Here is a 57,671-nt window from a genome sequence, read left to right on the forward strand (position 1 = left end):
GCATCGCCCTTCGCATGGAGCGGCGCTTTCACGGCGAGCCGGAAATCAACGAGCACAAGTGGTCACGCTGATCTCCCGTCATGGCCGCCTGCGTCTTCGATCCAGGGGTCTTTTCAGACGTGGATGGCCGGGACAAGCCCGGCCATTTCATGCGGGCAGGGGCTTGAGTCTGATTCAAGAGCTGTGAAGCGTCGCTGATCTGAAGCAGAGTGTCCCAGGAGGCTCCCGGCACAGGTCACATAGCGGCAGCCTGTCGGGCAAGGGTGCGGATGTCGCGACGGCCGAAGCCGAGTTCGGCCAGTTCCCGGTCGGTGAGCCCGTCCAACTCGCGAAAGGCCTGACGATAGCGACGCCAAGCGGCGACGCGGTTGAGGATCATGGACATAAGCATGGGATCGAACTCGATCTTGGGAAGGAACTGAGGCGTGCCTTCAACTCAGGCGTGATCGGCGGTGTCGAGTCTATAGACGCGGACGACCCGGGCAATCTCACGCTCTGCTCTGCGGCGGCTGGTTTCGGCCATGGCGCTGATGACAGCGCTGAGGACCCGAAGCACGGGGCCGGGACGCCGGGAGGTTATAACGGAAGAATTGGCGGCAATGGGAGCGCTAACCTGCAACGTGCTCATCGGATTTCACCTTAACTCTGATCAAGCGAGTTTCATACTTTCGTATAAGTGATTATGCCCGTTTTTGTGCGTTGCGAAAGAAGGGTTGGCGAATGCAAGCCATGCTCAGGGTGCATGTCACAAGCGTAAATGTTTTCTTGCCATGCGACCGGTGCCTGTTCGCTGGGCGGACGGCATGCGGAATAGGCATTCCGGCGGCAACGCATCCGCTGTCCATACATCGTGCTGAAGAGGCGATATTGCTGTCTAAACCCTGGAAATTACTATAGGTTCAGGATCGGCAGGACCTTGGCGCTGCCATGGTTCTGCAGGTCAAGACCATAGGCCAAGACCTCTTCATCCGTGAGCTCACGCAGCGTTTCAGCTGATGCGCTTGGTCCGGCGGCTTGGGCAGCGATCAGCTCGGCGTCTCGTTCGTCGCGGGCAACGACCACCAGAGGAGCAATCTTCGGCGTCCGATGGTCCGGATGTGTCACCGTCACGGTGACGCCAAATCCCTTGTTCATCCAAGTGCTCTCCTGGTGGGCAGCCATATAGGCGATGACGCGAACTTCTTCTGATAGACGGTCTGTCCCCAGCAAGGGTTCCGCTTGGCATCCGCAGGAGCAGGGAGGAATGAAGCCCGTTGTTAAGCGCCTGTTCACCCGTACTGCGTCAGCTCACCGCTTCGAACAACAGCGCCAGACTGGGGTAAGCAGCTACCGATTTGCCCACTCCGATGCGTTCAGGTCTCAATGAGAGGAGAGCTCCCGAGATGTCATTTACCTCCCGCCTTGCCGGTTCTGCGATTGCCACGGTGCTGGCGCTCAGTGCCGGACCGGGTCTTGCTCAAACGTCCGGGCAGGCTCCTAAAGCCAAGTCCACAGCACCCAAAGCCCAGCAGGCCCAACCCCAGCAGACACAACCACAACAGGCGGAGAACGCCGGTCCCGTGGCCGTGGCGCTGAAAGCGGAGCCGTCCCAGCCGGAATGGACCAAGGTCTGCGGGAAGGACGAGGCGGCGAAGGCCGAGATCTGCTACACCACGCGCGACTTCGTCACGGACAAGGGGCAGCGGGTCGTTGCGGTGGCCCTCTATGACGTCAAGGGCAAGGCATCGCAGAAGCTCATGCGGATCATGATGCCGCTTGGCTTCCTTGTGCCGCCCGGCGTTCGCATCGTTGTCGACAAGAGCCAGCCGGTCGGGGGCCGCTATGCGAGCTGCCTCCCTAATGGCTGCTTCGTCGAGGCCGTGGTGAAGGATGATTTCGTCGCAGCCCTGAAGAAAGGCACGACCCTGACGATCAGCGCCCGGAACCAGGCGGGCCGGGAAGTTGCCTTTGCCGTTCCGGCTGAGGGCTTCGGCAAAGCCTTCGACGGACCGCCGGTCGATCCGAAGGTCCTGGCCGAGCAGCAGAAGAAGGTGCAGGAGGAGCTGCAAAAGCAGGCGGAGGAACTCCGGAACCGCCGCCGGATGGGCAACTTCGGCAACCCCGCCCAGGCCCCTGCCGACGGCAACGCTGCCGCCACTCAGCCCAAGAACTAGAGGCGCTTCAGGATTCCTCAGGAATTCAGAAACACGCGAGAGCAGGCCCGGGCTGATGCCAGCCCGGGCCTTGGCTGAGACCAAAGCGGGTGAGCGGACTTTCCATCCTCGGGTGGGCTTCCCGATGCGGGGCCGTCTTCTAGTTCCCCCTCGATGCAACGCCGCCGGATGGCTGCTTCGGGCATCGAAAAGTCCGCCGCCAGTGGTCAACGAGAGGGAGGAATATCATGAATGCCAAGCCGCTGTTTTCCTTGTCCATCCTGTCTCTTCTGACGGCCACCGGGGTTGCCCGCGCCGAGGACATCACCATCGCGGTGGCAGGGCCGATGACAGGCGCCGTCGCGTCAATCGGCGAGCAGATCAGGCGTGGAGCCGAACTCGCGGCCGAGGCCATCAACAAGAACGGCGGCGTCAACGGCAAGACGATCAAGATCTCGATCCAGGACGACGCCTGCGATCCGAAACAGGCTGTCGCCATTGCCAACCGGATCCTGTCGGCTGGCATCAAGTTCGTCGACGGGCATGCCTGCTCGGGCTCATCCATTCCGGCGGCGGAGGTCTATGGCGAGAACAACATCCTCATGATGAGCCCGGCCTCGAGCGCTCCGAAGCTCACGGACGATGCGGCGAAGAACGGCTATACGACGATCCTGCGCCTCTATGGCCGCGACGATGCGCAGGGGCGCTTCATCGGGCCGTGGATCAAGGAGAAGTACGGCACGAAGAAGATCGCGATCCTGCACGATAAGAGCGCCTACGGCAAAGGCCTCGCCGATGTGGTGAAGGAAGACCTCAACAAGGCCGGCGTCCGGGAAGTGCTCTACGAGGGCATCAATGCCGGCGAGAAGGATTACAGCGCCGTGGTGAACCGCCTGAAGAGCGCGGGGGTCGAGTTCCTCTATTTCGGCGGCTATCACACCGAGGCCGGGCTGATCAAACGGCAGGCAGGGGACCAGAATTACCAGTTCCAGCTCATGATGGGCGACAGCCTCGCCACGCCCGAATTCTGGTCCGTCGCCGGACCCGCCGGCGAGGGCACCCTGTTCACCTTCCCGCCGGATGCCCGCGAGAACGAGGCCGCCAAGACCGCCCTGGAGCAGTTCAAGCAGATCAACTTCACCCCCGAGGGCTTCACCCTGTTCTCCTACGCCGTGGTCCAGGCGATTGCCGGCGGCATCGCCAAGGCGAACAGCACGGATCCGGTCGCCGTCGCGAAAGCCTTACGCACCACGAACGTGGATACGGTTGTCGGCTCCGTCAGCTTCGACGAGAAGGGCGACGTCAAGAACCCGCGCTACGACATCAATGTGTGGAAGGACGGCAAGTACAGCAAGCTGACGCAGTAGCGTCTGCGGTAGTCGCTGTCAGACTGAACGCGCGGCTGCTCGACGATCTCACCAGACGCTTCGAGGCGAACGTGTCGGCTCTGACTCAGGGGCTGTCGAGCGCTGCAACCGAGATGGAGGCGACTGCTCAGTCCATGACGGCCATCGCCAACCAGACCTCCAAGGCGACCGAGGGAATTTCGGCGCAGATCGGCTCCGTGCAGCAGGCAACAGGGCACGCGGTCAGCGCGATCGAGCAGATTGCCCGGACGATTGCGGAGATGTCGCAGATCTCGATCTCCATCGCGACCGCGATGGAGGAGCAGGGTGCCGCGACGGCGGAGATCGCCCGCAAGGTGCAGGAGGCCGCGCGCGGTACGGAAGCGGTCACCGGCAACATCGAGGACGTTCGGCAGGGGGCTGGCGAAACGGGCGCTGCGGCCTCACAGGTGCTGGGCGCCGCCCAGGACCTGGCCCGCCACTCGAGCGACCTGGGTCAAGAGGTCTCGACCTTCCTTCAGGGCGTGAAGGCCGCCTGATCCGCCGGTACCTGCCGCCGGAGGTGAGCGACGGTCTCCGGCATCGCACTAGACTTGCGGCACCGGAATTGAAGCGAGGCAGGGCTTTCGCCCTGCCTCGCTTCAATTCCGGATTGCGCGGAAGTTTTAGTCGATCGTCCGCACGCGGCGACGCACGGTCGTGGTGGTCGTGGCGTCATCATCGTCCACCAGGTGGCCGGGAGCGTAATCGCGGGCCGACCGAACGGTCACGCGCTTCTTCACCTGACCGGGAGCGTAATAGGACGCGCCGCGGCGGGTGGTGACGGTGCCCGTCGCGGAGGGCTCGCGCACCACGCGGCGCTCGACGGTGCCCCTGGAGCGGCGGATCTCGCGGGTGGTGCTGACCTCGTCATCGTCCTGCATCATGTGCCCGGGCGTCACGGACCGGGTGCGGACCTCCACGGACTGGGCGGAGGCCGCTGCGCCAAAGCCAACAGCCAGGGCCACGGCCAGAAGGCCGGTTTTCACGACACGCATCTGAGAACTCCTGCGATTACATCGGTTGTGGGTCCAACGTATGCTCTCCGTGAGCGTTCCAGCGTGACTGTGAATTTTATCCGGAAGCTGGAAGCTGGTCCTCGTCGGTGGCAAGTGTTCTCAAGGTACCGCCCCGCACGCTCTTGCGAAGGCCAGAAGGACCGTCTTGGGCGCGGAGCGCATTGGCATCGCGCAGATCGATCCTTGAGCCCATTGACCCTTCACCACCTTCATGTGTTATCTCGTATCCGGAGCCGGGCGCACCCGGTTCCGGGGCGTGAGAACCCCGTCAGGGCGGCGCAAGCATCCGCCGCTACCGATGCCTTCCCAACCTTACGGTCGGGGAGGCGATGGCGCATGTCCAGGGCGAAAGCCTAAAGGTCATCGCGGTCGTCCCTGACGGCTTCTCAACTCCCCGGCCACCAGCACCGCTGGTGGTCGCTTCACTCAAGGGAGTTGTTGCGATGGACCAGCCCTACAGCATCGTGGCCGATTGGCTGTCGAAATTTCATACGTCGCCCGAATTCATCCAGGCTCTCTGGCTCATCGCCATGCCCGCAACGGTGCTCGGCGTCACCTGGCTCGTCATGCGGGGCCTCGCCGGACTCAGTCACACGCTCTCCCTCCGCCACTGGCGCGGCCATTTGATCTACGGCGTGTACCAGGATGAACAAGGCCACTGGATGATCTACTGGCATAACCGCAAGCCCGAGGCGATCGACTGGGCCAACCCACCGCCGGAGCTGATCGGACGCGGCCACGTGATCCACGGCGTGTTCCGGAGGCCGGAGGAGTGAGATCTCTCCGCTGTCATCCCCGCGAAGGCGGGGATCCATAGCCGCCAGAAGTGCCCAATAAAGTGGGACGCTGACCGCTCCATTCTGAAGCGTCAGCATTTATGGATTTCTGTGCCTCTGGCGTGGCCCTTCGGGTCGGGCTCTCGCTTGGCTCGCCCCGGTATGACAGTGGCGAGTGAAGACATGGATGGCCGGGACAAGCCGGGGGCTCCAGTGCGAGATGCGTGTTCGTATGCATCACTAGGTTTTATGTCTGTGGCGTCTTATTCAACTTGCCTACGATAGAGCTCACTTATGATCAGGGACCTCAGGCAGCATTTGAAGAGTTGATAAACCTAACTGCTAGAGGCTGTTGACCAGAGATAATTCGAAGATAGTTGTCTCGAATTTCGTTCTGAATCAGCTCGGTCTCACTATGGCCTTGCGGATGATAAATGCCACGTTTTAGCTGGACCTTGTCGAAAGTGTATCCTAGCCGTTGAGACATTGCGAAGAGTAACTCAATGAAGAGTTCGTCACAGGTTTGATTCCACAGTCGGATTGCTGCTTCAGTCTGCTCTGCGCGTTCAGATAGTTTATCTAGGTAGATTCTATACGCATCAACCACAGGCTTGTTGCGTGCATTCTCTCTGCGGCTGGTATCAACAAACTCAATATCGATCCTATTGAGTGCCTGCACATGCTCCGGGGCAAGTCGAGTAGCTCTCGTAGCCATTAGAGTATGGAACACTTCAAGTTTCCGGCGCTTTGCTTCGGTCGCACGTTCGATCATTTTCTGGGCTTGGATAGCCAAGATCGGCCCTAGCAACGTTGCAAAGACTATAGCCAAATCAGCGAGCTTTATTGATGCGTCCATGCTGATTTCTCCAGCCCAAGTGGAGGAAAAGTTCACTACTTAAGATGTTTGCTGGGGCTCAATGTGAAAAACCCCGGAAGCGACACGCTTCCGGGGCTCTTTATTTTAGGAGCATCCCGTCGTGCTGCCGCACGTATCGCATTTCAAGCAGGTCCCATTCCGCACCAGCGTGAAGTTCGCGCATTCGGGGCAGGCTTCGCCCACGTAGCCTTTCATCTTGGCCTCGGCGCGCTTGTCGGCGATCGAGGGGGAGGCGGCGGGGGCGGAGAAGGCGAGCTTGGACATCTCGGCTTCGCCGACGACCTGCTCCTGCGCTGCGGGTGAAGCGAGTTCACCCTTCAGAGCGTTCGCGCCGACCGTCACCGCGCCCGTGCGCTGCTGGTTGGCTCCACCCGGGATGAGCATGAGGCGGTCCACGTTACCGCGGGTGAAGCCGCGGGAGACGATCGCCGTGGCGGGAGCCGCTTCCGGCGCCTTCGACTGGGCTTCGCCCGAGCCGATGGTGGTGGGGCTGCTCTCCGACGGGTCCACGTGGGCGAGGTCGTTGCGGCCGAGATAGGAGATAGCGAGCTCGCGGAACACGTAGTCGAGGATCGAGGTCGCGGACTTGATGCGCTCGTTGCCCTGCACGAAGCCGGCCGGCTCGAAGCGGGTGAAGGTGAAGGCCTCCACGTATTCCTCCAGCGGCACGCCGTATTGCAGGCCGAGCGAGATCGCGATGGCGAAGTTGTTCATCATCGCACGGAAGGCGGCGCCTTCCTTGTGCATGTCGATGAAGATTTCACCCAGACGACCGTCGTCGTACTCGCCGGTACGCAGATACACTTTATGGCCTCCGACGACGGCCTTCTGGGTGTACCCCTTGCGGCGGTCGGGCATCTTCTCGCGCTCGCGCAGAGCGACCACGCGCTCGACCACCTTCTCCACGATCTTTTCCGTCACGTGCGCGGCCTTGGCGGCGGCGGGCATGGCGGTGATGGCTTCCACCGCATCCTCTGCTTCGTCTTCCTCATCACTGATGAGAGCGGCGTTCAGGGGCTGCGAGAGCTTGGAGCCGTCGCGGTAGAGAGCGTTCGCCTTCAGTGCCAGCTTCCAGGAGAGCATGTAGGCGTTCTTGCAATCCTCGACGGTGGCGTCGTTGGGCATGTTGATGGTCTTGGAGATCGCGCCCGAGATGAAGGGCTGCGCCGCCGCCATCATGCGGATGTGGCTTTCGACCGAGAGATAGCGCTTGCCGATCTTGCCGCACGGATTGGCGCAGTCGAACACAGCATAGTGCTCGAGCTTCAGGAAGGGCGCGCCCTCCAATGTCATCGCACCGCAGATGTGGATGTTCGCGGCCTCGATGTCGGCCTTCGAGAAGCCGAGGAACTGGAGCAGGTCGAAGGACGGATCGTTGAGCTTCTCGGCAGGCACCTTGAGCGTGCCGGTGAGGAAGTCCTCGCCGAGCGTCCAGCGGTTGAAGACGAACTTGATGTCGAAGGCTGATCGGAGGCCCTTCTCGACAGCCTCGATCTTCTCGTCCGTGAAGCCCTTGGCGCGAAGTGAGCCGGGGTTGATCGCGGGAGCCTGCTTCATGGAACCGTGGCCGACCGCATAGGCCTCGATCTCGGCGATCTCGGATTCACGGTATCCGAGCGCACGCAGCGCGTCCGGCACGGCCCGGTTGATGATCTTGAAGTAGCCGCCGCCGGCGAGCTTCTTGAACTTCACGAGAGCGAAGTCGGGCTCGATGCCGGTGGTGTCGCAATCCATCACGAGGCCGATCGTGCCGGTGGGCGCGATCACGGTGGACTGCGCGTTGCGGTAGCCGTTCTTCTCGCCGAGTTCGAGCGCCTTGTCCCAGACGGCCTTCGCGTGAGCGATCAGGTCCTGATCGGGGCAGGAGGCGTGATCGAGCGGCACCGGATTCACGGAGAGGCCCTCGTAGCCTTCCGACAAGCCGTGCGCCGCACGGCGATGGTTGCGGATCACGCGCAGCATCGACTTCGCGTTGGCCTTGTAGTTCGGGAACGCGCCGAGCTCGCCCGCCATCTCGGCGGAGGTGGCATAGGACACGCCGGTCATGATCGCAGTGATCGCGCCGCCGAGCGCACGGCCGGCATCGGAGTCGTAAGGCAGGCCCATGGTCATGAGCAGGCCGCCGATATTGGCATAGCCGAGGCCGAGCGTGCGGTACTCATAAGAAAGCTGCGCGATCTCCTTCGACGGGAACTGCGCCATCATCACGGAGATTTCGAGCACCACGGTCCACAGGCGGCAGGCATGCTCGAACGACTCGGCATCGAACTTATGCGCCGCGCGGTCGAAGAACTGCAGCAGGTTCGCGGAGGCGAGGTTGCAGGCCGTGTCGTCCAGGAACATGTATTCCGAACAGGGATTCGACGCCCGGATGCGGCCACCGGCGGGGCTGGTGTGCCAGTCGTTCATGGTGGTGTTGAAGTGCAGGCCCGGATCGGCGGAGGCCCAGGCGGCATGGCCGATCTGCTCCCACAGGTCGCGGGCCTTGAGGGTCTTCAGCACCTTGCCGTCCTTGCGGGCCGTGAGCTTCCACTCGCCGTCGTTCTCGACAGCGCGCAGGAAGTCGTCCGTCACCGAGACGGAGTTGTTGGAGTTCTGGCCGGAGACCGTCAGATACGCTTCCGAGTCCCAGTCCGTGTCGTAGACGGGGAAGTCGATCTCCGTGTAGCCTTGGCGTGCGAACTGGATGACGCGCTTGATGTAGTTGTCCGGGATCTGGACCCGGCGCGCTTGTTTGATCTCTTTCTTCAGAGCCGGGTTCTTCTCCGGGTCGAAGCAGGCGTCACCGGGAGCCTCGCAGTTCACGCAGGCCTTCAGGATGGCCTTGAGATGCTTGGAGGCGAGCTTGGAGCCGGCAACCAGCGCGGCGACCTTCTGCTCCTCCTTCACCTTCCAGTCGATGTAGCTCTCGATGTCAGGGTGATCGACGTCGACGACGACCATCTTCGCCGCGCGGCGGGTGGTGCCGCCCGACTTGATGGCGCCGGCAGCGCGGTCGCCGATCTTGAGGAAGGACATCAGGCCCGAGGAACGGCCACCGCCGGAGAGCTTCTCGCCCTCGCCACGCAGCTTCGAGAAGTTGGAGCCGGTGCCCGAGCCGTACTTGAAGAGGCGCGCCTCGCGGACCCACAGATCCATGATGCCGCCTTCGTTCACCAGGTCGTCCTCGACGCTCTGGATGAAGCAGGCATGCGGCTGCGGGTGCTCGTAGGCCGACTTCGACTTCGTCAGCTTGCCGGTCTTGTAGTCCACATAATAATGGCCCTGGCCGGGGCCATCGATGCCGTAGGCCCAATGCAGGCCGGTGTTGAACCATTGCGGGGAGTTCGGCGCCACCATCTGGTTGGCGAGCATGTAGCGCAGCTCGTCGTAGAAGGCCTGAGCATCTTCTTCCGATGAGAAATAGCCGCCCTTCCAGCCCCAATAGGTCCAGCAGCCGGCTAGCCTGTCGAAGACCTGCTTGGAGGAAATCTCGGAACCGAAGCGGCTCTCTTCCGGCAGCTCGGCGAGCGCGGCCTCGTCAGGCACCGAGCGCCAGAGCCAGGAGGGGACGTCGTTCTCCTCGACTCGTCTCAGGCGGGCCGGAACGCCCGCTTTGCGGAAATACTTCTGAGCGAGAACGTCGGACGCCACCTGGCTCCAGGTCTCCGGCACCTCGATGTTCTCGAGCTTGAAGACGACGGAGCCGTCCGGATTGCGGATCTCGCTCGTGGCGAGCCGGAAGGCGAGGGAGGAATAAGGCGACTGCCCAGCTTTGGTGTAACGCCGCTCGATCCGCATCTTTGACATCCTCAAGTTTGGAGACAAACGTCCCCGTGGCCACAAGTTGTCCCTGTGGCTCTTCAGCCCCAAAAAACTTTGTTCGACACCCCAACGACCCGTTTTGCGGATCGCCACACGCCACACGCCCGAGTTACGGTCTCCTCCAGACGCCACAGGTCGCGCAGCAACTCGGTTGCCGCGGGCTCTGGACGCTTGCTCTGGGGAGATTTCGACCGCCCTTTCGGGCCGGCCGCCGGTCTCGGATCGGAACCCCGGCAAGCTAGTCGTGATGCGAGCCTCACGTCAAGAACTTGTGCTGAGCGTTCTTGTTCCAACTATATATAGTGGGCAAGTGTTAAGAATGTGGAAAACTAGCTAAGCCTTGGAGACTCCTTTCAGATTCCAAATCCCCTTTCTCGAATGGCCAAGGTTGGCCGGCTCAGATTTGCAATTTTGCCATGCACAAGACGAGGCGGATGTTGTGCCGGCGCATCAATCGCCATTGGGGAAGATCGCGTGGGTCAAATAACCGGCTCAAGCGCGGAAATCCCGTGAATCCGGGAAAAGCCGCCACAGAATCGCCCAATGTGGCGAGGTGAGAATCAGATACCGCTGACGCGACTCAGAGGCTGGGCTTCGCGAGGGTACCGACGCAGGTTGTAAAACGGCTTGTCCGTGCCCGCCGAACCGTCTGTGTAAAGCCGGCGCAGGTCTTCTGAGCGGCCTGTCGGTAGCCATGACAGATGCGTCGCTGGAGGCCCCGCCCACCGACTGCATCATCCGTGCATTGGGATGCTTTCGAATTGGTCGCAGTAGTCGAGGTTATTTCAGATCACCTGCGACAGCAGGCGAAGTCGGGATGAGACTGGCTAGCGGTCTCGGTATCCACGATTCAGTCCTTCACAGCTTCCTGTCCTACCGTAACGAGCGGCGGATGCGCCAAGCGAGCGCTCATGCACCCTGAAAGAGGCATGCGATGACCTATAGGAATATAGGGTTGAAATGAGAAATTAGCCTCTATCTTTCGCTTCAAAATAACATTTCAGAGATCAGTCGGGGGCGTTCCTAACAGTCTAGAGCGAAGTGAACATGGTAACGTCACTCAAGTGGAAGTATTACCCCCATATTCTGAAGTTCGGTGGAAAGACCCCCATCACCTATGACGGTGTGCAGCCTGTCTGGGGCGCCGATTGGATCGTCGGAAACGGCCTGTGCGGAGGCGTTTTCAGGGATGAGGATGGCGTGGTGAGATACGCTCATCCCGGGCGAGACACACGCTTGCCCTGCCAAATAACCGACGAGGACATCGCCGTCGACGAGGGTGGCACCCGAAGGGCCTTCGATGTGAAGGTTCGTCTCGACACCGGGGATGACGTTCAGGGCTCCGTGGATAGGAACATGATCTATGCCGACGACGAGATCCCCAGGCCGGGCGAATACGAGATGATTGAGGGCAGTGACGGACCCGACACCATTTTGAGCGGGCCAGGTCCCGAGGCCATCATTGGCAGAGGCGGCGACGATGTGGTTCGCAGCGGTAGCGGATCCGACATCATATGGGGCGGGGAAGGTCACGATGTCCTCTTCGGCGAGGGCGGCGACGATGACTTGGGTGGCGACGAAGGTCACGATCGACTGGACGGTGGATCGGGAAGCGACTTTCTTGATGGAGGCGACGGCAACGATCTATTGGTTGGGGGGAGTGGCAGCGATACGCTCTACGGCGGCGCCGACGCCGACACGGCGAGCTATGCCGACAGCGCTTATGGGATCATCATCAATCTCGCGGCCGGCCTGGGCATGGGCGGCGACGCCATGGGCGACCGGTTCAGGGATGTCGACAACGTCATCGGCAGCGCCCATAACGATGTGATCAAAGTCGGCACCGCCTCCGCCGAGGGCTTCGACGCGGCCGAGTACCGCCGCCAGAACCCCGATGTCGATCGTTACATGATCGACAACGACCTCCCCGACAGCTGGGCCTACCTGCATTGGGCCTATAACGGCCGTTTCCACGGCCACTTCGGCGGCTGGGACGGGATAAGCAGATGGAACGGCATGTCCGCTGGCGCGGATTGGGGCACCCATTTCGATCTCGCCGGCTATCTCGCGGCCAATCCGGACGTCGCGGACTATCAGGACGCCCGCGACCTCCCCGACTCGTGGGTCGTGGGGCACTACTTCGCCAACGGCCGCCACGAGGGCCGCACCGGCGCGCTCACGGCGAGCGGGGCGGTGATCGATGGGGGAGGAGGCGATGACGAAGTCCATGGCGGCCTCTACAGCGACTACGTCACTGGCGGGACGGGCAGCGACACGATCTACGGCTATGCCGGGTGGGACGTGCTGCTCGGCGGCACCGGCCGCGACGTGCTGTGGGGCGGCGAGGGCAACGACCAGATCTTCGGCGGCGCCGACGACGACTTCCTGTCGGGCGAGAGCGGCGACGACACCGTCGAGGGCGGCGCCGGCAACGACCAGGTCTACGGCAATGCCGGCGACGACGTGGTCCGCGGCAATGCCGGCGACGACCATCTCGACGGCGGCGAGGGTGCCGGCCGCGACTCGATCGACGGCGGCGACGGCCAGGACCTGCTGATGGGCTGGGACGGCGACGACCTGCTGCGCGGCGAGGTCGGCGCCGACACGCTGGCCGGCGGCAACGGCGACGACGTGCTCGAAGGCGGCCAGGGCCGCGACGAGCTGTGGGGCGGTGCCGGCCACGACGGCTTCCGGTTCCACGCCGTCCGCGATGGCGAAAGGTCGAACTATCCGGGCTGGCCTGTGCGGGTCGACAAGATCATGGACTTCGAGCGCGGCGATTGGATCCGGATCGACGGCACCGAGAACGTGCACGTCGACCTCCAGAGGACCTATTCTCGGGTCGACGGCATGTCTGTGTATGGCTTCGACACGATTGTGACGGTCAACTGGCAGTGGCAGATCGTCCTCGAAGGCTACGGCGGCCGCCTTCAGTGGAGCGCCGCCGAGCACACCCTCTTCTCGATTTGAGGCCCGCCATCTCGCATACCGAAGGGGCGCCGGAGCGCCCCTTTGTCGTTGGCGAGGGCCTGTCCGGCCCATCTCCTGAAGGAGCGGAAGCAGAGCTGGATCCCGCAGGTTCTCTATTCTTGCTTGAGCTGCCGCTCTGCGCGGCTGTTCCGCTCACGTCCGGCATTTGGCGCAACGCAATCTAAAAGCGCATTGCTTCGGAGATTGCAACTTTCATGCGCTGGAAACGAAGCAATATGATTATATAACGTTGCCTACGATGAAGGAAAAAGGCTGGGTGCCGAGGCGAGCGGGATCAACGTCTCTAACGTTGATCCGGCTCTGTCGTCCTCGGAAACGCCTTTTGCTGAAGACTAATTAACAGGAGCGATTTGTGAGCTTCAACATCTGGCAGGCGCTTGACGCGTTTTTCGATAACAGCGGCGGTGGCGGCATTCAGTATGGTGGAACTGGTACGGGTGGCACCATCACCGGCAACGTTACCGGGGGCTCGGGGACAGGTTCATCGTATCCGGTAGCGATCCAACCTTCCGGTACACGGACCGACCCGGTGACTGAGGAGGGGGGCGGTATAGACAGTGGCGACATCGATGAGAACGGCGACCCCATCTACATCGATATCAAGATTTACGCGCCACAGTTGAACCCAACTGATGAAGCCGGTGCCTTCTATTCCATGAGAGCTACGTACGATCGCCTGAAATATGAGTTCGACCGGTGGCTAACACGGTATGACTTCTACGAGTCGGTCTATGGTAGGCCTAACAATACGCTCTACCAGCCGGAGTATTGGCTTTATGAGACCTATGGCGAACATTTCTCGGATGGACACATCCACCCGGACAATCTTGTCCTCTATGCGGACGAAGTGGAAGCTCCTCCGGCCGATGAAGACTCCGTGGGTGAAAACTCCACTGGTGAAGTGTCGAGCTTTACGCTTCGTGTGACGCTGGGCTCTTCAGGCAATGATTCCATCCAGGGATCTGGTCTCGTCATGGGAGCGGGCGGTAATGACACTGTTTCTGGCAGTTCCGGTTCCGACATCCTGAGCGGCGGCGACGGCAACGACGTTCTTTCTGGCGGCGCGGGGGGCGATATTCTCTATGGCGGCGCCGGCACCGACACAGTGAGCTATGCCGGCAGCGCCATCGGGATCGTTGTCAATCTCGCGACCGGCATCGGCAGCCGCGGCGACGCCACCGGCGACCGGCTGCTCGATGTCGAGAACGTGGTTGGCAGCGCTCATGACGACGTGATCAAGGTCGGCACCGGCACCAGCGAGGGCTTCGACGCCGCTGATTATTTCGCCAAGAACCTGGACGTCGCCACCCTCAAGGACATGTGGGGCCTCGGCGAGGACTTCGCCTACCGGCACTGGCTCGCCGACGGCGCTCGCGATGGCCGCGCCGGCGGCTGGGCCGGGATCAGCCGCGGGGGCGGCATCGACTGGGGCACCCATTTCGATCTCGCCGGCTATCTCGCGGCCAACCCGGACATCCTGGCCTACAAGAACGCCCACGGCCTCTCCGACGCTTGGGTCGTGGAGCACTACTTCGCCAATGGCCGCCACGAGGGCCGGGCCGGCGCGCTCACGGCGAGCGGCGCGGTGATCGATGCCGGGGCGGGCCACGACTTTGTCCTCGGCGGCCTCTACAGCGACTATGTGGTGGGCAACACCGGCAGCGACACGATCTACGGCTATGCCGGGTGGGACGTGCTGCTCGGCGGCACCGGCCGCGACGTGCTCTGGGGCGGCGAGGGCAACGACCAGATCTTCGGCGGCAACGACGACGACTTCCTGTCGGGCGAGAGCGGCGACGACACCGTCGAGGGCGGCGCCGGCAACGACCAGGTCTACGGCAATGCCGGCGACGATGTGATCCGCGGCAATGCCGGCGACGACCATCTCGACGGCGGCGAGGGTGCCGGCCGCGACTCGATCGACGGCGGCGACGGCAACGACGGGCTGATGGGCTGGGACGGCGACGACCTGCTGCGCGGCGAGGTCGGCGCCGACACGCTGGCCGGCGGCAACGGCGACGACACGCTCGAAGGCGGTGCGGGCAACGACCTGCTGTGGGGCGGTGCCGGCCGCGACGGCTTCCGCTTCCACGCCGGCGACGGGAGCGACACGATCCAGGACTTCGCGATCAACGAGTGGATCCACATCGAGGGCACCGCGAACGTGTCCTTCACCCGCGTCAAGACCGTCTCCTGGACCGGCGGCTGGGCGCAGACCGGCTACGACACGATTGTGACGGTCGACAACCAGTGGCAGATAACGCTCAAGGGCTACGGTGCCAATCTCTGGTGGAGCGCCGCCGACCACATCCTCATCGGGTATTGAGGCCAGCTGATCTCGCAGAGCGAAGGGGCGCTCCGGCGCCCCTTTGTCGTTGGCGAGGGCGCATCGAGGGAGCTGCTTCCTGCCATTCTATCCTTCTGGACTTTTTGAGGATTTGCCTCCATAAGTCCCGCAGTTCTTATGACACGATGACCGCTATGAAACAGTTTTTGGCGCAGTTCTTCACCTGGTGGAACGGACAGACCCTCGGCACCCGATTCTTCACGTGGCGCAAGGGGCAGTTCGTGGGCGAGGACGAGTTCGGCAACCGCTACTACCGCTATACCCAGGCTCAGCCGATCGACTCGAATGTGGGCGCCGAGCGCCGCTGGGTCATCTATAACGGCGAGGCCGATGCTTCTCGGGTTCCTCCGGGCTGGCGCGCCTGGCTCTGCCACAACGGCGACGTTCCCCCGAGTGAGGAAAACTACCAGCCGCGTTCCTGGGAGAAGCCCTACGTTCCGAACATGACGGGTACGCCGATGGCCTACCGTCCGCAGGGCTCGCAGCTCGCGACCGGTCGGCGCCCCGCCGCCACCGGCGACTATGTTCCGTGGACGCCGGGTGAGTGAGGCCGGCCCGGCCTTGCCCCTGACCCTGTCATGCTGAACCGACTCAATTCCCGCATCTGTGTCGAGTGTGGCCTGCCTTACGGCCACACGGACTTCGCGTATCACGCCGGCAAGATCGAGAACGGCCCGTCCTATTGGTCGGATCGTGGGCTGCTGTGCTCTGTGACCTGCTCCACCGCTCATCATGAGAAGCGGGAGAAAGAGGGCGATCCCATGAAGGAGCCCGCGCCCAATCCCTTGGAACGTGGTTTTCGGTAGACGCGTCAGCGGTAAAAGGCGCGGCGTAATGGGCCTTCTGGTCTCGCTTGCCCTTTTTCCATCATGGTTCGCGTGTTATCGCGTTGCCGGAAACCGACAGCGGCCGTGCTCGGTCGTTCAGCCAGCTCACAAGGGGCATGGACCAACAATGAAGTTCGAATGGACGCGAGCGGCTCTGGTGCTCGCATCGCTCATCGGCACAGCGGGCGCAGCCCAGGCGGACAGGATCAAGAATCCGACGGCGGTCTTCTCCGGCCTCGACAAGATCACCGGACGCATCGTGTCGTTCGAGGTGAAGGTCGATGAGACGGTGCAGTTCGGCGCTCTGCAGATGACCCCTCGCGTCTGCTTTACCAAGCCGCAGACCGAGACCCCGAACACCACGTCCTTCGTCGAGGTGGAGGAGAACGGCACGGACGGGAAGGTCCGCAAGGTGTTCTCCGGTTGGATGTTCGCGGCGAGCCCCGGCCTGCACGGCATCGAGCACCCGGTCTACGATATCTGGCTCGTGGACTGCAAAGGCGGCACCGAGGTGATCGCCGAGCCCAAGGAGGTGGTTGAAGAGCCGCCGCCGATCGAGCCGACCGCGCAGCGCACTCCTGCGGAGGACACCCCCCGGCCCGGCGGCATCATGGCTCCGGAGGAGGCCGCTCGGCCGTTGCCGCCTGCACCGCCGCTCGGCACGGCTCCGCCGCAGCCGCGTCAGCCTGCGCAGCGTCCGACCCGGGATTTCAACCGGAACGCTCCTCTTATCAATACGGACCGCTAAAAGCGATTTTGAGCCTCGACATTCCTCATCCTGAGGAGGTCGCGCAGCGACCGTCTCGAAGGAGGATCCAGTGCTCTCTGGAGACGCCTCGCCCTTCGAGACGGATTGCTTAAGCAATCCTCCACAGGGTGAGTCTTCGAGACGCTACGCTCCTCAGGATGAGGCTCAGGATAGTTTTGTTAAGGTCTCTCAGAGCGCGGTGAGGATTTCCTCGCCGCTCACGTTTTGGCCTTTGGGCCAGACATACCAACGGCCCTCGTGCTCCATGGCCGCGCGCAGCATCTGCTTGTAGGTGCGCCGGGGAACCTCGATGGCGCCGAATTGCGCAAGGTGCGAGGTGACGAACTGGGTATCGAGAAGCGTGAAGCCGCCGCGCTTCAACCGGGCCACGAGATGCACGAGCGCGACTTTCGACGCGTCGCGCTCGGTATGAAACATGCTCTCGCCGAAGAAAGCGCCTTTCAGGCGCACGCCATAAAGTCCGCCAACGAGGCGATCATCCCGATAGACCTCGACCGTATGGCAGAAACCGGCATCGAACAATTGCCCGTAGAGATCCCGGATCCGCCGGTTGATCCAGGTCTTCTCCCGATCCGCCGCTGGCGCCGCACAGCCGGCAATGACCGCTTCGAAATCCTGGTCCACCCGGACCTCGAATTCATCTGCGCGAATCGTGCGAGCCAGCCGCTTGGGAAGATGAAAGCCGTCGAGGGGAATGATGCCCCTCTCGCGAGGTTCGACCCAGAAGAGAGAAGGATCGTCAGCATCCTCCGCCATGGGGAAGATCCCGGCTGCATAGGCCTTGAGCAGGATCTCAGGCGTGATGGTGATGGTATCGTCGGAAGACCGGGTCATTCACCAGCATGTCCAATCTTTCGGGCCATGTCAGCACACATAGTACGGCCAGCGCCTAAGGTTAGATCGGAGTGATGTAGATTTTGCCGAGAGACTTCAGCTCTTCTTCCGTCTTCGGAGTCTTCGTCACGACCACCCACAGGTCATGCTTCTTGGGACGTCGGACGGCGAGGAGGCCGGCGAAGCCTGCCTGGGCACAGACATTCCGCATGGACTTCACCGTATAGCCCGTATGGTGGGCCATGTAGAGGTTGCCATGCGCCATGGAAGGTCTGAACCCGTAGAGCACATCGAGAGGCGAAACAGGACCCGCCGGGCTCTGATAGAGCGGGCTCTCGATCTCGCCCGAGGCCAGCCTTTCCCCCAGTGATTGAAGATCGGGGCAGGTGACGATGAGGATGCCGTCGTCCTTGAGCACGCGGTGGAAGGCCCGAAAGGCCGGGATCACTTCGTGCGGATAAAGATGCTCGACATTATGGGACGAGAACACCGCGTCGAAGCTGCCGGATTCAACTTTCGCCAGTCCCGGCAGCTTGTCGACGATATCGGGCTTCACCCCCTCATCGATGTCGAGGGTCACTTCCTCCCATTCCGGGGCTGCGAAGGGGCGCACGGTTTGATCCTTGCGCTTCTTGCCGCAGCCGACATGGAGGAAGCGAGGCACCGATCAGGCCTCTTCGGAACCCGGCAATCCGCCCGTCTTCAGGAAGTTCTCGAGCCAGTGAATGTCATACTGGCCGTTCTGAATGTCCGGGTTGCGAACGAGGGTGCGGAAGAGCGGCAGCGTCGTATCCACGCCGTCGACCACGAATTCGTCGAGGGCACGACGCAGGCGCATGAGGCACTCGTTGCGGGTGCGGCCATGCACGATGAGCTTGCCGACGAGGGAGTCGTAATGCGGCGGGATGCGGTAGCCCTGGTAGGCCGCCGAATCGACGCGTACGCCGAGACCGCCCGGCGGGTGGAAGTAGCTGATCGTGCCGGGCGAGGGGCGGAAGGTCGAGGGATGCTCGGCATTCACGCGGCACTCGATGGCATGGCCTTCGATCCTGATGTCCTCCTGCGTCACCGAGAGCGGGTGGCCTGCCGCCACGCGGATCTGCTCGTTCACCAGGTCGATGCCGGTGATCATCTCCGTGACGGGATGCTCCACCTGGATGCGGGTGTTCATCTCGATGAAGTAGAACTCGCCATCCTCGTAGAGGAACTCGATCGTACCGGCGCCGGCATATTTCAGCTCCTGCATGGCCTTCGCCACGACGCCGCCGATGCGCTCGCGCATCTCGACATTGAGAGCCGGCGAGGGGCCTTCCTCCCAGACTTTCTGGTGGCGGCGTTGCAGGGAGCAGTCGCGCTCGCCGAGATGGATCGCGCCGCCCTTGCCGTCGCCGAGAACCTGGATCTCGATGTGGCGCGGCTTTTCGAGATATTTCTCGATATAGACCGCGTCGTCGCCGAAGGCGGCCTTCGCCTCGGTCTTGGCGGTCTGAAGCGCGTGCACGAGGTCGGCCTCGTTGCGGGCGACCTTCATGCCGCGTCCGCCGCCGCCGGCAGCCGCCTTGATGATGACGGGATAACCGATCTCCTTGGCGACGCGCTTGGCCTCGTCCTCATCGGAGATGCCGCCCTCGGAGCCGGGCACGCAGGGAATGCCGAGACGCTTGGCGGTGCGCTTCGCTTCGATCTTGTCACCCATGATGCGGATATGCTCCGCCTTGGGGCCGATGAAGGCGATGCGGTGATGCTCCAGCACTTCGGCGAAACGGGCATTCTCGGACAGGAAGCCGTAGCCGGGGTGGATGGCATCCGCGCCGGTGATCTCGCAGGCCGCGATCAGGGCCGGGATGTTGAGATAGCTGTCGCGGGCCGCGGGCGGGCCGATGCAGACGCTCTCGTCGGCAAGGCGCACATGCATGGCATCCGCGTCCGCGGTGGAATGCACCGCGACGGTGGCAATCCCGAGTTCCTTCGCAGCGCGAAGAATGCGCAGGGCGATCTCGCCTCGGTTCGCAATGAGGATCTTATCGAACATGTCGCGCCTTACTCGATGACGAGGAGGGGTTCGCCGTATTCAACAGGGGTTCCGTCTTCGACGTAGATGGCGGTCACGGTGCCGGCGCGGGGAGCGACGATCTCGTTGAAGGTCTTCATGGCCTCGACGAGCAGAACCTTGTCGCCGGCCTGGACCTTGGAGCCGACCTCGACGAACGGCTTCGCATCCGGCGACGGCTTGCGGTAGGCGGTGCCGACCATCGGGGAGAGCACGGCGCCCGGATGCGGCGCGGCGGGTTTGGCGACAACGGCCGGAGCTTCAGAGGCCGCCGGAGGGGGCGCAACCACGGGAGCCGGAGCAAGCGCTGCCGGAGCCGCGACGGGCACCGTCATGGTCGCCTGGATTACGCGCGCCACGCGGATACGAAGGTCGCCCTTCTCCACTTCGATCTCGCTGAGATTCGTATCGGCGATCAGGTTCGCCAGCTCCCGGACGAGATCGGGATCGAAAGGGTTTTCCTTGGCCATGGGGCTCACCTCTTTATCGTGAGGAACTAGTGCTGGGAGGGCTTCTGAAGCCGTGCCCGTTCCACCATGACATGGTGAACCGCTTCGAGGCCGAGCAGATAGCTCATGGGGCCGAAACCGCAGATCACGCCGACTGACACGGGTGCGATGAACGAGCGATGGCGAAAGCCTTCGCGAGCATGAACATTGGAAAGATGGATCTCGACCGTCGGAGCGCCGCTGCCGGCGATGGCATCACGCAGCGCGATCGAGGTGTGGGTGTAAGCGCCGGCATTGATGACGATGCCCGCGCCCTGGGCTCCTGCTTCCTGGATCCAGTCGACCAACTGTCCTTCGTGGTTGGACTGGCGGAACGTGATCGCCGCCCCCAGGGTCTCAGCCTTGTCGCGCACGAGCTTCTCGATATCCGCCAGCGTGGTGCTGCCGTAAATCTGGGGCTCTCTGCGGCCGAGCAGGTTGATGTTGGGACCGTTGAGGACGTGGACGTTGATCATCGTGAAAGGAGCGTTCCGTAAAGCTCCGCCAAGCGGAGCCAAGACGCCCTCTTAGCCAAAAGGCAGGCATGGGGGAAGGGGAAAACCAAGGCTTTCCAGAGCTTGGCTTGGTTTTCGTAAGGATATGATGCCCAGAAGAAGTGCTTTTTCACCGCCATGGCCGTCCCCGGACTCGATCCGGGGATCCACGTCTTGAAGACGCGTTCCAAAGACGTGGATGGCCGGGACAGGCCCGGCCATGACGGAGAGGTCGGTCTGAATTAGCCGCAGGTGGCCTTGCCGCAGGCACGAACGTTGTTGATCACCTGCTTCAGGGGATCGGTGCCGACCGCGCCGGGAATGACCGTCTCACCGATGATGAAGGCCGGGGTGCCGGTCAGGTTCAGCTTGTCGCCGAGCGCCATGTTCTCCTGAAGGGCGTTGCGCACCTCCGTGCTGTCCAGATCCTTCTGGAGCTTGGCCATGTCGACGCCCATTTCCTTGGCGACCGCCATGGCGCGCTCGCCGTTCACGCGGCCACGTGTTTCGAGAACCTTCACGTGGTAATCGAAGAGCTTCTGACCCTGCAGCTGGTTCTTGACGGCAAGAGCCACGCGGCTCGCCTCCACGGAATCGGGGCCGAGAACGGGGAAGTCCTTCAGCACGACGCGCAGCTTGGGGTCGCTCTTCATGAGTGTCTGCACGTCGGCGAGAGCCTTTTTGCAGTAGCCGCAATTATAGTCGAAGAACTCGACCAGGGTGACGTCGCCCGAAGGATTGCCCGCCACATAGGAATGGGGCGCGTTCAGAAGCGTCTGCTTCGTCTCCTTCACGGCGCTCGCCTGGGCAACCTGCTGGGCTTCGGCCTGGCGCTTCTCGAGTTCGCTGATGACCTCGGCCAGAACCTCCGGGTTCTTCAGGAGGTATTCCCGCACGACCTCGCCGATCGCCTGTTTCTGCTGCTCGTTGAACACGGCATTCTGAGCCTGAGCCGCAGGTGCCACGGCAAGCGCGCCGAACAGAGCCACGGCCTGGCAGGTTTTGAGAAGCGAGAAGCGCATATCCGATCCTTTGCGGAGTTTTCCGTACGATACCTGGCGTGAGTTAGCGGTTTGTGGAGCGCGGCGTCAAATCACGCCTTTGTATTGTAAACCCTGTTCGTCATCCCGGACTTGTTCCGGAAAGGACGTGGATGGCCGCAACAAGTGCGGCCATGACGGCTCAAATATGGTTCTTGAGGCCCGATGCCCAAACGGATACGACCGCTTCCATGACAAAATCAATCGCTGATCAGAACCAGCCCCTCATCGCCCGCCGCATGGATCGGGTCTCGTCCTTCCTGGCCATGGATGTGTTGAGCGCCGCTGCGGCGAAAGAAAGGCGAGGGGACAGCGTGATCCATATGGAGGTGGGCCAGCCCTCCGCCGCCGCGCCCCGCGCCGCCCGCGACGCGGCCAAGGCCGCGCTGGATCTCGGCCGAATCGGCTACACGGAAGCGCTCGGCATCGCTTCCTTGAGAGAGCGGATCGCCAAGCATTACCGGGACACGTACGGCGTCTCCATCGCGCCCGAGCGCGTGGTGGTGACCACGGGATCCTCGGCCGGCTTCGTGCTGGCATTCTTAAGCCTCTTCGATGTCGGCCAGCGGGTCGCCATCACGGCGCCCGGCTACCCGGCCTATCGCAACATTCTCGAAGCGCTCGGCATCGAACCCGTCGTCATTCCGCTCACCAAAGCCGATGGCTGGATCATGACCGCCAAGGCCATCGAGAAGGCCCATGCGGAAAAGCCGCTCCACGGCATCCTCGCCATGAGCCCGGCGAACCCTTCCGGCACGATGATCGGGCGCAAGGCGCTGACGGAGCTTGGCGAAACCTGCCGCCGCCTCGGCCTGTGGTTCGTCTCGGACGAGATCTATCACGGCCTGACCTATGGCGAGGCGGCCTCCACGGCGCTCGCCTCGGATGACGATGCGGTCGTGATCAACTCCTTCTCGAAGTATTACTGCATGACCGGCTGGCGCATCGGCTGGATCGTGGTGCCCGAGCGACTGGTCCGCCCCATCGAGCGGCTGGCGCAGAACCTCTACATCTCGCCTCCCTATCTCTCGCAGGTGGCCGCGCTGGCAGCCTTCGATGCCACCGAGGAGCTGGAGGCGGTAAAGGCCGGCTATGCCCGCAACCGCGCCTATCTCCTGGAGGAGCTGCCCAGGATCGGCATCGCCGAGACGCACCCGGTGGACGGCGCCTTCTACATCTATGCCGACATCGCCCGCTACACGAACGACTCCATCGGCTTCTGCAAGCGAATGCTGGAGGAGACGGGCGTCGCCGCGACCCCTGGCCTCGATTTCGATCCCATCGAAGGCGCGCATTACATGCGCCTGTCCTTCGCGGGCTCGGAGAACGATTGCCGCGAGACGGTGGAGCGGCTCAAGGGGTGGTTGAAGTAACTTTTATTCCCCTCATGCCCGGCCTTGTGCCGGGCATCCACGTCTTCGAAGCGCGTTGCCCAAAGGCATGGATGGCCGCAACAAGTGCGGCCATGACGGAATTGACGAGTTCTTCAACAAGAATGCCCGGCTTTCGCCGGGCATATCTCTTTTGAACTTACGATCCGCTCAGGACCGACTTGGCCTTGGACCACCAGCCGGCGCGCTTCGGGCGCTCCGGGTCCGGCGGGGTGAGGACCACGGCGACAGGCTCCGGTTCGGGAACCACGGGGCGCGGAGCTTCCGCAGGCTCTTCGGCCGGCTGCGGAGCGGGCTTGGTCTCGATGCGCTCTTCCGATGCGACTGGCTCCGGGGCAGGAGCGGGTTCGCGCTCCGGCTCCTCGTCCAGGGCGCTGACGGCCTCGGCGACAGCCTCGGTGGCCGCTACGAAACCTTCCTCCGAGGCAAAGGTCTCGATGGCCTCGTCGCGGCCACGACCTCGGCCGCCGCGGCGGCCCCGACGGCGGCGACGGCGGCCACGGTCTTCAGAGGCCTCCGAGCCCTCGGCAGCTTCACCTTCTTCATCTGAAGCCTCGGCTTCTGCGCCTTCGAGCTCTTCACCTTCAGCAGCTTCGGCCTCGGCGCCTTCTTCGCCCTGGGCAGCGCCCGCGAAAGCCTCGCGGTCCCGTCCACGACGGCGGCGGCGGCGACGGCGGCGACGGCCATTGCCTTCGCTCTCTTCGCCGCGGCCTTCCTCGGAGGAGGCGCGAGCCTCCTCGTCAGCCAGTTCCTCGTCCTCGACCTCGATCTCGGGCTCGATCTCCTCCACCACGTCCATGGGAGCGATGGCGTCGATCTGGATGCCGGTGGCGGCGGCCTTGTACTCGAGGCGCAGCGCAGGCTCGCCACGATCGATCACGTAGTTGCTGGTGCCGGTGAGCGAGTCGTCCGCGATGACGGAGATCGCCACGCCGAAGCGGGTCTCCAGATCGCGCAGGTGGACGCGCTTCTGGTTGAGAATGTAGAAGGCTGCCTCCATCCGCGTGCGGACGATGAGATTGTAGCCTGAATTCTTGATGAGGGTTTCCTCGATCGAGCGCAGCACGTGCAGCGCCACGGACGGCGTCGAGCGGACGAAGCCGGTGCCGGCGCAGTGCGGGCAGGGGACGGAGGAGGATTCGAGAACGCCCGTGCGGATGCGCTGGCGCGACATCTCCAGCAGGCCGAAGGGCGAGATTCGGCCCACCTGGATGCGGGCGCGGTCGTTCTTCAGGCACTCGTTCAGCTTCTTCTCGACAGCGCGGTTGTTGCGCTTCTCTTCCATGTCGATGAAATCGATGACGATAAGGCCAGCGAGGTCGCGCAGGCGAAGCTGGCGGGCGATTTCCTCCGCCGCTTCGAGGTTCGTGCGCAGCGCCGTGTCCTCGATATTGTGCTCGCGGGTGGAGCGGCCCGAGTTCACGTCGATGGAGACCAGCGCTTCCGTCGGGTTGATGACGAGATAGCCGCCGGATTTCAGCGTCACGACGTTGGAGAACATCGCGTCGAGCTGGGCTTCGACGCCATATTTCGCAAAGAGCGGCTGCGGCTCGCGATAGGGCTGGACGATCTTGGCATGGCTCGGCATGAGCATGCGCATGAAGTCCTTGGCCTCGCGATAGCCGTCCTCGCCGGAGACGAGAATGTCGTCGATCTCCTTGTTGTAGAGATCGCGGATGGCGCGCTTGATGAGCGAGCCCTCCTCGTAGACCAGCGCGGGAGCCGACGAGTTGAGGGTAAGCTCGCGCACGCTCTCCCAGAGGCGCATCAGATATTCGTAGTCGCGCTTGATTTCCGGCTTGGTGCGCGACGCGCCGGCCGTACGCAGGATGATGCCCATTCCCTCGGGCACCTCCAGCTCCTGGGCGATTTCCTTCAGGCGCTTGCGATCGGCGGCGTTCGTGATCTTGCGCGAGATGCCGCCGCCACGGCCCGTGTTGGGCATGAGAACCGAATAACGGCCTGCGAGCGACAGATAGGTGGTGAGAGCCGCGCCCTTGTTGCCGCGCTCTTCCTTCACGACCTGGACCAGCAGAATCTGGCGACGCTTGATGACTTCCTGGATCTTGTACTGCCTGCGCGGAACACGGCGCTGGGGAACGTCCTCCAGGGCATCGCCGCCGCCGAGCTGCTCGACGTGGTCCTCGTCCTCGCCTTCGGCGTTCTCGTCGCCCTCTTCCTCGTCCTCGTCGCCTTCCTCGCCGGAGGTCTCGATTTCTTCAGCCTCGGAAGCCTCTGCGGTCTCCTGGGTTTCGGCCGAAGCTTCCAGATCTTCAGCCGGAGCTTCCAGGTCCTCGGCAGAGGCCTTCACCTCCTCGGCGCCTTCGGCGGCCTGAACAGGCTCGGCGGGTTCGCCGGAGGCAAGCTCGAAATCACCACCGGCGGCGATCAGGTCGATGGTTTCCTCGGTGCTTTCCGCAGGGGCCTGAGCCTCGGTGCCTTCTTCCGTGCCGGCCTCGGAGGAGACAACCGTTTCATCACTCGCCGCGCGGCGCTGGGCGGAGCGGCGACGGCGGTTGCGTCGGCGCTCTTCCTCGCGTTCTTCTTCAGCCTGTGCCTCGGCTTCGGCCTCGAGCAGCGCCTGACGGTCGGCGACCGGGATCTGGTAATAGTCGGGATGAATTTCGCTGAAGGCGAGGAAGCCGTGGCGGTTCCCACCGTATTCGACGAAGGCCGCCTGGAGCGACGGCTCCACGCGGGTCACTTTCGCGAGATAGATGTTCCCGCGCAGTTGCTTCCGGTTAGCTGATTCGAAGTCGAATTCTTCGACCTTCTGACCACGTACCACCACGACCCGGGTTTCTTCCGGGTGGGAGGCATCGATAAGCATCTTGTTTGCCATGTTGAACTCTCGACATGGCGATCGAGGGCAGGACCTGAGGCATTAGCCGCAGTGAAGGCGGGTGGCCACGCCGCAAGAGGCGGCGGGCTGGAATTGCGTTCGGATTGCTGTCGATCGCCATCGTGCGCCGCAGAGGGGCGCATTCTGGGTTGAAACGGAACGGCTTCGAGCCGGATGAGGTGACGGAAGGGCGAGCGCGAAATGAAACGCGCGCTTCGAACGGTGCCGGAACGAGAGTCAAAGCTGACTTCGTATTCGCAACCATTCAAGACGGCCCTTTCTAGAAATCGATGACCGAACGGATCCGGCCATCGGCAAAATGCGGCGATCTGTATCGCCCACTGAACCCTTCCGAGCGCCTGTCGAGGGTGACGGGATCCTCAGAGGACCGGTCAACACAACCGTCTCCTCAGGTCCGCCGTCAGATTCGGCCATGCCGGACGGGGTTCATGATCATTACAGATCGAATGGGGCATTTGGCAAGATGTCGAGGCGATGTGTCGTTAATGCAACACTGTCTCGATAATGAGCTTCCGGAGGAGAAGCTTCGTTAACCAAAAGCCTTTTAATGAGATAGGAAGGGGGCGCGAAACTTCCAGCGGCTGCATGAGAAACAAACCCTTGATACGCCTGATCTGCGTGGGTCTCTTTGTGAGTCTCGTGGCGACCTTCGTCGCCTCGGGGACGGGATCCGCCTGGGCTACGGGCGTCGATGCGGGCAAGGCTGCTGCCCCGGTGATCGCGGCGGATGTCTCGGTCGAGGTTGAGGGCGCCAAAACCCGGTTCCGGATTGCGCTCTCCAAGCCAGTGACGGCCCAGGCCTCTCTCATGGAGAAGCCGGACCGCCTCATCATCGACCTGCCGGAGGTGTCGTTTCACCTGCCGCCCGAAGCCGGGCGTCAGAAGGCGGGGCTGATTTCCTCCTATCGTTATGGCCTTTTCGCTCCGGGCCGCTCCCGGGTCGTGATGGAGCTGACCCAGCCGGCCACCGTCTCCGGCATGACCGTTGACGCGAATGCCGCCGGCGGCACGGCGCTTCTGACCATCGAGCTGACCCGCACCGAGCGCGCTGATTTCCATCGCGCGGCTGCTGATTCTGCGGCCAAGGTGGCCCAGGTCACTGCGGCGGAACCTGCTCCGCTCCCCAAGGATGCCCGCCCGGTCATTTTGATCGACCCCGGTCATGGAGGCATCGATCCCGGTGCCAATTCCGTGGGGGGCGTGTTCGAGAAGGACCTCGTCCTGTCCTTTGCCCAGAAGCTGCAGAAGGCGCTGGAAGCGAGCGGGCGCTACAAGGTTCTCATGACCCGCGACAAGGACGTGTTCATTTCCCTCGGAGACCGGGTCCGCGCCGCTCGCAATGCCCAGGCTGATCTCTTCATCTCCATCCACGCGGATTCGATCTCCGGAGGCCAGGAGGTGCGGGGGCTGACTGTCTATACGGGGGCGGAGAGGGCGTCCGACGCCGACTCGGCCCGGCTCGCCGAGCGGGAAAACAAGGCCGATGCGGTGGCAGGCGTCGAGAGCACCGACATGCCGGATGACGTGTCGGACATCCTGGTGGAGCTGACCCTGCGTGAGACGCGCAATTTCTCCCATGGCTTCGCCACCCGCTTGGTCGGTGCGTTTGATTCGGTCGCCCGCCTGAACAAGAACCCGCACCGTCAGGCCCGCTTCCAGGTGCTGCGGGCCCATGACGTGCCCTCCGTCCTGGTGGAATTGGGGTACCTCTCCAGCAAGCAGGACCTCGACCTGCTCATGTCCGAGGAATGGCGGGGCAAAATGGTCTCTGCCATGAGCGCGGCGGTGGATCGCTTTTTCGCAGCACGCCTCGCTCGGCAGGATGCTGCCGCAGTTTTACCATAGATAGAGTGTGGATACCCGTAGCGGGGGCGCGATTCCTCGGTTAACAGAGCGGGGCGGACTTGAGCTCCACTTCTGTTCCGATGGAAAACGGCGTTCGGGATTTGCATAAACGGGTGCTTTTGAAGCGCCGATAACGGAATATCTTCGGATGCGTTTTGTCCTACGATTCTTCGGCTTCCTGTTCAGCATCGGGGCGATCTTCTTCCTGATCGGCGCCGTCGGGCTGGCCTATGGATTCTGGTTCTACTCCAAGGACCTGCCGGATCACGCGCAGCTCGCCAATTACGAGCCGCCGGTGATGACACGCGTCCATGCCTCGGACGGCAGCCTGATCGCGGAATATGCCCGCGAGCGCCGTCTCTATGTTCCCATCCAGGCCATGCCGAAGCTGGTGAAGGCCGCCTTCCTCTCCGCCGAGGACAAGAACTTCTACAAGCACCCGGGCATCGACCCCGAGGGCGTCGTCCGCGCGATCCTGGTCAACATCAAGTCGGGCGGCAAGCGCGAGCAGGGCGCATCCACCATCACGCAGCAGGTGGCCAAGAACTTCCTCGTCGGCAACGAGAGGAGCTACGAGCGCAAGATCCGCGAGGCCCTGATCGCGCTTCGGATGGAATCCACCTTCTCGAAGGACAAGATCCTCGAACTCTATCTCAACGAGATCTATCTCGGCCTCAGCAATTACGGCGTGGCCGCCTCGGCGCTGAACTATTTCGGCAAGTCGCTCCATGAGCTCGACATTGCCGAAGTCGCGTACTTGGCCGCTCTTCCGAAGGCGCCGAACAACTATCATCCGTTCCGCCAGCGCCAGGCCGCCATCGAGCGCCGCAACTGGGTGATCGGCCGCATGGCCGAGAACGGCTACATCACGCCGGAGCAGGCGGAAGCGGCCAAGAAGCTGCCGCTCAACGTCACGCCGCGCGTCGTGTCCCCCAACAGCATCGCTTCAGGCTACTTCGCCGAAGGCGTGCGTCGCGACATCGCCGAGCGTTACGGTGAGGAGAAGCTCTACGAGGGCGGTCTCCTGATCCGCGCGACCCTCGATCCCAAGATGCAGGCCATGGCCCGCAAGGCCCTGGTCGACGGTCTCGTGCGCTTCGACGAAGCGCGCGGCTGGCGCGGCGCCCAGCAAAAGCTCGACCTGACCGGCCGCGAATGGGGCCTGGCTCTGGCCGAGGTGCAATCCATGGGCGACGTGCAGCCCTGGCGTCTGGCAGTGGTGCTCGACGTTGCCGGCGGACGTGCCCGCATCGGCCTGCAGCCGAAGAAGGAAACCTCCGGTCAGCTTTCCCGTGACCGCGAGACCGGCTTCGTGACCGCCGATGGTGTGAAATGGACGCGCCGTGCCGTCGAGAAGGCGCTTGCCGTCGGCGACGTAGTCTATGTGGAGCCCATCGACGGCAGGCAGGGTCAGTACCGTCTGCGCCAGGTGCCTGAAATCTCCGGCGCCATCGTCGCCATGGATCCCCAGACGGGCCGCGTCCATGCGATGGTCGGCGGCTTCTCCTTTGACCAGAGCGAGTTCAACCGCGCGACGCAGGCGATGCGCCAGCCGGGCTCCTCGTTCAAGCCCATCGTCTATGCGACGGCCCTCGACAACGGCTACACGCCTTCGTCGCAGATCATGGACGCGCCCTTCGTGCTCGACATGGGGCCGGGGCAGGCCGCCTGGGCTCCGTCGAACTATGACGGCAAGTCGGCGGGCCTGCGCACGCTTCGCTACGGCATCGAGCATTCGAAGAACCTGATGACGGTGCGCCTCTCCAACGAGATCGGCATGCCGGTCATTTCCGAATACGCCCGTCGCTTCGGCGTCTATGACGACATGCTGCCGCTGCTTTCCATGTCGCTCGGCGCTGGCGAGACCACGGTCATGCGCATGACGGCGGCCTATTCCATGTTCGTGAACGGCGGCCGCCGCATCAAGCCGACGCTGATCGATCAGATTCAGGATCGCAACGGCCGCACGATCTATCGCCACGACGACCGCAAATGCGCCACCTGCGATGCCGAGAAATGGGATGGCGGCGCTGCGCCCAAGCTCACCGACAGTCGCGAGCAGGTGCTCGACCCGCTGACCGCCTACCAGATGACCTCGATCCTCGAAGGCGTGGTGCAGCGCGGCACCGCCCAGTCGGTCAAGGCCGTCGGCAAGCCGCTCGCCGGCAAGACCGGCACCACCAACGACGCGAAGGACGTGTGGTTCGTGGGCTTCTCGCCCGACCTCGCTGTCGGCGTGTTCCTCGGCTATGACCAGCCGAAGTCCCTCGGCAACGCGGCCACCGCCGGCCAATACGCCGCCCCCGTGTTCCGTGACTTCATGCAGATGGCCCTGAAGGACAAGCCGGCGACTCCGTTCCGCGTGCCGCCGGGCATCAAGCTGATCCGGGTCAGCGCCGCCACCGGCACCCGCGCCGGCGATGGCGCCGGTACGATCCTGGAGGCGTTCAAGCCCGGACAGTCGCCGCCGCAATACTATTCTCCTCCGGAGGAGGAAGCGGCCCCGCAGGCCGAGTACTCACCTGCGCCTCCGCCACAGCGGGCGGTGGGTGCAAACCCGGGCGGATTGTATTGATCCGCGTCCTCACCATATGAAGAGCGCTTCCTGACAAGCACGAAAACGCATGGGTACTGCAGACGCGAAGCTGGCTGCAGCGCTCGGCGGCTTGCGGGAAGGCTTCTTTACACCGTGGGGCACTCCCCTTAAGACGCCCTCGAACTCAAGGCATAGACAGCAGGACAAATGCGCGCCGAAATCGAACACCTCGTAGAAGAGACCAAGCAGTCAGTCGGGCTGCTGAGGAGGCATCTTTGACTGGGATAATGCCCAGCGCCGCCTCGCCGAACTGAACGCCCAAGCCGAAGACCCGAACCTCTGGAACGATGCGGAGGCCGCGCAAAAGATCATGCGCGAACGCACGACCCTCGAGGACCAGATTTCCGCCATCAAGCGCATGGAGCAGGAACTCGATGACGCCATCACGCTGATCGAGCTCGGCGAGATGGAAGGTGACGAGGGCACGATCAGCGAGGGCGAGGAGGCGATCCGCGCCCTTCAGGAAGAGGCTGCGCGCCGTCAGGTGGAAACCCTGCTCTCGGGCGAGGCCGACGCCAACGATACCTATCTCGAAGTGCACTCCGGTGCCGGCGGCACGGAAAGCCAGGACTGGGCCTCCATGCTCCAGCGCATGTATGCCCGCTGGGCCGAGCGCCGGAAGTTCAAGGTCGAACTCCTCGAAATCACCGATGGTGAAGAAGCCGGCATCAAGAGCGCCACGCTCCTGATCAAGGGCCACAACGCCTATGGCTGGCTCAAGACCGAGTCGGGCGTGCACCGTCTGGTGCGCATCTCCCCCTACGACTCGAACGCGCGCCGCCATACGAGCTTCGCCTCGGTTTGGGTCTATCCGGTGGTGGATGACCGCATCAACATCGAGATCAAGGAATCCGATTGCCGCATCGATACGTTCCGCTCCTCGGGTGCGGGGGGGCAGCACGTGAACACCACGGACTCGGCGGTGCGCATCACGCACATCCCGAGCGGCATCGTCGTGGCCTGCCAGCAGGAGCGCTCGCAGCACAAGAACCGCGCGACCGCCTGGAACATGCTGCGTGCGCGCCTCTACGAGGCCGAGCTGAAGAAGCGCGAGGAAAAGGCGAACGCTGAAGCTGCCGCCAAGACCGATATCGGCTGGGGCCACCAGATCCGCTCCTACGTGCTGCAGCCCTACCAGCTGGTGAAGGACCTGCGCACGGGCACACAGTCCCAGAGCCCGCAGGACGTGCTCGACGGTGATCTCGACCCGTTCATGGAAGCCTCACTCGCCCAACGCGTCTACGGCGGCGGCGAAGAGGTCGAGGACATCGACTAGAGCCTTTTTCGGTGCAGTGGCTCCGGTTCACCGTCAAAAAATGCGGTCCAGCCAAGAAGAGAGCTGATTCCAGGCCAACGGAATCAGCTCTATGAACGCGTTGTGGTCCGCCAACCTCATCCTGAGGAGCAGCCGTGAGGCTGCGTCTCCAAGGATGATCCCGTGCACTCTGGAGGCGCCCTCGTCCTTCGAGACGGCCTTGCAGGCCTCCTCAGGATGAGGGCTACGGGGTGCGCAACGTGGTCGCAGTGATAAGGTTGCCTGAAAGGGCGCCCTTTTTCTGTTCCGCGATCAGAGCGCCTGTGCCGCTGCCAGCACTTCCTCCGCGTGACCCGGCACCTTCACCTTGTTCCAGACCTGGGCAATTGTGCCGTCGCGGTTGATGAGGACCGTGGTGCGTTCCACGCCCATGTACTTGCGGCCATACATGCTTTTCTCGACCCACACGCCATAGGCCTCCAGCATGCTCTTCCCCTCGTCGGAGGCGAGGGGGAATTCGAGGTCGTGCTTGGTGCGGAACTTGTCGTGGCTCTTCAAGGGATCGGGTGAGACGCCGACGATCTCGGTGTCGGCGGCCTCGAACTTCTTGCGAAGGGCCTGGAAATCTCTAGCCTCCAGGGTGCAGCCGCTCGTGTCGTCCTTCGGGTAGAAGTACAGCACCACCTTCCTGCCTCTGAGGCTCTCCAGCGAGATGTCCTTCCCTCCAGTGGCGGGCAAGGAGAAAGCGGGGGCTTTGGTTCCGGGTGTCAGTGCCATATTTCGCCTTCCTTTTGGCGGATTGTCCTGATTGGAAACCTCTTGTGTGCACGACAGGAAAGAGGCGGTCGCGGGAGGCTGCCGGGACGGTTAAGGTCCCTCAGTGATTCCCTCGCTGCCGCTGAAGCGCAAGAACCGGGTTACCCCACATCACAAGAATGAAGTTACCGTTCCGTCCCACGTTGTCCCGGCGAGAACCGGCCAAAAGAAGCCTATGGCGCCGGGTGCTGCGTGGTACGCTCTACGTCAAGCTTGGGCTGATCGCGTTTCTTGTTGTTGTCGCGGGGCTTCTCTACCTGCGCCTTTCCGTCGGCCCCATGACTTTCGGACGCCTGCCGGAGCGCGTTGCCGAGGCTCTGGCCGCCCGCATCGGCCCCGGATGGGCCGTGACGCTGCGCAATACGGCCATCGAACTGCATGAAGGTACGCCCGCTCTGCGGGCGAACGGCCTCGACATCAGGGCTCCTGGCGGAGGACTCGTTGTCCGGGCTCCGTATGCCCTTGTGAGTGTCGACTTCCTATCGCTGCTCACGGCCAATCTGCAGCCCAAAGCCATCGAGGTGCGTGACCTGCAATTGCGGATCCTGGTCAGCCGGGATGGCTCACTGACCTTCTCGCCCGTGCAGACGACGGAAGAAGTGCACGCTGCGGGTGATACGACAGCCGAACCCTCTCCTTCCAAGGAGGCCGCTGCTTCCTTGGCCGCGAGCACCGATGGCCCGTCTCAGGTCTCGGGCGCCGTAGGCTCTCTGTTCGACCTGGTCGTCGGACCGGGAAGCGTCCTCAACTCCCTTGGACGCGCGCAGCTGACCAATGCTCAGCTCGTCTTCATCGATGCGGATCGTCGCGAGCGGGCCAGGTTCAAGCGAGTCGACGCCACTTTCGACTGGTCGGAGAATGGCGGACGTCGTTTCGCGGCGACCGTCGAAGGTCCTCAGGGCGCCTGGCAGCTCAACGGCGATGTGAAAGCGGAGAGCGGGACGGCCTATCGTGCGGCGGTGGTCGCCGATTCCGCGCCGATCCAGGACATCCTGCTGCTGAGCGGGTTGTCAGGACTGCCGGCTGCGACCGATCTCGAATTCTCGGGGCGCTTTGACGTGGCCTATTCGGATGGCCGCGTGACGGAGTTGAAGACCCGCCTCGACAGCAATACGGGCATGATCCAGATCGAGGACAAGGATACCTCGGCTTTGCCGGTCGAGCGCGCCACGATCGTGGCCGAGTGGGACGAGGCCAAGAAGACTCTCAACCTCCCGATCCTCGAGCTCAAAGGCGGCGAGACGCAAGTCAAGCTTCAGGGGACGCTATCGACGCCAACGCTGAAGGCGCCTTGGCGCCTGCTCTTGAGCGGCAGGGATATCGTCTGGTCGGGTGCAGCTCCCGGCGATGCCCCGCTCCAGGTTTCGCAGCTCGATGCAGACCTCTCCGGTTCCGATGGCGTGACAATCAACAACATCAAGCTGCGAGGGCCGGACCTCACCACCGACATCAGCGGTGCCCTTGCGGCTCCGGCCGACCCTAAGGGGCTGAAATTCGACGTGACGGCCACGCGGACCAATGTCCGGTCCGCGCTGCGCGTCTGGCCGGAGGCCGTGGCTCCCCCTGTTCGGCGCTTCCTGGTGTCGAACCTCAAGAGCGGCACGCTTGAGACGTTCAAGCTCAAGATCGGGATGACCGGGGCCGATGTTGAGAAGTCCATGTCCGGCGGCCCGATCCCCGACGGCTCCGTGACGATCGATTTCCAGATCTCTCAGGGCACCCTAAAGGCGGCAGAGGGTTTGCCGCCCGTGTCGAAGATGGATGTGACCGGGCAGGTGAGCGGTACGAAGGTCGCCTTACGCGCCCCGGCCGGGCGCGTCGATATGGCCGGCAATTACAGTCTGAGCGCCTCCGAAGGCTCTTTCGCTCTCGACAATTACTGGGACGACAATGCGGTTGCGCGCATCGACTTCCGCCTCCTGGGCTCGGCGGATGGTGTCGGCGCCATGCTCCAGCAGCCGGTCGTCAAGGAGATCGCCGGGTTCGAGGTCGATCCCGCCACCATGAAGGGCAAGGCGGATCTGCGGGTTGGGATCGGACTCGCCGTCAACAACATTCCGGCCATTGCCGATCTTCCGCTGAAGATTGCCGGAACACTGAACGATCTCACCCTCGACAAGCTGTTCGGCAGGGAGAAGCTCGAGGCGGCCAATCTGACGATCGCCTACGACAAGGGTGACCTGTCGATCAAAGGCGACGGCAAGATGGGGGGCGCTCCGGCTAGTATCGACGTGCAGAAGAACCGCCAGGGCGGCGAAGCGAACGTCTCCTTCGTTCTCGACGAGGCCGCGCGCAGCAAGCGTGGGCTCTCCTTCGGCCAACAGTTGACGGGCAGCGTCGCGCTCAAGGTCGGCATGCCCCTGGGCAGGCTCGATGCGCCCGGCATGCTGATCGAGGCAGACCTCGCCAAGGCCAGTGTGGATCAGCTCATTCCCGGCTGGGTCAAGCCTGCGGGCAGGCCGGGCAAGCTGACCTTCACGATGGTGGACGGGGCCGAAAACGAAATCCGCGACTTGCAGCTCGACAGCGGCACGGCGCAGTTGCGTGGCACTGCGACCCTGTCGAAGGACGGGGAGCTCGAGAAGGCGGATCTGCCCACCTTCAAGCTCTCGCCCGGCGACGACATGCGGGTGCAGATCGATCGTTCCGGCGGCATCTACAAGGTGAATGTCCGCGGCAACGTGGGCGATGCGCGCCCCTTCCTGAAAGGGTTCGGCTCGCAATCCTCGTCTCGCAGCGGAAACGCGCAAAGGGATTCCAAGGATGTCGACATCGACCTCGCCCTCAACATCCTGACCGGCCATAACGACGAGGCGATCACCAACGCCATGATCAAGGCGTCCGTGCGCAAAGACACCCTGCGCCAGCTCGAGATGAAGGGCCGCCTCGGCTCGACGAACATTGCTGCCCGCACGGATGTTCAGGGGAGGAGCGGCCCTGTCCTCATCATTCAGGCGGAGGATGCGGGTGCGCTCCTGCGCTTTACTGATGTGTACAAGCGCATGGCGGGTGGCGATCTCATCATCAACATGGCGACGGGCGAGGGGGCTCAGCCCGGGCTTCTGCTGCTGCGCTCCTTCACCCTGGTCAACGAGCCGGCCCTGCGCCGGATCATCCCGACTCAGACTCAAGTGATCGCCGGGCAGGACAAGGCCGGCAATCCGCAATCCGTCCGGGTGGATGTCAACGAAGCGACCTTCGCCAGGGCAAGGGTCGACTTCACGCGTACGGCCGGCCGCGTCGATTTCAAGGATGCCGCGATCTACGGCAATCAGATCGGCTTCACCCTCGGCGGTTTCATCGATTACGGTCGGGATCGCATGGACATCTCGGGCACCTTCGTGCCGGCCTATGGGCTGAACAACGCCTTTGCCAAGGTGCCGCTCTTCGGGCCGCTGCTCGGAGGCGGTCAGTATGAGGGATTGTTCGCGGTCAATTTCCGCGCCACGGGTTCCACAAGCGCGCCGACGCTGACGGTCAACCCGCTTTCGGCGGTAGCACCGGGCTTCCTGCGCAAGCTTTTCGGTGTGGGAGTGGAGCCGCAGGGTGATGCATCGCCCGTGACTCCGGAGCGATAGAGCTGAAACCCTCAAGCAGATCCAAAGCCTCACCCTGAGGAGGATTGCGTGAGCAATCCGTCTCAAAGGGCGAGGCGTCTCCAGTGCACTCTGGATCCTCCTTCGAGACGCCGCTTGCAGCGGCTCCTCAGGATGAGGGCTGTGCTTTTAGATGGCCCGCAGCAGCACGTGCTTCTTCTTGCCGAAGGACAGCTTGATCACGCCTTCGCTCGTGACGTCCGACAGGTTGAGCGTGGCGCGCTCGTCGGAAACCGTCTGGTCGTTCACCTTCAGGCCGCCGCTCTTCACCTGACGACGCGCTTCGCTCGATGACGGCACGAGCTTCGCATAATCCGGGCCGAAGGCCGTCAGCACGCCGAGGCCTTCCTTCAGGATGCCGGAAGCGACTTCGATGGTGGGTAGGCTCTCCGCAAGGGCGCCCTGCTCGAAGGTCTTCTGCGCTGTCTCCGCCGCCAGCTCCGCGGCCTCGCGACCATGGAGGAGGGCAGTTGCCTCGGTGGCCAGCACCTTCTTGGCCTCGTTGATCTCGGCGCCCTGAAGAGCCGAGAGCTTGGCGATCTCATCCATCGGCAGAATCGTGAACAGCTTGAGGAAGCGCGGAACGTCCGCATCCTCCGTGTTGCGCCAGAACTGCCAGTAATCGTAGGGGCTGAGCATGTCCGCATTGAGCCAGACCGCGCCGGAGGCGGTCTTGCCCATCTTGGCGCCGGAGGCCGTGGTCAGCAGCGGGCATGTGACGGCGTAGAGCTGAGGCGTTCCGAGACGACGGCCGAGATCGATGCCGTTGACGATGTTGCCCCACTGGTCCGAGCCGCCCATCTGCAGAATGCAGCCGTAGCGCTTGTTGAGCTCCACGAAGTCGTAGGCCTGGAGGATCATGTAGTTGAATTCCAGGAACGACAGCTCGTGCTCGCGTTCGAGGCGCAGCTTCACGCTGTCAAAGGACAGCATGCGGTTGACCGAGAAGTGGCGGCCCACGTCGCGCAGGAACTCGATGTAATTGAGCTTGGTCAGCCACTCGGCATTGTCGACCATCATCGCGTCGGTCTTGTCCTCGCCGAAGCTGATGAAGCGCGAGAAGACCGTCTTGATGCTCTCCTTGTTGGCCTCGATCTGCTCGACGGTCAGGAGCTTGCGGCTCTCGTCCTTGCCGGAGGGATCGCCCACGCGGGTCGTCCCGCCGCCCATGAGGGTGATCGGCTTGCCGGCCCCGGTCTTCTGGAGCCAGTGCAGCATCATGATCGAGAGCAGGTGGCCCACATGCAGGGACGGGCCGGTGCAATCGTAGCCCACATAGGTCGTGAGCCGCTTTTCGAGGGCGGCGGCATCCACGCCCTCGAAATCGGAGCTCTGGTGAATGAAGCCTCGCTCAGTGAGCACCTTCAGGAAATCGGATCGTGGCGCGTTCATCGCGGCTCTCGTCATCTAAGAAAGGGGGTCCAAGGGCGCTCTTCTAACAGGTTGTGACAAGGATTCCACCCAGTCATGGGCGCCGCCTGACTAGAGCGTTCGGTCTATTGCCAAGTTCCGACAATGATTTAATATAACGTTAAACTCGGGTGTAAGAGGGAGAGCCCTTCATGTGCTATGCTTGCGTTGCGGATCGTCGGGGCGTTTCCTGGGCCTCTTTCTCCCATAGCCTGGAAAGGAAGCCTTCCTTCGTCTCTCTCGACGAGCACGATACGTATGGTGCAGGAAGCTTTGGCTATGCTTCCCTATCCTATAGAGGGATAGATGCTCTCATCGGGCCCGCAAAATGGGCATCCTTAGCGGCGGGTGCGCCATTCTTCAGTAGGGTGGGGTCGTGGTTCTCTTCTGCTTCCGACTGGCTTAGCGACAACATCTCGGGCTTGCCGCTGGGAGTATTCTCGGCGGTCGCCGCGGGGCTTCCAAATGTGCCGATTTTCGGCACAAAGTATTATGCTCCAACCAATATCGATTGGGATGTGTTGGCGCTCTTCTCCGGGTCGCAGTGGGCCTCCAACACCATCACTTACAGCTTCCCGGATTCACGTTGGGATTATGAGTGGATCAATCCGAGTGCTTCCGGCTTCAAGCCTCTCTCCCAGGCCTCGCAAACTGCTTTCCACGGTATCTTCAAGGGTGCGGCCGGAGTCATGTCTCTGACCTCGCTCGAATCGTTCACGAACGCTACGTTCGTCTATGCGGGTCGGAATGATGCCAACATCAAGCTGAGTGCCTTCGAGCCCGGCAGCATCATCAATCGCAGCCACGGCTATTATCCTGGCGTTCCTGTTTACGGCGGCGATACCTGGATCACCAATGCTGACAAGACTCCAGTTCTGGGAACCTATCAATTTTATCTGCTTCTGCACGAGCTCGGGCATTCGCTTGGAATGAAGCACTCGCACGACAGCGGCGGAAATCTGCCGAGAATGAGTGCTCAGCACGATTCGACCGAATACACGGTCATGTCGTACAACGTCCTTGCGGCACCGCAGACGTTCATGATGTACGACATCGCGGCCCTGCAGGAGATGTACGGTGCTGATTTTGCGACCAACAGCGACAATACCGTTTACAGTTGGAATCCGCTGACGGGTGAAACCTATGTCAACGGGATCAGCCAGGGCAGACCCGGCCTCAATAAGATCTTCCTGACCATTTGGGATGGCGGCGGCAACGACACCTACAATCTCGAGAACTACAATTCGAATGCCGTCATCGACCTGACGCCTGGCGGCTACTCACTCTTCTCGGCGCTTCAACTGGCGGCGAGCAGCGTCAAAGGCAATGTCTACAACGCTCTCCAGTTTAGAGGCGATAGCCGCTCGCTGATCGAGAACGCTCGCGGCGGGTCCGGACATGACAAGATACTCGGCAATGCAGCCGCGAACATGCTGCAAGGGAACGGCGGCAACGACACCCTTTCCGGCGGAGACGGAAGCGACGGCCTCTATGGTGGAGACGGCAACGATCTTCTCGACGATGCGCCGGACGGCTCCGGCTTTTCCAGTTTCCGCTCCGGCAATGACCTGCTCGATGGGGGCGCTGGCGACGACATTCTCGCCGGGCGTTCTGGCCACGACACCATGTATGGTGGGTCTGGCAACGACACTATTTGGGCGGACGAAGGCAGGGATTTCGCTGATGGCGGGAGCGGTCAGGACCTGATTTTCGGCCAAGGCGGCGATGACACTCTCTATGGAGGCGATGACAGCGATCACATCCTTGGAGGGGCGGGAGCCGACTATCTGGACGGCGGGACCGGAACAGACACACTGGACTATGGCGACGCGACTACCGGTGTTTATGTCAATCTGGGCACGAACGCAGTCTATGGGGGCATCGCCGCCGGTGACGTTATCAGGAACTTCGAAAACGTTCTCGGCGGAGCGGGTTCCGACCAGCTCTACGGCAATGCGTTGAACAACGTGCTTAAGGGCGGCGGCGCAGCTGACTACATCGCCGGCTTCGCCGGAGACGACAGCCTTTCCGGCGAAAACGGCAACGACACTCTCTATGGCGATGACGGCAACGATACCCTCATCGGCGGCACCGGAACGGACACTCTCTACGGCGGGGCCGCGAATGACTATCTCGACATCGACGACAGTTCCAGCGCCGGTGCCGACTGCCTCTATGGCGGCGACGGCAATGATGTCCTTGTCGGGGGCGGTGTCGGCAGCAAGCTGACGGGCGCGGCAGGGTACGATATTTTCTCGATCCGTCCTTGGGCCAAGACCACCATTACGGACTTCTATACAGGCCCAGGTGCGCACGACCAGATTTATATCTGGAATAAGCCTCTGTTTGCGGATTTCTCGGTCATGATGGCCTCGGCCCGTCAGGTTGGCGGTGACGTCGTGATTGCGAAGGGTGATTTCAGCCTCACCTTGAGCAATAAGCAGCTGTCATCGCTTGTTGCGAGCGACTTCGCCTTCCTCTGATCAACTGACCGCGCTTACGAAAAAGGCAGGGCGTTAAAGGGCCCTGCCTTTTCTCTTTTGGGAAGTGTCCTCAGGCCGCTTCCTCGGTCGAGCCCAGGCGCTTGTCCAGATACTCGTCCACGGCCACCATCAGCTCGTCGACCTTGCCGTCGAAGAAGTGGTTGGCGCCGTCGACGACCGCGTGCTCGAGCTTCACGCCCTTCTGGGTCTTCACCTTCTCGATGACGCTGACCACGTCCTTGACCGGAGCCACGCGGTCCTCGGAGCCGTGCACGAACAGGCCGGAGGAAGGGCAGGGGGCGAGGAACGAGAAATCGTAGCGGTTCGCCATGGCGGCAATCGAGATGAAGCCCTCGATCTCCGGACGGCGCATGAGAAGCTGCATGCCGATCCAGGCACCGAAGGACACGCCGGCGATCCAGCAGGCGCGAGCATCCGGGTTCATGGCCTGAGCCCAGTCGAGCGCCGCCGCAGCATCCGACAACTCGCCCTGGCCGTGGTCGAAGGCGCCTTGGCTGCGGCCGACGCCGCGGAAATTGAAGCGAAGAACCGAGAAGCCGCGCTTCACGAAGTCATAGTACAGGTTGTAGACAATCTGGTTGTTCATCGTCCCGCCGAATTGCGGGTGCGGATGCAGGATGATGGCGATGGGTGCGCCCTTCTCCTTGGCAGGCTGATAACGCCCCTCGATACGACCGGCGGGACCCGTGAAGATGACTTCAGGCATATACGCGAACCTCTTGATCACCTCTCCATGTAGAGAGGGAAAACCCTGTGCGACCTTGACTCCAGGTCTCGGATTCCCTTAAGTAGGAACCCTTAGAACTCTTCTAAAATGTTCCTGTGTTTCAAAAAATTTCGATGGCAGGAGTCATCGGGAAAACACGGGACACATGTGGTTGCGGTGCTTTAACACAGCAACCAGGGTCAATTGCAAGAATTTCGTGAGGCTTGAGACTGACAGCCATGGCGATCGGCGAGCGTACATATCTTGACCACAACGCCACGTCGCCCTTGCGGCCGGAGGTGGCGGAGGCGGTCCTGCGCGCCATGCAGCTGCCGGGCAACGCATCCTCGATCCACACAGAGGGTCGCGCCGCGCGGGCCGAGATCGAGCGGGCGCGGGTCTCCGTGGCCAAGCTGGTGGGCGCCAAGGCTAAGAACGTGATCTTCATGAGCGGCGGCACCGAGGCCGCCAATCTCGTGCTCACGCCGTCCTTCCGCCGCCTCGGCCAGCCGGGCGCGGCGAGGCTCTTCATCGGTGCCACCGAGCATCCTTGCGTTCTGAGCGGTCATCGCTTCCCGGCCGACAGGGTCGAAATCATTCCCGTCGACGAGCATGGAATTCTTGATCTCGCTTGGCTCAAGACCCGCCTGGAGAGGGCCGGCGAAGAGCGGGTTCTGGTGTCGGCCCAGCTTGCCAACAACGAGACCGGGGTTCTGCAACCCGTTTCCGAAATCGCCCAGCTCGTCCATGCGCGTGGCGGGCTTATCCATACGGATGCCGTGCAGGCTGCGGGCCGGCTTTCGGTCGATCTTGCAGGTCTCGGCGTCGATGCGCTGACGCTCTCGGCACACAAGCTCGGCGGGCCGAAAGGGGCAGGGGCTCTGGTTCTCGCCTCTGACCAATATGAGATCGGCGAGCGCCTGATCCGCGGCGGCGGACAGGAAAAAAACTACCGGGCCGGCACTGAGAATGTGGCGGCCATTGCGGGTTTCGGCACTGCGGCCGAGCTCGCCCTGGCGGGGCTGGAGCAGGAGACCAGGCGGCTACGGCAGTTGCGCGACGAGGCTGAGGCCCATGTGCGCCGGATCGCGCCGGATGTTCTTGTTGTGGGCTCTGGCGCTGAGCGGTTGCCTAATACCTTCGCCTTTGCCATACCGGGCCTCAAGGCCGAGACGGCATTGATCGCGTTCGATCTTGCGGGCATTGCCCTTTCCTCCGGTTCGGCCTGCTCGTCCGGAAAGGTCAAGCGTTCGCATGTGCTCGACGCCATGAGTGTGGAGCCAACCCTTTCTGAGGGTGTTTTGCGTGTGAGTTTGGGGTGGACGACCACGAAAGAGGATGTGATCCGCTTTGCGGACGCGTGCGAAAAGGTGGTTGGCACCTTATATAAGCGGAGGGCGAGCGCGGCTTAAAAAGCCCCGCTTTGTTTTCCATGTCGTCAACCCGCGGTCCTTGAAACCGTGAGCGGTGGGAGAGACAGATGCCTGCAGTGCAGGAGACGATTGACCAGGTCCGGTCGATCGACGTTGACCAGTATAAGTACGGCTTCGAAACCGAAGTCGAAATGGAGAAGGCTCCGAAGGGCCTCTCCGAGGATGTGATCCGCTTCATCTCGGCCAAGAAGGGCGAGCCCGAGTGGATGCTCCAGTGGCGCCTTGACGCCTACAAGCGTTGGCTCACCATGAAGGAGCCGACCTGGGCGCGCGTGTCGTACGACAAGATCGATTACAACGACATCTATTACTACGCCGCTCCGAAGAAGAACCCGGCGCCGAAGTCCCTCGACGAAGTGGATCCTGAGATTCTCAAGACCTATGAGAGGCTCGGCATTCCGCTGCGCGAGCAGGAAATTCTGGCCGGTGTCGAGCCGCAGAGCCGTGTGGCCGTGGACGCGGTGTTCGATAGCGTGTCGGTCGCCACGACCTTCAAGGAAGAACTGAAGAAGGCCGGCGTGATCTTCATGCCGATTTCGGAAGCCATCCGCGAATATCCGGACCTCGTGCGTCAGTATCTCGGTTCGGTCGTGCCGGTGACGGACAACTTCTTCGCGACGCTGAACTCGGCGGTCTTCACCGACGGTTCGTTCGTCTACGTTCCCCCCGGCGTGCGCTGCCCGATGGAGCTGTCCACGTACTTCCGCATCAACGAGAAGAACACCGGCCAGTTCGAACGTACCCTCATCATCGCGGACAAGGGCTCCTACGTCTCGTATCTCGAGGGCTGCACAGCGCCCAAGCGCGACGAGAACCAGCTTCACGCCGCCGTGGTCGAGCTGATCGCGCTCGACGATGCCGAGATCAAGTATTCTACGGTGCAGAACTGGTATCCGGGCGATGCCGAGGGCCGGGGCGGCATCTACAACTTCGTGACCAAGCGCGGCGATTGTCGTGGGCGTAACTCGGTCATCACCTGGACCCAGGTCGAGACAGGTTCGGCGATCACGTGGAAGTACCCGTCCTGCATCCTGCGTGGCGACAATTCGCGCGGCGAGTTCTACTCGATTGCCGTGTCGAACGGCATGCAGCAGGTCGATTCCGGCACCAAGATGATCCATCTCGGCAAGAACACCACGAGCCGGATCATCTCGAAGGGTATCGCTGCGGGCAAATCCGACAACACCTATCGCGGTCTGGTTTCGGCCCACCGCAAGGCGACCGGCGCGCGCAACTTCACGAACTGCGACTCGCTGCTGATTGGTAACCAGTGCGGCGCGCATACGGTGCCTTACATCGAGTCGAAGAATGCCAGCGCCGTATTCGAGCACGAGGCGACGACGTCGAAGATCTCGGAAGATCAGATGTTCTACTGCCAGCAGCGCGGCCTCTCGGAAGAGGAGGCGACGGCGCTCATCGTGAACGGCTTCGTGAAGGACGTTCTGCAGCAGCTCCCGATGGAGTTCGCCGTGGAAGCGCAGAAGCTGATCTCGATCTCGCTGGAAGGCTCGGTCGGTTAATTCAGAACAAGACGTGGATGCCCGGGACGAGCCCGGGCATGACGCGAGACGCTCCAGGCCCGTCACGGCCGGACTTGATCCGGCCATCCACGCCTCAAACAACGGAATACACAGATGCTCGAAATCAAGAACCTTGTTGTCCAGATTGAGGACAAGCGCATTCTCAACGGCCTCAACCTCACCGTGAGCAAGGGAGAGGTTGCCGCCATCATGGGCCCGAACGGCTCGGGCAAGTCGACCCTGTCCTACGTGATTGCCGGCAAGGAGGACTACGAAATCCTCGACGGCGAGATCCTGCTCGACGGCCAGAACCTGCTGGAGATGGAGCCGGATCAGCGCGCCGCTGCCGGCGTGTTCCTCGCCTTCCAGTACCCGCTTGAGATCCCCGGCGTCGGCACCATGACCTTCCTCAAGGCTGCCCTGAACGCACAGCGCAAGGCGCGTGGCGATGATGAGCTGTCGACCCCCGACTTCATCAAGCAGGTGAACGCGGCGGCCGCCAAGCTCGAGATGCCGAAAGACATGCTCAAGCGCGCCCTCAACGTCGGGTTCTCCGGTGGTGAGAAGAAGCGGATGGAGATCCTGCAGATGGCACTGCTCCAGCCGTCCTTCTGCATCCTGGACGAGACGGATTCCGGCCTCGATATCGACGCGCTGCGTATCGTGTCCGAAGGCGTGAACTCGCTGCGCTCGCCGGATCGTTCGTTCCTGGTCATCACGCACTATCAGCGCCTCCTGAACCACATCGTGCCCGATACCGTGCACGTGATGCATGGCGGCCGCATCGTCCGCACCGGCGGGAAGGAGCTCGCGCTCGAGCTCGAGGCCAACGGTTACGCCGATTACAGGGAAGAAGAGGCCGCGTAACATGGCTGACGTCACTCTCATGAAGACGGCTGCGGAAACTGCGCTGGCGCAGGCTTTCGAGAGCGCCAAGACGACGCTTCCGGGCAACGCGGAATCGCGTGCCCATGCCTTCGAGCAGTTCAACCTCCGTGGCCTCCCGCATCGCCGCGTAGAGGAGTTCAAGTACACCGATCTTCGCGCTCTCCTGCGCGAGATCGCGCCTTTCGCGGGCGTGCCGACGGCTGACGAAGCCAAGGGCGCGCTCCAGGGTTCGAAGGCCTTCGGCAATGTGGCGGCGCTGCAAGTGCCGTTCGTGAACGGTCATTTCGTGCGTGAGGCCGTGGACTTCCACAACCTGCCGGAAGGCATCGAGATCGTGCCGCTGCGCGAGGCGCTGGCGGATGGCCATGAGTGGCTGGCCCACTTGAGCCCGGTTCCGTGGGCGAGCGACAATCCGGTCTATCAGCTCAACACGTCGTTCATGGCCGATGGGGTGATGATCCGCGTTGCAGGTTCTGTCGAGACGCCGGTTCACCTGCGCTTCGTCACCGCTGCCGCCTCGGCCGTTGCGACCGCGACCCGCGTGCTCGTCGTCGTGGAGGAGGGCTCCTCCTTCACGCTCATCGAGTCCCACGAGAGCACGGACGGCGCCAACCATCAGCCGAACGACGTGGTCGAAATGCTTGTCGGGGACCGGACGAACGTGCAGCACGTGCGTCTGAATGCCGAAGGCGACAAGGCTCTGGCTCTCTCGACGCTTGCTCTGAAGATCGGCAGCGAGGCGACTTTCAACAGCATCAACGTGGTGACTGGCGCTGCCACCTCCCGTCACCAGGTCTATGCCATTCTCGATGGCGAGAACACGAACCTGCGGGTCAATGGCGCGACCATGCTGAAGGGTACGCAGCACGGCGATTCCACGCTTGTGGTCGAGCACAATGCCCTCCACTGCGAGAGCCGCGAGCTGTTCAAGACCGTGGTCGACGACGAAGCGACCGGTGTCTTCCAGGGCAAGATCATCGTTCCGCATCACGCCCAGAAGACCGACGGCCGCATGATGTCGGCAGCGCTCCTCCTTGGCGAGAATGCTGCGATGAACAACAAGCCGGAGCTCGAAATCTTTGCCGACGACGTGCAGTGCGCCCACGGCGCCACCTGCGGCCAGCTCGACGAAGATCTCCTGTTCTACCTCATGGCCCGCGGCCTGCCGAAGAAGGAGGCCGAAAGCCTCCTGGTTCAGGCGTTCCTCGGCGAGGCCATCGAGTTCGTGGAAAACGAGAGCGCCCGCGAGTCCCTGATCGGCACAGTTGAGAGCTGGCTGAAGGCGCGGGCATAACACACTCTGCGTCATGGCCGGGCCTGTCCCGGCCATCCACGTCTTGAGAAACACCGCCCTCATCCTGAGAGCCCACGGAGTGGGTGTCTCGAAGGAGGTTCAAGAGGGCTCTGGATCCTCCTTCGAGACGGATTGCTCAAGCAATCCTCCTCAGGATGAGGACAGAGACAGAAAAGGCGGGGATGCCCGGCACAAGGCCGGGCATGACGGTGCAGGGAGCAACAAGTGATGAACATGCAAGTCAAGCCATACGACGTCGAGGCGATCCGGGCGCAGTTCCCGATCCTGTCGCAGCAGGTCTATGGCAAGCCGCTCGTCTATCTCGACAATGCCGCCTCGGCCCAGAAGCCGCGCGCGGTGATCGATGCCATGGTGAATGCCATGGAGACGGGCTACGCCAACGTCCATCGCGGCCTGCACTACATGGCCAATGTGGCAACGGAAGGCTTCGAGCGCGCCCGTGAGACGGTGCGCGAGTTCATCAACGCCGGCTCCATTGAAGAGATCGTCTTCACCAAGTCGGCCACGGAAGCCTACAACCTCGTGGCGGATTCCTTTGGGCGCATGAATATCGGGGAGGGGGACGAGATCATCCTCTCCATCATGGAGCACCATTCCAACATCGTGCCCTGGCACTTCCTGCGCGAGCGCAAGGGCGCCGTGATCAAATGGGCGCCGGTGGACGATGAGGGCAACTTCCTCATCGAGGAGTTCGAGAAGCTCTTCTCAGCCAGAACGAAGATCGTCGCCATCACGCATATGTCCAACGTGCTGGGGACCACGACACCGATCAAGGACATCATCCGTATCGCTCACGCGCACGGTGTCCCCGTTCTGGTGGACGGCGCTCAGGGCGCCGTGCATCTCGACGTGGATGTGCGGGATCTCGATGCCGATTTCTATGTGTTCACGGGCCACAAGGTCTATGGACCGACCGGCATCGGCGTCCTCTACGGCAAGCGCGAGTTTCTCGAGAGAATGCCGCCCTACCAGGGCGGCGGCGAGATGATCCGCGAGGTGAGCGAGGACCTCGTTACCTACAACGACCCGCCGCACCGCTTTGAGGCCGGCACACCGGCTATCCTTGAAGCCATCGGACTCGATGCTGCCCTGCGTTTCATGATGGAGCTTGGCCGGGAGAGCATCCGGGCCCATGAGGAGGCACTGTCGGCTTATGCGCATGAGCGCCTGCGGGCCATGAATTCCATCCGCATCATCGGCCAAGCCAAGGGCAAGGGCCCGATCATCGCCTTCGAGCTGAAGAATGCCCACGCTCATGACGTGGCCACGATCATCGACCGGCAGGGCGTGGCCGTTCGGGCCGGCACGCATTGCGCCATGCCGCTTCTCGCCCGTTTTTGCTCGACCTCGACCTGCCGCGCGTCGTTCGGCCTCTACAACACCATGGAAGAAGTCGATAAGCTGGCGGACGCCTTGCAGAAGGCGGAAGCCCTGTTTGCCTGAAGGATAGACCTGTGAACGATCACTCCCCCATCCAAGACGCGCCCAACGCGCCGCAGGTGTCCCCCGGCTCGAAGATTCCGCCGGAAGAGCTCGACCGTATGACCGACGACATCATCGCGGCGCTCAAGACCGTCTATGATCCCGAAATCCCGGCCGATATCTACGAGCTCGGCCTGATCTACCGGGTCGATATCGACGACGACCGCAACGTCTCCATCGACATGACCCTCACGGCGCCGGGCTGCCCTGTGGCCGGCGAGATGCCGGGCTGGGTGGAGAACGCGGTGGCTTCCGTTCCCGGCGTTCAGAGCGTCAAGGCCACCATCGTGTTCGACCCGCCGTGGGACCAGAGCCGCATGTCGGACGAGGCTCGCGTCGCGCTCGATATGTGGTAGGCCTCAAGGCTTCCAGTCGAACTTGAAAGACGCATGGCCAGGCTCGTCCCGGCCATCTCGCTTTTTAGGGCGTTGCGTCAGGGCGCGGCTCCGGTGCACGCTCCTCATGGTTGCCATTGACGATGTCGTCCGGTTCCTCGACGGATGAGAGGATCGGCTGGCGAGGTGCATCGGGAACGGCGGAGACCATCGCGCGGGCGATTTCCTGCTCGGCCATCACGACCCTCGTCGCACCGAATTTCTCGGCGTGTTCTTCCTGAGCGGCGGAATGGACGCGCACGATGATCGGCAGGTTCGGGTTGAGCCTGCGAGACTGCTCGACGATCTGGCCGCTTTCAAACGCGTCAGGGATAGCGACCAGAAGGCAGCGGGCTTCCTTAAGATTGGCAGCGGCAGCGATCTCAGGGTCGGCGGCATTGCCGACGAGGGTCTCATAGCCGTCTCTCGGCAGATCGGCGAGCTGGCTCTTGTTGGCCTCGATCACCAGGAAGGGCGTTCCGGAAGCGGTTAGTTTCCTGCTGATGAACTTGCCGACCCGGCCATGGCCCACGAGGACGACATGATCCGTCAGTGCGGTTACCGGCACAGGTTCTCGCACAATGGAGGGCTGCTCATGTTGTGCTTCTGCGGCTTCCGCTGCAGCGGCTTTCTCCGCCTTTGCGGGCTCGCGCTTGGCGAACCACCGGTCCAGAAGCGCGAACAGGAACGGGTTCACGAGGATCGAGAGAATGGCGCCTGCCAGGATGAGATCGCGTCCTTGGTCTGGCAGCAGCTGCAGCTCGACGCCGAGGCCCCCGAGGATGAAGGAGAATTCGCCGATCTGGGCGAGGCTCGCCGCAATGGTGAGCGCCGTGGAATCCGGATGGCGGAAGAGACGCACGATGGCGTAGGCCGCGAGCGACTTGCCGATGACGATGATCAGGAAGGTCGCCAGCACCGGCCCGAACTCCTCGATCAGGATCATCGGGTCGAACAGCATGCCGACCGACACGAAGAACAGGACGGCGAAGGCGTCGCGAAGCGGCAGCGTTTCCGAAGCGGCCTGGTGGCTGAGTTCGGATTCGCTCAGCACCATGCCTGCGAAGAAGGCGCCGAGCGCGAAGGACACACCGAAGAGCTCCGCCGCGCCGAAGGCCGTGCCGAGGGCGATGGCAAGAACCGAGAGGCGGAACAGTTCGCGGGATCCCGTATGCGCCACGTAATGAAGGATCCATGGGATCACGCGCCGGCCCACGATCAGCATGATGGCCACGAAGGCAATGACCTTGCCGAGGGTCAGGCCAAGCGAAATCACGATGGATTCGACGTCGGCAGAGGCGCTGGAAATGGCTTTCGCGAAGGCTGGCAGCAGCACCAGCGTCAGCACCATGGCTAGGTCTTCCACGATCAGCCAGCCGACAGCGATATGGCCGCGCTCGGTTTCCACCAGCCGGCGCTCCTGCAGGGCGCGCAGCAATACGACCGTACTGGCGACCGAGAGGGCAAGCCCAAAGACGAGGCCGCCACCGATGCTCCAGCCCATGAGCCATGCCAAGCCCATGCCGAGCAGCGTGGCGCTGGCAATCTGCACAATGGCGCCGGGAACGGCGATGGCTTTGACCGAGAGAAGATCCTTCAACGAAAAGTGAAGGCCGACGCCGAACATCAGCAGGATCACGCCGATTTCGGCGAGCTGGTTGGCGAGCGATTGATCCGCCACGTAACCAGGGGTGAAGGGGCCGACGAGCACACCGGCCAGAAGGTAACCGACGAGGGGAGAAATACGGATGCGTTGCGCAATGGCGCCGAGAACGAATGCCAGAACAAGGCCGACGACGATGGTGGATATCAGCGGCATGTGATGCGGCATCTGTTCTCCAGAATGGGTGCTCTGTTCTGGTGGGAATAAACCCGATATGGGCCAGCTAGGCCGTGATCACAACCCCAGCCGGTCTCGACGTTTGGCCTTTCATCTCTTATCTATGGAACATCGTACTCGTTCTGCCCGGGCCTTGAACCCGGCCGTCAGGAGAGAAGGCTTATGGCTCTACCCGGCTTCAAGGTCGTGACCTTGACCGACGCGGCGGCAAACCGCGTCAAGGACATCATCAGTAAAGCGGACAAGCCCATTGTGGGCGTTCGCGTCGGCGTGAAGAACGGCGGCTGCGCCGGCATGTCCTACACCATGGAATATGCGGAAAGCATCAACCCCCTCGACGAAGTGGTCGAGGACAAGGGCGTGACCGTGCTCATTGACCCCAAAGCGGTGCTGTTCCTGCTCGGCACGGAAATGGATTTTCAGACGACGAAGATGTCGTCTCAGTTCGTGTTCAACAATCCGAACCAGACCTCGGCCTGCGGCTGCGGCGAATCCGTTGCGATCACGCCTGCCACGCCTCCTGCGCTGCATACGGCAGGCTAAATCCCGTGGACGCCGAGGCCATCCGCGAGATCTTTCAGGCGTTTGGCCCGGTCAGCATCCGCCGCATGTTCGGCGGGCAGGGGATTTATCGCGAGGGTGTGATGTTCGCCCTTGAAGACGAGGGCGAGCTTTACCTGAAGGTGGATGACGAAAGCGTCGGCCGGTTTCGCGATCTTGGTTCACGGCCCTTCAGCTACCAGACGAAGGATGGCCGGACCACGATCATGAGCTACTGGCTCATGCCGGAATCCGCTTTGGACGATCCGGATGAGGCAGCCGAGCTGGCGCGCATGGCTTTCGGATCTGCGCTTCGGGCAAATGCCGCATCGGCCAAGAAGGCGAAGAAACCTTCGCCTGCTCGAAGGTCGCGCAAGCCCGTCTCCGAACCTGCGCTTTAAGATTTCTTGATCGTGACCGGGCGCATCAGGAAGGCTGGCACGTGATCGCCCATGCCTTTGACCGGCACGTCATCATCGTCGCGACGCGAACGTCCCTGGCTTCCCTTCGAGCCTTGCCGATCGCGGTCGGGGCGGGCCCTGCGCGCTTCCTCCTGCCGAGGTGCGGAGGTTTCGCGGACAGGTGATACTTCCTCTGAGGTATCATCGGACCGAGCGCGTTGCCGGTCGCCGGAGCGAACCTTCACTTTGCGACCACGGGAGCGCTGCTCACCGCGACCGCCGCGGCGGGATGACGAGCTTTCCGAGGGCGGCAGCTCCGCAAGCGTCGGGCCTTCCCATTCGATCGAGGTGTTGATCAGCTTCTCGATAGCAGCCAGGGACTTCTCATCGCTTGGGCTGACCAGCGTGAAGGCCTGACCTGTGCGGCCCGCGCGGCCCGTGCGGCCGATGCGGTGGACATAATCCTCCGCATGATGCGGCACGTCGTAATTGAACACATGGCTCACGGACGGGATGTCGAGGCCGCGGGCAGCCACGTCGCTCGCCACCAGAATGGGCATCTCGCCGCTGCGGAAGCTGTCGAGAGCCGCCATGCGGGCATGCTGGTCCATGTCGCCGTGAAGAGCGACAGCGCCGAAGCCATGCTTCTGCAATGAACGATGAAGCACCGCCACGTCGCGTTTACGGTTGCAGAAAACGACAGCGTTCTGCAGGTCCGTCGCATTGCGGATCAGGCCACGCAGCGTCTCACGCTTCTGCCAATCCTCACGGCCCGTCGCCACCAGGCGCTGCGTGATCGTCGCCGCCGTTGAGGCGGCGCGCGCGACCTCGACCTTCACCGGGTTATGCAGGAAAGCATCCGCGAGGCGCTGAATCTCCGGCGGCATGGTCGCGGAGAAGAAGAGCGTCTGCCGCGTGAACGGCACAAGCTTCACGATGCGCTCGATGTCGGGGATGAAGCCCATATCGAGCATGCGGTCCGCCTCGTCGATGACGAGAAGCTCGACGCCGGTCAGCAGCAGCTTGCCGCGTTCGAAATGATCGAGCAGGCGGCCGGGGGTGGCGATCAGCACGTCGACGCCGCGGGTGATCTTGGCATCCTGGTCGCCGAAGGAGACGCCGCCGATCAACAGGGCGACCGAGAGCTTGTGGTTGATTCCGTACTTGTCGAAGTTGTCCTGAACCTGCGCCGCCAGCTCGCGGGTGGGTTCGAGGATCAGCGTGCGCGGCATGCGTGCCCGGGCGCGGCCATGCTCCAGCATGGTGAGCATCGGCAGCGTGAAGGCGGCCGTCTTGCCGGTGCCTGTCTGGGCAATGCCCAGCACGTCCCTGCGGGCAAGCACATGGGGAATGGCCTGAGCCTGGATCGGCGTCGGCTCCGTGTAACCGGAAGCGGCAACAGCCTGTTGAACTTTATCGCTAAGTCCGAGTTCGGCGAAAGACATGGATATTTAAACCGTTGAGGGCAGGGTGCGCATAACGTGCCGGCCGCGCTCTACGGCAACAAACAGGCGCGAGACTGGTTTCACCTGAGGCTCTTGCTCAAGTTGGGGTGTGGCGGGACCATAGGACAAGCTATGCGCTTGTCAATACAAGCAAACTTGCAAGGGAAAAGAGGCGATGGCCGACACGCTCGTTCTGATTCCGGGTTTAGCCTGCACGGCGCGCCTGTTCGAGCCGCAAATGTCCGCTCTGGCCGGGAGCAGGAACATTGTCGTGGCTGACCATACCCAGGATGATTCGATTCCGGCGATTGCAGCCCGCCTGTTGAAGGATGCCCCAGAGCGGTTCTCCCTCGCGGGGCTCTCCATGGGCGGGTACGTCGCTATGGAGGTCATGCGCCAGGCTCCTGAGCGCGTTCAGCGCCTCGCCCTGCTCGACACGACGGCTAGGCCGGATACGCCAGAGGCGAGCCAGGATCGCGAGCGCCTCATCGCTCTGGCTCAGTCCGGGCGTTACGGGGACATCTTTGCCAGGGCTTGGCCGCGCCTCGTGCATCCCGACCGCCAATCGGACAGAGAATTGCAGAGCGTGATTTTCAAGATGATGCAGGAAACCGGAGCCGAGGCCTACGTAAGACAGCAGCGCGCCATCATGGGCCGAGTCGATTCCCGGCCGCTGCTTCCAAGCATCGAGATACCGACACTGATTCTCGTAGGGGACGGCGACCTCATCACCCCACCTGACGTGGCGCGGGAAATGGCCGAGATGATCGAATGGGCCTCACTGGTCGTGATTCCTGAGTCAGGGCATTCATCCACCCTTGAGCGGCCGGAACGGGTCACACAGGCCATGCATCTGTGGCTTGAAGAGGGCTGATCAAGGGGGGGGAGGGACATTCCTTTGAGGGATAGTCAATGTTTTCTTACCAGCTCGCAAGCGGCAATTAGGGTCCTGTTAATTATCATGGTGGGGCGAAATAGGCACGATCGTTCAATGTCTTAGGCGCTGATGTCTTCTTTGTTGCCGCCGCCGTTGATGTAATCGCAAGCCCTTCACCCGGGCCGCTCTCCCTCGCGGCAGGGCCCGGCGAAGCTTCCCTTTTGAAGTGTGGCGCAAAAGTGACAGACGTTCCGGCGGCCCTGAGCTAGAAGCGGGGCCATAGCCTTCTTAATGAACGGATATAACTATGAAAAAGATTCTCCTCGCTTCGGTCGCTCTGCTCAGCCTCACCGCTGCTGCTTCGGCTGCTGACCTTCCCTCCCGCCGCGCTCCGGCCCCGATCGTCGCCGCTGTTCCGGTCTTCACCTGGACCGGCTTCTACGTCGGTGTGAACGCCGGCGTCGGCTTCAACAACAACGACGAAGACGAAATCGTGTTCGGCGACACTACGATCCTCGGCGACAGCGATGACGACGCCAGCTTCGTCGGCGGCGCTCAGATCGGCTACAACTACCAGATCGGCTCGTTCGTGGTCGGCGTTGAAGGCGACATCCAGTACGCCGACTTCGGCAGCACCACCTACGACTTCGGCGGTGGCGACGTCGTCACGGTCGATAACGAAGACTGGTTCGGCACTGTGCGCGCTCGCGCTGGTGTGGCCTTCGACCGCGCCCTCATCTACGCCACCGGCGGTTTTGCTTTCGCTGACGACCGCAACGGCTGGACCGTTGGCGGTGGCCTCGAGTACGCCTTCACCAACAACCTCTCGGCCAAGGTCGAAGGCTTGTACGTGAACCTTGAGGACGACGACTTCGAGTTCGCTGGCACGACCTTCAGCACCGGCGAGACCGATTTCGCTGTGATCCGCGCTGGTGTGAACTACCGCTTCGGCACTTACTAAGATCCGTCGCATCCGCGACAGAAAAGGCCCGGGGAAGCCCGGGCCTTTTTCGTTGGGGCGATGCTCGAAAGAAAATGCCGCTCCGGCGAGGGAGCGGCACTTCGAAAGCAAATTGCTGTTACTCGACGATGGTCACGACCTTGCGGGTCTTGGGGTCCACCAGAACCACGTCGTCGTTATGGACGAAGTAGCTGTAGCCCTTCACCGTAGGGATATCGGACACGATGGTGTCCGGGACGGTCTGCAACTCGACGGTCTCCGGCACGGTCCAGCCCACGCTAACGTTTTCCTTCACAGTGACCGGCTTTGCCGTGCTCAGACGCTGACGAATGACAGTGCGCTTTTCCGGAGCGATCGTGATCGAGCCGGTGGTTTCCGTGGTCGTGGTCGTCACCGAGGTCTGGGCGCCAGCCGGGACAGCAGCCAGGAGGCCGACAGCGGCGGCAATCATCATAGCTTTCATGGTTCTACTCCTCTGAACATTCTCGAATTGCTTGAGCGGGCTCAAGCCCGCGGTCACTCTGAACGACCGCGTCGGGCTAGCTAACTCGGGAAGCGGGTGAACCGTTCCTGATTCGCCGACACTTTTTGTCCTAGAGAGCAGCCTCTAAATTCCTTGATGTCATAACAAAAAAAGCCGGAGCCTTGAGGGCTCCGGCAGGCAGGCTGCGGAAATTGCAGCCGGGAGGAAAGTCCAGTCCTGCTTAGCAGGAGTAGTACATCTGGAACTCGACCGGGTGCGGGGTCATCTCGAAGCGAGCGACCTCGGTCATCTTCAGCTCGATGTAGCTGTCGATAAAGTCGTCGTTGAACACACCGCCGGCCTTAAGGAACGCGCGGTCCTTATCCAGGCTTGCGAGAGCTTCGCGGAGCGAGCCGCAAACCGTCGGGATCTTCTTCAGCTCCTTCGGAGGCAGATCGTAGAGATCCTTGTCCATCGCCTGGCCGGGATCGATCTTGTTCACGATGCCGTCGAGACCAGCCATCAGCATCGCCGCGAAAGCGAGGTACGGGTTGGCGGTCGGATCGGGGAAACGAACCTCGACGCGCTTGGCCTTCGGCGAAGTCGTCCACGGAATACGGCAGGAAGCCGAACGGTTACGAGCCGAATAGGCCAGCAGAACCGGAGCCTCGTAGCCCGGCACGAGACGCTTGTAGGAGTTCGTCGACGGGTTGGTGAAGGCGTTCAGGGCCTTGGCGTGCTTGATGATGCCGCCGATGTACCACAGGCACTCTTGGCTGAGGTCGGCGTACTTGTTGCCGGCGAAGAGAGGCTTGCCGCCCTTCCAGAGGGACTGGTGCACGTGCATGCCCGAGCCGTTGTCGCCGTAGACCGGCTTCGGCATGAAGGTTGCCGTCTTGCCGTAGGACTGGGCGACGTTGTGGATGCAGTACTTGTAGATCTGCATCTCGTCGGCGGTGCGGACGAGCGTGTTGAACTTCGTGCCGAGCTCGTGCTGGGCGGAAGCCACCTCGTGGTGGTGCTTCTCGACCGTCACGCCCATGGCCTTCATTGCGGCGAGCATTTCGCTGCGCATGTCCTGAGCGGAATCCAGCGGGGGAACCGGGAAGTAGCCGCCCTTGGTCGGGATGCGGTGGCCGAGGTTGCCGCCTTCGTAAGCCGTGTCGCCGTTGATCGGCAGCTCGGACGAGTCGAGCTTGAAGCCCGTGTTGTAGGGGTCGGCCATGAACTTCACGTCGTCGAACACGAAGAACTCAGCCTCGGGGCCTACATACACCGTGTCGGCGATGCCGGTGGACCTGAGGTAAGCCTCTGCCTTCTTGGCGATGCCGCGCGGGTCGCGGTTGTAGGGTTCGCCCGTTGCCGGCTCAAGAATGTCGCAGTTGATCGACATGGTGGCTGCCGAGAAGAACGGATCCATCTGGGCCGTCGTCGGGTCGGGCATGAGGGTCATGTCGGACTCGTTGATCGCCTTCCAGCCAGCGATGGACGAGCCGTCGAACATGATGCCGTCCGCGAACAGGTCCTCGTCGACCATCGAGACGTCGAAGGTCACGTGCTGCCACTTGCCGCGCGGATCCGTGAAACGGAAGTCGACGTATTTGACGTCGTTATCTTTGATCGCCTTGAGCACATCCTTGGCGGTCTGCATGTCGTAGTCCTCTTCTGCCCTTGATTGTCCTCGGCTTTAAAGCCTTGGCTTGTGATGGGGGAGCTTAGATCGCGTCGGATCCGGTCTCGCCCGTACGGATGCGGACGGCCTCTTCGACCGTCGACACGAAAATCTTTCCGTCTCCGATGCGGCCCGTCTGGGCCGCCTTGCGGATGGCTTCGATGGCGCTTTCAGCCATGTCGTCGTTGAGGACGATCTCGAGCTTCACCTTGGGCAGAAAGTCGACGACGTATTCCGCGCCACGATACAGCTCGGTATGGCCCTTCTGGCGGCCGAAGCCTTTTGCCTCGATGACTGTGATGCCCTGGAGACCAACCTCCTGGAGGGCTTCTTTGACTTCATCGAGCTTGAAAGGCTTGATGATGGCTTCGATCTTCTTCATCGGATAACCGTTTCGGTTCAGGACTTGCCGCTTTTAGCACCAGGACAGGGGTGCCTTCCATGGCCTCTACGATTCAAACCGGGCAGAATTGCACCTCTCGAAGGCACTTGCTGCTCAAAGTTTGTGCATGTGCGGATTTCGGCGGCAAAGGGCCTCTGAGCAGTGATTTTGAGGCTCCAGATGCCCCCTGAACTCGTCCTCCGACCCCAGGAAATGAAACAAGCGGACGCTGCGACCATCGCGGCGGGCATTCCGGGCATCGAACTCATGCGGCGTGCTGGCGGTGCTGTGGCCAAAGCTGCTGCCAAAATGCTCACGAAAGAGGCGAAGGTCGTTGTCGCTGCCGGCCCTGGGCAAAACGGAGGCGACGGCTTCGTCGTGGCGGCTCTGCTGGCCCAGGAGGGCCACCGCGTTTCCCTCGGGTTGCTGGGAAACGTGGAGCGGCTCTCGGGCGATGCCGCGCTGGCTACGAAGGATTGGAAGGGGCCGGTTGAGGCCGCCGAAGACTTGGCTTTCGCAGAAGCCGATCTGATCGTGGACGCCCTGTTCGGTACCGGCTTGGCGCGAGATCTCGATGGCGCGGCCCGGGCCACCGTTGAGCATATGAATGCCTCCGGCAGGCCGATCCTGGCTGTCGATCTGCCATCGGGCATCGACGGCGACACCGGCCAGGTGAGGGGCGTTGCGGTCAAGGCCGCGCGTACGGTGACCTTTGCTGCCCGTAAGCCGTGCCACCTGCTGATGCCCGGCAGGGCTTTCAGCGGGGTGGTGGAGGTCGCCGATATCGGCATCGCCCGTGAGACGCTTGTCGCATCGGGCGGAAAGCTCTTCGCCAACGCTCCTTCTCTCTGGCTCGACAAGCTGCCGAGACCGGAGCTCTCTTCTCATAAATATGACCGTGGCCACACGCTCGTGGTCTCCGGTGGTGCGACCCGGACCGGTGCGACCCGGCTGGCGGCCCGCGCGGCTTTGCGAATCGGATCGGGCCTCGTCACCGTGGCCTCGCCGCCGGAGGCTCTTGGGGTGAATGCCGCCCAGCTCACTGCCGTGATGCTCAGGGGCTGCGATGGCCCCGAGGGGCTCCATCATATTCTGCAGGATGTGCGCCTGAACGCTCTGGTGCTCGGGCCGGCGCTCGGGGTGCATTCCGGCACCCGCGCCATGGTGGCCGTTGCCGCCCATGCGCGCCGCAGCCTCGTGCTCGATGCGGATGCTCTGACGTCATTCGAAGGCTTGGCCTCGGAGCTCCGTCAGGCTTTCCAT

The 57,671-nt window shown here is 62.5% G+C and carries 47 protein-coding genes (1 of these 47 running past the window's edge); 26 read left to right on the forward strand and 21 right to left on the reverse strand.

Annotated features, from left to right (window positions below):
* Window positions 1–235 precede the first annotated feature (235 nt).
* The 3 genes from DC522_RS16945 to DC522_RS16955 all read right to left on the reverse strand — a co-directional run bounded on the left by DC522_RS16945 (window position 236) and on the right by DC522_RS16955 (window position 1,134).
* Window positions 236–391: a DUF1127 domain-containing protein gene (locus tag DC522_RS16945; RefSeq protein ID WP_116529856.1), complete on the reverse strand. Its 156-nt coding sequence runs from the start codon at window positions 389–391 to the stop codon at window positions 236–238.
* Window positions 392–436: 45 nt separating this feature from the next.
* Entirely contained in the window at window positions 437–628 is a 192-nt protein-coding gene (locus DC522_RS16950) for a hypothetical protein (RefSeq protein WP_116529857.1), read from the reverse strand.
* Window positions 629–891: 263 nt separating this feature from the next.
* Complete coding sequence (locus DC522_RS16955) at window positions 892–1,134, reverse strand: hypothetical protein (protein WP_116529858.1); 243 nt, start codon at window positions 1,132–1,134, stop codon at window positions 892–894.
* Window positions 1,135–1,382: 248 nt separating this feature from the next.
* Here DC522_RS16955 and DC522_RS16960 point away from each other — a divergent pair, with 248 nt between their 5' ends.
* The 3 genes from DC522_RS16960 to DC522_RS16970 all read left to right on the forward strand — a co-directional run bounded on the left by DC522_RS16960 (window position 1,383) and on the right by DC522_RS16970 (window position 4,017).
* The gene (locus DC522_RS16960) at window positions 1,383–2,153 is read left to right on the forward strand and encodes an invasion associated locus B family protein (RefSeq protein WP_116529859.1); all 771 of its coding nucleotides are present in this window, start codon (window positions 1,383–1,385) and stop codon (window positions 2,151–2,153) included.
* A gap of 227 nt (window positions 2,154–2,380) precedes the next feature.
* A complete protein-coding gene (locus tag DC522_RS16965; RefSeq protein ID WP_116529860.1) occupies window positions 2,381–3,499 on the forward strand; it encodes a branched-chain amino acid ABC transporter substrate-binding protein in 1,119 nt (372 codons plus the stop codon).
* 71 nt (window positions 3,500–3,570) lie between these two features.
* On the forward strand, window positions 3,571–4,017 hold the full coding sequence (locus DC522_RS16970) for a hypothetical protein (RefSeq protein WP_371679805.1): 447 nt from the start codon (window positions 3,571–3,573) through the stop codon (window positions 4,015–4,017).
* A 126-nt stretch (window positions 4,018–4,143) separates the two neighbouring features.
* Here DC522_RS16970 and DC522_RS16975 read toward each other — a convergent pair whose 3' ends face one another.
* Window positions 4,144–4,515 carry a hypothetical protein gene (locus DC522_RS16975; RefSeq protein ID WP_116529861.1) on the reverse strand — a complete coding sequence of 124 codons (372 nt, stop codon included), beginning with the start codon at window positions 4,513–4,515 and terminating at the stop codon, window positions 4,144–4,146.
* Window positions 4,516–4,865: 350 nt separating this feature from the next.
* Here DC522_RS16975 and DC522_RS16980 point away from each other — a divergent pair, with 350 nt between their 5' ends.
* Entirely contained in the window at window positions 4,866–5,312 is a 447-nt protein-coding gene (locus tag DC522_RS16980) for a hypothetical protein (RefSeq protein WP_245444249.1), read from the forward strand.
* Between the two features lie 307 nt (window positions 5,313–5,619).
* Here DC522_RS16980 and DC522_RS16985 read toward each other — a convergent pair whose 3' ends face one another.
* Together DC522_RS16985 and DC522_RS16990 are read right to left on the reverse strand one after the other, a co-directional pair.
* Window positions 5,620–6,168 (reverse strand): DUF6680 family protein, encoded by a 549-nt coding sequence (locus DC522_RS16985; RefSeq protein ID WP_116529862.1) that lies wholly within the window; start codon window positions 6,166–6,168, stop codon window positions 5,620–5,622.
* 105 nt (window positions 6,169–6,273) lie between these two features.
* Window positions 6,274–9,969, reverse strand: a complete 3,696-nt coding sequence (locus DC522_RS16990; protein WP_116529863.1) for a vitamin B12-dependent ribonucleotide reductase — start codon at window positions 9,967–9,969, stop codon at window positions 6,274–6,276.
* Window positions 9,970–11,040: 1,071 nt separating this feature from the next.
* Here DC522_RS16990 and DC522_RS16995 point away from each other — a divergent pair.
* The 5 genes from DC522_RS16995 to DC522_RS17020 all read left to right on the forward strand — a co-directional run bounded on the left by DC522_RS16995 (window position 11,041) and on the right by DC522_RS17020 (window position 16,906).
* The gene (locus DC522_RS16995) at window positions 11,041–12,963 is read left to right on the forward strand and encodes a calcium-binding protein (protein ID WP_116529864.1); all 1,923 of its coding nucleotides are present in this window, start codon (window positions 11,041–11,043) and stop codon (window positions 12,961–12,963) included.
* 373 nt (window positions 12,964–13,336) lie between these two features.
* On the forward strand, window positions 13,337–15,310 hold the full coding sequence (locus DC522_RS17005) for a calcium-binding protein (RefSeq protein WP_116529866.1): 1,974 nt from the start codon (window positions 13,337–13,339) through the stop codon (window positions 15,308–15,310).
* A gap of 155 nt (window positions 15,311–15,465) precedes the next feature.
* Window positions 15,466–15,879, forward strand: a complete 414-nt coding sequence (locus DC522_RS17010; protein ID WP_116529867.1) for an NADH:ubiquinone oxidoreductase subunit NDUFA12 — start codon at window positions 15,466–15,468, stop codon at window positions 15,877–15,879.
* Window positions 15,880–15,909: 30 nt separating this feature from the next.
* A complete protein-coding gene (locus DC522_RS17015; protein WP_116529868.1) occupies window positions 15,910–16,137 on the forward strand; it encodes a hypothetical protein in 228 nt (75 codons plus the stop codon).
* A 148-nt stretch (window positions 16,138–16,285) separates the two neighbouring features.
* On the forward strand, window positions 16,286–16,906 hold the full coding sequence (locus DC522_RS17020) for a DUF2155 domain-containing protein (RefSeq protein ID WP_116529869.1): 621 nt from the start codon (window positions 16,286–16,288) through the stop codon (window positions 16,904–16,906).
* A 189-nt stretch (window positions 16,907–17,095) separates the two neighbouring features.
* Here the strand turns inward: DC522_RS17020 and aat are convergent, their stop codons facing one another.
* The 6 genes from aat to DC522_RS17050 form a co-directional block, all read right to left on the reverse strand.
* A complete protein-coding gene (aat, locus tag DC522_RS17025; protein ID WP_116529870.1) occupies window positions 17,096–17,761 on the reverse strand; it encodes a leucyl/phenylalanyl-tRNA--protein transferase in 666 nt (221 codons plus the stop codon).
* Between the two features lie 61 nt (window positions 17,762–17,822).
* Window positions 17,823–18,425 carry a methyltransferase domain-containing protein gene (locus DC522_RS17030; protein WP_116529871.1) on the reverse strand — a complete coding sequence of 201 codons (603 nt, stop codon included), beginning with the start codon at window positions 18,423–18,425 and terminating at the stop codon, window positions 17,823–17,825.
* Window positions 18,426–18,428: 3 nt separating this feature from the next.
* On the reverse strand, window positions 18,429–19,793 hold the full coding sequence (gene accC, locus DC522_RS17035; RefSeq protein WP_116529872.1) for an acetyl-CoA carboxylase biotin carboxylase subunit: 1,365 nt from the start codon (window positions 19,791–19,793) through the stop codon (window positions 18,429–18,431).
* Between the two features lie 8 nt (window positions 19,794–19,801).
* Window positions 19,802–20,281, reverse strand: coding sequence for an acetyl-CoA carboxylase biotin carboxyl carrier protein (gene accB / locus DC522_RS17040; protein WP_116529873.1), 480 nt, complete (start codon window positions 20,279–20,281; stop codon window positions 19,802–19,804).
* A 26-nt stretch (window positions 20,282–20,307) separates the two neighbouring features.
* The gene (gene aroQ / locus DC522_RS17045; RefSeq protein ID WP_116529874.1) at window positions 20,308–20,775 is read right to left on the reverse strand and encodes a type II 3-dehydroquinate dehydratase; all 468 of its coding nucleotides are present in this window, start codon (window positions 20,773–20,775) and stop codon (window positions 20,308–20,310) included.
* Window positions 20,776–21,035: 260 nt separating this feature from the next.
* Window positions 21,036–21,815 carry a DsbA family protein gene (locus DC522_RS17050; RefSeq protein ID WP_116529875.1) on the reverse strand — a complete coding sequence of 260 codons (780 nt, stop codon included), beginning with the start codon at window positions 21,813–21,815 and terminating at the stop codon, window positions 21,036–21,038.
* A gap of 209 nt (window positions 21,816–22,024) precedes the next feature.
* On the opposite strand from DC522_RS17050, the gene DC522_RS17055 reads away from it, so the two are divergent.
* Window positions 22,025–23,206, forward strand: a complete 1,182-nt coding sequence (locus tag DC522_RS17055) for a pyridoxal phosphate-dependent aminotransferase (protein WP_116529910.1) — start codon at window positions 22,025–22,027, stop codon at window positions 23,204–23,206.
* Between the two features lie 157 nt (window positions 23,207–23,363).
* Here DC522_RS17055 and DC522_RS17060 read toward each other — a convergent pair whose 3' ends face one another.
* Entirely contained in the window at window positions 23,364–26,066 is a 2,703-nt protein-coding gene (locus DC522_RS17060) for an Rne/Rng family ribonuclease (RefSeq protein ID WP_116529876.1), read from the reverse strand.
* Between the two features lie 621 nt (window positions 26,067–26,687).
* Here DC522_RS17060 and DC522_RS17065 point away from each other — a divergent pair.
* From DC522_RS17065 to prfB, 3 genes are all read left to right on the forward strand, one after another.
* Window positions 26,688–27,932 carry an N-acetylmuramoyl-L-alanine amidase gene (locus tag DC522_RS17065; RefSeq protein ID WP_245444252.1) on the forward strand — a complete coding sequence of 415 codons (1,245 nt, stop codon included), beginning with the start codon at window positions 26,688–26,690 and terminating at the stop codon, window positions 27,930–27,932.
* A 148-nt stretch (window positions 27,933–28,080) separates the two neighbouring features.
* Window positions 28,081–30,507, forward strand: a complete 2,427-nt coding sequence (locus DC522_RS17070; protein ID WP_116529878.1) for a penicillin-binding protein 1A — start codon at window positions 28,081–28,083, stop codon at window positions 30,505–30,507.
* Window positions 30,508–30,675: 168 nt separating this feature from the next.
* A protein-coding gene (gene prfB / locus DC522_RS17075; RefSeq protein WP_116529879.1) for a peptide chain release factor 2 occupies window positions 30,676–31,804 on the forward strand; the annotation gives its coding sequence in 2 pieces (ribosomal slippage) (window positions 30,676–30,744 and window positions 30,746–31,804; 1,128 coding nt in all).
* Window positions 31,805–32,095: 291 nt separating this feature from the next.
* On the opposite strand, the gene DC522_RS17080 is transcribed toward prfB, so the two are convergent.
* Window positions 32,096–32,560, reverse strand: a complete 465-nt coding sequence (locus tag DC522_RS17080; RefSeq protein WP_116529880.1) for a peroxiredoxin — start codon at window positions 32,558–32,560, stop codon at window positions 32,096–32,098.
* A 224-nt stretch (window positions 32,561–32,784) separates the two neighbouring features.
* Between DC522_RS17080 and DC522_RS17085 the strand changes: the two genes are divergently transcribed.
* Window positions 32,785–36,177 carry a DUF3971 domain-containing protein gene (locus DC522_RS17085; protein WP_165820191.1) on the forward strand — a complete coding sequence of 1,131 codons (3,393 nt, stop codon included), beginning with the start codon at window positions 32,785–32,787 and terminating at the stop codon, window positions 36,175–36,177.
* A gap of 147 nt (window positions 36,178–36,324) precedes the next feature.
* Here DC522_RS17085 and tyrS read toward each other — a convergent pair whose 3' ends face one another.
* Window positions 36,325–37,587 carry a tyrosine--tRNA ligase gene (gene tyrS, locus DC522_RS17090; protein ID WP_371679815.1) on the reverse strand — a complete coding sequence of 421 codons (1,263 nt, stop codon included), beginning with the start codon at window positions 37,585–37,587 and terminating at the stop codon, window positions 36,325–36,327.
* A 485-nt stretch (window positions 37,588–38,072) separates the two neighbouring features.
* Here tyrS and DC522_RS36895 point away from each other — a divergent pair, with 485 nt between their 5' ends.
* On the forward strand, window positions 38,073–40,088 hold the full coding sequence (locus DC522_RS36895; protein WP_205769663.1) for a M10 family metallopeptidase: 2,016 nt from the start codon (window positions 38,073–38,075) through the stop codon (window positions 40,086–40,088).
* A gap of 70 nt (window positions 40,089–40,158) precedes the next feature.
* Here DC522_RS36895 and DC522_RS17100 read toward each other — a convergent pair whose 3' ends face one another.
* A complete protein-coding gene (locus DC522_RS17100) occupies window positions 40,159–40,815 on the reverse strand; it encodes an alpha/beta hydrolase (protein ID WP_116529884.1) in 657 nt (218 codons plus the stop codon).
* A gap of 239 nt (window positions 40,816–41,054) precedes the next feature.
* Here DC522_RS17100 and DC522_RS17105 point away from each other — a divergent pair, with 239 nt between their 5' ends.
* From DC522_RS17105 to DC522_RS17135, 6 genes are all read left to right on the forward strand, one after another.
* A complete protein-coding gene (locus tag DC522_RS17105; protein ID WP_116529885.1) occupies window positions 41,055–42,227 on the forward strand; it encodes a cysteine desulfurase family protein in 1,173 nt (390 codons plus the stop codon).
* A 68-nt stretch (window positions 42,228–42,295) separates the two neighbouring features.
* Window positions 42,296–43,768 (forward strand): Fe-S cluster assembly protein SufB, encoded by a 1,473-nt coding sequence (sufB, locus tag DC522_RS17110; protein ID WP_116529886.1) that lies wholly within the window; start codon window positions 42,296–42,298, stop codon window positions 43,766–43,768.
* 114 nt (window positions 43,769–43,882) lie between these two features.
* A complete protein-coding gene (gene sufC / locus DC522_RS17115; RefSeq protein WP_116529887.1) occupies window positions 43,883–44,635 on the forward strand; it encodes a Fe-S cluster assembly ATPase SufC in 753 nt (250 codons plus the stop codon).
* Window position 44,636: 1 nt separating this feature from the next.
* Window positions 44,637–45,950 carry a Fe-S cluster assembly protein SufD gene (gene sufD / locus DC522_RS17120; protein WP_116529888.1) on the forward strand — a complete coding sequence of 438 codons (1,314 nt, stop codon included), beginning with the start codon at window positions 44,637–44,639 and terminating at the stop codon, window positions 45,948–45,950.
* A 228-nt stretch (window positions 45,951–46,178) separates the two neighbouring features.
* Window positions 46,179–47,414 carry a cysteine desulfurase gene (locus DC522_RS17130; protein WP_116529890.1) on the forward strand — a complete coding sequence of 412 codons (1,236 nt, stop codon included), beginning with the start codon at window positions 46,179–46,181 and terminating at the stop codon, window positions 47,412–47,414.
* Between the two features lie 98 nt (window positions 47,415–47,512).
* On the forward strand, window positions 47,513–47,809 hold the full coding sequence (locus DC522_RS17135; protein ID WP_371679829.1) for an SUF system Fe-S cluster assembly protein: 297 nt from the start codon (window positions 47,513–47,515) through the stop codon (window positions 47,807–47,809).
* 64 nt (window positions 47,810–47,873) lie between these two features.
* On the opposite strand, the gene ybaL is transcribed toward DC522_RS17135, so the two are convergent.
* Window positions 47,874–49,658, reverse strand: coding sequence for a YbaL family putative K(+) efflux transporter (ybaL, locus tag DC522_RS17140; RefSeq protein WP_116529891.1), 1,785 nt, complete (start codon window positions 49,656–49,658; stop codon window positions 47,874–47,876).
* A gap of 171 nt (window positions 49,659–49,829) precedes the next feature.
* Between ybaL and DC522_RS17145 the strand changes: the two genes are divergently transcribed.
* Window positions 49,830–50,210, forward strand: coding sequence for an iron-sulfur cluster assembly accessory protein (locus DC522_RS17145; protein WP_047189016.1), 381 nt, complete (start codon window positions 49,830–49,832; stop codon window positions 50,208–50,210).
* 5 nt (window positions 50,211–50,215) lie between these two features.
* Window positions 50,216–50,608 (forward strand): TfoX/Sxy family protein, encoded by a 393-nt coding sequence (locus DC522_RS17150; protein ID WP_116529892.1) that lies wholly within the window; start codon window positions 50,216–50,218, stop codon window positions 50,606–50,608.
* On the opposite strand, the gene DC522_RS17155 is transcribed toward DC522_RS17150, so the two are convergent.
* Complete coding sequence (locus tag DC522_RS17155) at window positions 50,605–52,053, reverse strand: DEAD/DEAH box helicase (protein ID WP_116529893.1); 1,449 nt, start codon at window positions 52,051–52,053, stop codon at window positions 50,605–50,607. The genes DC522_RS17150 and DC522_RS17155 overlap by 4 nt on opposite strands.
* Window positions 52,054–52,228: 175 nt before the next feature.
* On the opposite strand from DC522_RS17155, the gene DC522_RS17160 reads away from it, so the two are divergent.
* Complete coding sequence (locus DC522_RS17160; RefSeq protein ID WP_116529894.1) at window positions 52,229–52,927, forward strand: alpha/beta fold hydrolase; 699 nt, start codon at window positions 52,229–52,231, stop codon at window positions 52,925–52,927.
* 310 nt (window positions 52,928–53,237) lie between these two features.
* The gene (locus DC522_RS17165) at window positions 53,238–53,891 is read left to right on the forward strand and encodes an outer membrane protein (protein WP_116529895.1); all 654 of its coding nucleotides are present in this window, start codon (window positions 53,238–53,240) and stop codon (window positions 53,889–53,891) included.
* Between the two features lie 118 nt (window positions 53,892–54,009).
* Here the strand turns inward: DC522_RS17165 and DC522_RS17170 are convergent, their stop codons facing one another.
* From DC522_RS17170 to DC522_RS17180, 3 genes are all read right to left on the reverse strand, one after another.
* Window positions 54,010–54,354: a DUF1236 domain-containing protein gene (locus tag DC522_RS17170; protein WP_116529896.1), complete on the reverse strand. Its 345-nt coding sequence runs from the start codon at window positions 54,352–54,354 to the stop codon at window positions 54,010–54,012.
* A 241-nt stretch (window positions 54,355–54,595) separates the two neighbouring features.
* On the reverse strand, window positions 54,596–56,005 hold the full coding sequence (glnA, locus tag DC522_RS17175; protein ID WP_116529897.1) for a type I glutamate--ammonia ligase: 1,410 nt from the start codon (window positions 56,003–56,005) through the stop codon (window positions 54,596–54,598).
* A 64-nt stretch (window positions 56,006–56,069) separates the two neighbouring features.
* Window positions 56,070–56,408, reverse strand: coding sequence for a P-II family nitrogen regulator (locus tag DC522_RS17180; RefSeq protein ID WP_009490961.1), 339 nt, complete (start codon window positions 56,406–56,408; stop codon window positions 56,070–56,072).
* 180 nt (window positions 56,409–56,588) lie between these two features.
* Here DC522_RS17180 and DC522_RS17185 point away from each other — a divergent pair, with 180 nt between their 5' ends.
* A protein-coding gene (locus tag DC522_RS17185; RefSeq protein ID WP_116529898.1) for an NAD(P)H-hydrate dehydratase crosses the window boundary here: on the forward strand, window positions 56,589–57,671 show its 5' portion. Its footprint extends 414 nt past the window's final position; only the first 1,083 of its 1,497 coding nucleotides appear in the window; its start codon is at window positions 56,589–56,591; its stop codon lies off the right edge, out of view.

This window comes from Microvirga sp. KLBC 81 (assembly GCF_003075415.1).
Classification (GTDB): domain Bacteria; phylum Pseudomonadota; class Alphaproteobacteria; order Rhizobiales; family Beijerinckiaceae; genus Microvirga.

What these genes read in the sequence shown, in the direction of transcription:
- DC522_RS16945 (WP_116529856.1), bottom strand. Translation starts at nt 391, where the DNA reads ATGCTTATGTCCATGATCCTCAACCGCGTCGCCGCTTGGCGTCGCTAT.
- DC522_RS16950 (WP_116529857.1), bottom strand. Translation starts at nt 628, where the DNA reads ATGAGCACGTTGCAGGTTAGCGCTCCCATTGCCGCCAATTCTTCCGTT.
- DC522_RS16955 (WP_116529858.1), bottom strand. Translation starts at nt 1,134, where the DNA reads ATGAACAAGGGATTTGGCGTCACCGTGACGGTGACACATCCGGACCAT.
- DC522_RS16960 (WP_116529859.1), top strand. Translation starts at nt 1,383, where the DNA reads ATGTCATTTACCTCCCGCCTTGCCGGTTCTGCGATTGCCACGGTGCTG.
- DC522_RS16965 (WP_116529860.1), top strand. Translation starts at nt 2,381, where the DNA reads ATGAATGCCAAGCCGCTGTTTTCCTTGTCCATCCTGTCTCTTCTGACG.
- DC522_RS16975 (WP_116529861.1), bottom strand. Translation starts at nt 4,515, where the DNA reads ATGCGTGTCGTGAAAACCGGCCTTCTGGCCGTGGCCCTGGCTGTTGGC.
- DC522_RS16980 (WP_245444249.1), top strand. Translation starts at nt 4,866, where the DNA reads ATGGCGCATGTCCAGGGCGAAAGCCTAAAGGTCATCGCGGTCGTCCCT.
- DC522_RS16985 (WP_116529862.1), bottom strand. Translation starts at nt 6,168, where the DNA reads ATGGACGCATCAATAAAGCTCGCTGATTTGGCTATAGTCTTTGCAACG.
- DC522_RS16990 (WP_116529863.1), bottom strand. Translation starts at nt 9,969, where the DNA reads ATGCGGATCGAGCGGCGTTACACCAAAGCTGGGCAGTCGCCTTATTCC.
- DC522_RS16995 (WP_116529864.1), top strand. Translation starts at nt 11,041, where the DNA reads ATGGTAACGTCACTCAAGTGGAAGTATTACCCCCATATTCTGAAGTTC.
- DC522_RS17010 (WP_116529867.1), top strand. Translation starts at nt 15,466, where the DNA reads ATGAAACAGTTTTTGGCGCAGTTCTTCACCTGGTGGAACGGACAGACC.
- DC522_RS17015 (WP_116529868.1), top strand. Translation starts at nt 15,910, where the DNA reads ATGCTGAACCGACTCAATTCCCGCATCTGTGTCGAGTGTGGCCTGCCT.
- DC522_RS17020 (WP_116529869.1), top strand. Translation starts at nt 16,286, where the DNA reads ATGAAGTTCGAATGGACGCGAGCGGCTCTGGTGCTCGCATCGCTCATC.
- aat (WP_116529870.1), bottom strand. Translation starts at nt 17,761, where the DNA reads ATGACCCGGTCTTCCGACGATACCATCACCATCACGCCTGAGATCCTG.
- accC (WP_116529872.1), bottom strand. Translation starts at nt 19,793, where the DNA reads ATGTTCGATAAGATCCTCATTGCGAACCGAGGCGAGATCGCCCTGCGC.
- accB (WP_116529873.1), bottom strand. Translation starts at nt 20,281, where the DNA reads ATGGCCAAGGAAAACCCTTTCGATCCCGATCTCGTCCGGGAGCTGGCG.
- aroQ (WP_116529874.1), bottom strand. Translation starts at nt 20,775, where the DNA reads ATGATCAACGTCCACGTCCTCAACGGTCCCAACATCAACCTGCTCGGC.
- DC522_RS17050 (WP_116529875.1), bottom strand. Translation starts at nt 21,815, where the DNA reads ATGCGCTTCTCGCTTCTCAAAACCTGCCAGGCCGTGGCTCTGTTCGGC.
- DC522_RS17055 (WP_116529910.1), top strand. Translation starts at nt 22,025, where the DNA reads ATGACAAAATCAATCGCTGATCAGAACCAGCCCCTCATCGCCCGCCGC.
- DC522_RS17060 (WP_116529876.1), bottom strand. Translation starts at nt 26,066, where the DNA reads ATGGCAAACAAGATGCTTATCGATGCCTCCCACCCGGAAGAAACCCGG.
- DC522_RS17070 (WP_116529878.1), top strand. Translation starts at nt 28,081, where the DNA reads ATGCGTTTTGTCCTACGATTCTTCGGCTTCCTGTTCAGCATCGGGGCG.
- DC522_RS17080 (WP_116529880.1), bottom strand. Translation starts at nt 32,560, where the DNA reads ATGGCACTGACACCCGGAACCAAAGCCCCCGCTTTCTCCTTGCCCGCC.
- tyrS (WP_371679815.1), bottom strand. Translation starts at nt 37,587, where the DNA reads ATGAACGCGCCACGATCCGATTTCCTGAAGGTGCTCACTGAGCGAGGC.
- DC522_RS17100 (WP_116529884.1), bottom strand. Translation starts at nt 40,815, where the DNA reads ATGCCTGAAGTCATCTTCACGGGTCCCGCCGGTCGTATCGAGGGGCGT.
- DC522_RS17105 (WP_116529885.1), top strand. Translation starts at nt 41,055, where the DNA reads ATGGCGATCGGCGAGCGTACATATCTTGACCACAACGCCACGTCGCCC.
- sufB (WP_116529886.1), top strand. Translation starts at nt 42,296, where the DNA reads ATGCCTGCAGTGCAGGAGACGATTGACCAGGTCCGGTCGATCGACGTT.
- sufC (WP_116529887.1), top strand. Translation starts at nt 43,883, where the DNA reads ATGCTCGAAATCAAGAACCTTGTTGTCCAGATTGAGGACAAGCGCATT.
- sufD (WP_116529888.1), top strand. Translation starts at nt 44,637, where the DNA reads ATGGCTGACGTCACTCTCATGAAGACGGCTGCGGAAACTGCGCTGGCG.
- DC522_RS17130 (WP_116529890.1), top strand. Translation starts at nt 46,179, where the DNA reads ATGAACATGCAAGTCAAGCCATACGACGTCGAGGCGATCCGGGCGCAG.
- DC522_RS17135 (WP_371679829.1), top strand. Translation starts at nt 47,513, where the DNA reads ATGACCGACGACATCATCGCGGCGCTCAAGACCGTCTATGATCCCGAA.
- ybaL (WP_116529891.1), bottom strand. Translation starts at nt 49,658, where the DNA reads ATGCCGCATCACATGCCGCTGATATCCACCATCGTCGTCGGCCTTGTT.
- DC522_RS17145 (WP_047189016.1), top strand. Translation starts at nt 49,830, where the DNA reads ATGGCTCTACCCGGCTTCAAGGTCGTGACCTTGACCGACGCGGCGGCA.
- DC522_RS17155 (WP_116529893.1), bottom strand. Translation starts at nt 52,053, where the DNA reads ATGTCTTTCGCCGAACTCGGACTTAGCGATAAAGTTCAACAGGCTGTT.
- DC522_RS17160 (WP_116529894.1), top strand. Translation starts at nt 52,229, where the DNA reads ATGGCCGACACGCTCGTTCTGATTCCGGGTTTAGCCTGCACGGCGCGC.
- DC522_RS17165 (WP_116529895.1), top strand. Translation starts at nt 53,238, where the DNA reads ATGAAAAAGATTCTCCTCGCTTCGGTCGCTCTGCTCAGCCTCACCGCT.
- DC522_RS17170 (WP_116529896.1), bottom strand. Translation starts at nt 54,354, where the DNA reads ATGAAAGCTATGATGATTGCCGCCGCTGTCGGCCTCCTGGCTGCTGTC.
- glnA (WP_116529897.1), bottom strand. Translation starts at nt 56,005, where the DNA reads ATGCAGACCGCCAAGGATGTGCTCAAGGCGATCAAAGATAACGACGTC.
- DC522_RS17180 (WP_009490961.1), bottom strand. Translation starts at nt 56,408, where the DNA reads ATGAAGAAGATCGAAGCCATCATCAAGCCTTTCAAGCTCGATGAAGTC.